Origin of the sequence: Ihubacter massiliensis (assembly GCF_024125305.1) — a bacterium.
In the GTDB taxonomy this organism is placed as follows: Bacteria; Bacillota; Clostridia; order Peptostreptococcales; family Anaerovoracaceae; genus Hominibacterium; species Hominibacterium faecale.
The window spans coordinates 4,259,050-4,307,594 of record NZ_JAMXVH010000001.1; the positions used below are offsets into that span (position 1 = coordinate 4,259,050).

Annotated in this window: 66 protein-coding genes, 1 other RNA gene and 1 pseudogene (1 of these 68 running past the window's edge); 58 read left to right on the top strand and 10 right to left on the bottom strand. The window is 46.0% G+C overall.

All coding sequences use genetic code 11. The features are described from left to right. From uvrB to NIA71_RS19535, 12 genes are all read left to right on the top strand, one after another. On the top strand, positions 1-1,644 hold the 3' portion of the coding sequence (gene uvrB / locus NIA71_RS19480) for an excinuclease ABC subunit UvrB (protein ID WP_148397760.1). Its footprint begins 339 nt before the window's first position; 1,644 of the gene's 1,983 nt are visible here — the last part of the coding sequence; its start codon lies off the left edge, out of view; its stop codon occupies positions 1,642-1,644. Positions 1,645-1,658: 14 nt separating this feature from the next. Further along, positions 1,659-4,493, top strand: coding sequence for an excinuclease ABC subunit UvrA (gene uvrA / locus NIA71_RS19485; protein ID WP_253021242.1), 2,835 nt, complete (start codon positions 1,659-1,661; stop codon positions 4,491-4,493). A gap of 303 nt (positions 4,494-4,796) precedes the next feature. After that, positions 4,797-5,462: a hypothetical protein gene (locus tag NIA71_RS19490; protein WP_148397762.1), complete on the top strand. Its 666-nt coding sequence runs from the start codon at positions 4,797-4,799 to the stop codon at positions 5,460-5,462. A gap of 67 nt (positions 5,463-5,529) precedes the next feature. Continuing rightward, on the top strand, positions 5,530-6,972 hold the full coding sequence (locus NIA71_RS19495; RefSeq protein ID WP_148397763.1) for a sodium:solute symporter family protein: 1,443 nt from the start codon (positions 5,530-5,532) through the stop codon (positions 6,970-6,972). A gap of 17 nt (positions 6,973-6,989) precedes the next feature. Further along, positions 6,990-7,220, top strand: a complete 231-nt coding sequence (locus NIA71_RS19500) for a hypothetical protein (protein WP_148397764.1) — start codon at positions 6,990-6,992, stop codon at positions 7,218-7,220. Next, a complete protein-coding gene (locus NIA71_RS19505; RefSeq protein ID WP_227754646.1) occupies positions 7,213-8,820 on the top strand; it encodes an amidohydrolase in 1,608 nt (535 codons plus the stop codon). Before NIA71_RS19500 ends, NIA71_RS19505 begins: the two co-directional genes overlap by 8 nt. 24 nt (positions 8,821-8,844) lie before the next feature. Further along, on the top strand, positions 8,845-10,251 hold the full coding sequence (locus NIA71_RS19510) for a sigma-54 interaction domain-containing protein (RefSeq protein ID WP_148397766.1): 1,407 nt from the start codon (positions 8,845-8,847) through the stop codon (positions 10,249-10,251). 405 nt (positions 10,252-10,656) lie between these two features. Continuing rightward, complete coding sequence (locus NIA71_RS19515) at positions 10,657-12,042, top strand: Na+/H+ antiporter NhaC family protein (RefSeq protein WP_227754645.1); 1,386 nt, start codon at positions 10,657-10,659, stop codon at positions 12,040-12,042. A gap of 34 nt (positions 12,043-12,076) precedes the next feature. Then, the gene (locus NIA71_RS19520; protein WP_253021243.1) at positions 12,077-13,309 is read left to right on the top strand and encodes a saccharopine dehydrogenase family protein; all 1,233 of its coding nucleotides are present in this window, start codon (positions 12,077-12,079) and stop codon (positions 13,307-13,309) included. A 27-nt stretch (positions 13,310-13,336) separates the two neighbouring features. Further along, complete coding sequence (locus NIA71_RS19525) at positions 13,337-14,554, top strand: saccharopine dehydrogenase family protein (protein ID WP_253021244.1); 1,218 nt, start codon at positions 13,337-13,339, stop codon at positions 14,552-14,554. A 210-nt stretch (positions 14,555-14,764) separates the two neighbouring features. Beyond that, on the top strand, positions 14,765-15,724 hold the full coding sequence (locus NIA71_RS19530; RefSeq protein ID WP_148397772.1) for a DMT family transporter: 960 nt from the start codon (positions 14,765-14,767) through the stop codon (positions 15,722-15,724). Continuing rightward, positions 15,724-17,157 carry a nicotinate phosphoribosyltransferase gene (locus tag NIA71_RS19535; protein ID WP_148397774.1) on the top strand — a complete coding sequence of 478 codons (1,434 nt, stop codon included), beginning with the start codon at positions 15,724-15,726 and terminating at the stop codon, positions 17,155-17,157. Before NIA71_RS19530 ends, NIA71_RS19535 begins: the two co-directional genes overlap by 1 nt. A gap of 72 nt (positions 17,158-17,229) precedes the next feature. On the opposite strand, the gene fba is transcribed toward NIA71_RS19535, so the two are convergent. Both fba and NIA71_RS19545 read right to left on the bottom strand, forming a co-directional pair. Further along, on the bottom strand, positions 17,230-18,159 hold the full coding sequence (fba, locus tag NIA71_RS19540; protein WP_148397776.1) for a class II fructose-1,6-bisphosphate aldolase: 930 nt from the start codon (positions 18,157-18,159) through the stop codon (positions 17,230-17,232). Between the two features lie 77 nt (positions 18,160-18,236). Beyond that, on the bottom strand, positions 18,237-18,602 hold the full coding sequence (locus NIA71_RS19545) for a hypothetical protein (RefSeq protein WP_148397778.1): 366 nt from the start codon (positions 18,600-18,602) through the stop codon (positions 18,237-18,239). A 114-nt stretch (positions 18,603-18,716) separates the two neighbouring features. Here NIA71_RS19545 and NIA71_RS19550 point away from each other — a divergent pair, with 114 nt between their 5' ends. Beyond that, a complete protein-coding gene (locus NIA71_RS19550) occupies positions 18,717-18,971 on the top strand; it encodes a hypothetical protein (protein ID WP_148397780.1) in 255 nt (84 codons plus the stop codon). Between the two features lie 930 nt (positions 18,972-19,901). Here the strand turns inward: NIA71_RS19550 and NIA71_RS19555 are convergent. After that, complete coding sequence (locus tag NIA71_RS19555) at positions 19,902-20,258, bottom strand: hypothetical protein (protein ID WP_148397782.1); 357 nt, start codon at positions 20,256-20,258, stop codon at positions 19,902-19,904. A gap of 140 nt (positions 20,259-20,398) precedes the next feature. Here NIA71_RS19555 and NIA71_RS19560 point away from each other — a divergent pair, with 140 nt between their 5' ends. From NIA71_RS19560 to ssrA, 8 genes are all read left to right on the top strand, one after another. Beyond that, positions 20,399-21,367 carry an RluA family pseudouridine synthase gene (locus NIA71_RS19560; protein WP_148397783.1) on the top strand — a complete coding sequence of 323 codons (969 nt, stop codon included), beginning with the start codon at positions 20,399-20,401 and terminating at the stop codon, positions 21,365-21,367. Between the two features lie 22 nt (positions 21,368-21,389). Next, complete coding sequence (lepB, locus tag NIA71_RS19565; protein ID WP_148397784.1) at positions 21,390-21,938, top strand: signal peptidase I; 549 nt, start codon at positions 21,390-21,392, stop codon at positions 21,936-21,938. Further along, positions 21,938-22,450 (top strand): signal peptidase I, encoded by a 513-nt coding sequence (lepB, locus tag NIA71_RS19570; RefSeq protein WP_148397786.1) that lies wholly within the window; start codon positions 21,938-21,940, stop codon positions 22,448-22,450. The genes lepB (NIA71_RS19565) and lepB (NIA71_RS19570) overlap by 1 nt, the downstream gene beginning before the upstream one ends. Positions 22,451-22,465: 15 nt before the next feature. Further along, positions 22,466-22,978 carry a signal peptidase I gene (gene lepB / locus NIA71_RS19575; protein ID WP_148397788.1) on the top strand — a complete coding sequence of 171 codons (513 nt, stop codon included), beginning with the start codon at positions 22,466-22,468 and terminating at the stop codon, positions 22,976-22,978. 104 nt (positions 22,979-23,082) lie between these two features. Next, positions 23,083-23,580, top strand: coding sequence for a signal peptidase I (gene lepB / locus NIA71_RS19580; RefSeq protein WP_148397790.1), 498 nt, complete (start codon positions 23,083-23,085; stop codon positions 23,578-23,580). Positions 23,581-23,594: 14 nt separating this feature from the next. Beyond that, positions 23,595-24,047, top strand: coding sequence for an SsrA-binding protein SmpB (gene smpB, locus NIA71_RS19585; RefSeq protein WP_148397792.1), 453 nt, complete (start codon positions 23,595-23,597; stop codon positions 24,045-24,047). Positions 24,048-24,062: 15 nt separating this feature from the next. Then, the gene (locus NIA71_RS19590; protein ID WP_148397795.1) at positions 24,063-24,350 is read left to right on the top strand and encodes a hypothetical protein; all 288 of its coding nucleotides are present in this window, start codon (positions 24,063-24,065) and stop codon (positions 24,348-24,350) included. A 69-nt stretch (positions 24,351-24,419) separates the two neighbouring features. Next, positions 24,420-24,781, top strand: a transfer-messenger RNA (tmRNA) gene (ssrA, locus tag NIA71_RS19595). 476 nt (positions 24,782-25,257) lie between these two features. On the opposite strand, the pseudogene NIA71_RS19600 reads toward ssrA, so the two are convergent. From NIA71_RS19600 to NIA71_RS19620, 5 genes and pseudogenes are all read right to left on the bottom strand, one after another. Further along, positions 25,258-26,295 (bottom strand): annotated as a pseudogene (locus NIA71_RS19600) (recombinase family protein); the annotation flags it as partial. A 151-nt stretch (positions 26,296-26,446) separates the two neighbouring features. Next, positions 26,447-26,674, bottom strand: a complete 228-nt coding sequence (locus tag NIA71_RS19605; RefSeq protein WP_148399142.1) for a type II toxin-antitoxin system MqsA family antitoxin — start codon at positions 26,672-26,674, stop codon at positions 26,447-26,449. A 1-nt stretch (position 26,675) separates the two neighbouring features. Continuing rightward, positions 26,676-26,993 carry a DUF4258 domain-containing protein gene (locus NIA71_RS19610; protein WP_148399143.1) on the bottom strand — a complete coding sequence of 106 codons (318 nt, stop codon included), beginning with the start codon at positions 26,991-26,993 and terminating at the stop codon, positions 26,676-26,678. Positions 26,994-27,044: 51 nt separating this feature from the next. Further along, positions 27,045-27,986 carry an SAP domain-containing protein gene (locus NIA71_RS19615; protein WP_148399144.1) on the bottom strand — a complete coding sequence of 314 codons (942 nt, stop codon included), beginning with the start codon at positions 27,984-27,986 and terminating at the stop codon, positions 27,045-27,047. A gap of 39 nt (positions 27,987-28,025) precedes the next feature. Further along, positions 28,026-28,712 (bottom strand): helix-turn-helix domain-containing protein, encoded by a 687-nt coding sequence (locus tag NIA71_RS19620; RefSeq protein ID WP_253021245.1) that lies wholly within the window; start codon positions 28,710-28,712, stop codon positions 28,026-28,028. A gap of 149 nt (positions 28,713-28,861) precedes the next feature. On the opposite strand from NIA71_RS19620, the gene NIA71_RS19625 reads away from it, so the two are divergent. The 3 genes from NIA71_RS19625 to NIA71_RS19635 all read left to right on the top strand — a co-directional run bounded on the left by NIA71_RS19625 (position 28,862) and on the right by NIA71_RS19635 (position 30,031). Beyond that, positions 28,862-29,053, top strand: a complete 192-nt coding sequence (locus NIA71_RS19625) for a helix-turn-helix domain-containing protein (protein ID WP_148399145.1) — start codon at positions 28,862-28,864, stop codon at positions 29,051-29,053. A gap of 59 nt (positions 29,054-29,112) precedes the next feature. After that, positions 29,113-29,349 (top strand): hypothetical protein, encoded by a 237-nt coding sequence (locus NIA71_RS19630; RefSeq protein ID WP_148399146.1) that lies wholly within the window; start codon positions 29,113-29,115, stop codon positions 29,347-29,349. 475 nt (positions 29,350-29,824) lie between these two features. Next, positions 29,825-30,031 carry a hypothetical protein gene (locus NIA71_RS19635; RefSeq protein ID WP_148399147.1) on the top strand — a complete coding sequence of 69 codons (207 nt, stop codon included), beginning with the start codon at positions 29,825-29,827 and terminating at the stop codon, positions 30,029-30,031. A 446-nt stretch (positions 30,032-30,477) separates the two neighbouring features. Here the strand turns inward: NIA71_RS19635 and NIA71_RS19640 are convergent, their stop codons facing one another. After that, positions 30,478-30,822, bottom strand: a complete 345-nt coding sequence (locus tag NIA71_RS19640; RefSeq protein ID WP_148399148.1) for a hypothetical protein — start codon at positions 30,820-30,822, stop codon at positions 30,478-30,480. Positions 30,823-30,920: 98 nt separating this feature from the next. On the opposite strand from NIA71_RS19640, the gene NIA71_RS19645 reads away from it, so the two are divergent. From NIA71_RS19645 to NIA71_RS19775, 27 genes are all read left to right on the top strand, one after another. Next, on the top strand, positions 30,921-31,094 hold the full coding sequence (locus NIA71_RS19645; protein ID WP_253021246.1) for a hypothetical protein: 174 nt from the start codon (positions 30,921-30,923) through the stop codon (positions 31,092-31,094). 113 nt (positions 31,095-31,207) lie between these two features. Beyond that, positions 31,208-31,456: a hypothetical protein gene (locus NIA71_RS19650; protein ID WP_253021247.1), complete on the top strand. Its 249-nt coding sequence runs from the start codon at positions 31,208-31,210 to the stop codon at positions 31,454-31,456. Beyond that, positions 31,449-31,643, top strand: coding sequence for a hypothetical protein (locus NIA71_RS19655; protein WP_253021248.1), 195 nt, complete (start codon positions 31,449-31,451; stop codon positions 31,641-31,643). The genes NIA71_RS19650 and NIA71_RS19655 overlap by 8 nt, the downstream gene beginning before the upstream one ends. Before the next feature lie 37 nt (positions 31,644-31,680). After that, the gene (locus tag NIA71_RS19660; protein WP_148398969.1) at positions 31,681-32,028 is read left to right on the top strand and encodes a hypothetical protein; all 348 of its coding nucleotides are present in this window, start codon (positions 31,681-31,683) and stop codon (positions 32,026-32,028) included. Further along, positions 32,015-32,293, top strand: coding sequence for a hypothetical protein (locus NIA71_RS19665; protein ID WP_253021249.1), 279 nt, complete (start codon positions 32,015-32,017; stop codon positions 32,291-32,293). Before NIA71_RS19660 ends, NIA71_RS19665 begins: the two co-directional genes overlap by 14 nt. Continuing rightward, positions 32,277-32,906 carry a DUF1071 domain-containing protein gene (locus NIA71_RS19670; RefSeq protein ID WP_253021250.1) on the top strand — a complete coding sequence of 210 codons (630 nt, stop codon included), beginning with the start codon at positions 32,277-32,279 and terminating at the stop codon, positions 32,904-32,906. Before NIA71_RS19665 ends, NIA71_RS19670 begins: the two co-directional genes overlap by 17 nt. Then, a complete protein-coding gene (locus NIA71_RS19675; RefSeq protein ID WP_253021251.1) occupies positions 32,903-33,457 on the top strand; it encodes a hypothetical protein in 555 nt (184 codons plus the stop codon). The genes NIA71_RS19670 and NIA71_RS19675 overlap by 4 nt, the downstream gene beginning before the upstream one ends. Continuing rightward, positions 33,454-33,831, top strand: a complete 378-nt coding sequence (locus NIA71_RS19680) for an HNH endonuclease (RefSeq protein ID WP_253021252.1) — start codon at positions 33,454-33,456, stop codon at positions 33,829-33,831. Before NIA71_RS19675 ends, NIA71_RS19680 begins: the two co-directional genes overlap by 4 nt. After that, on the top strand, positions 33,782-34,330 hold the full coding sequence (locus tag NIA71_RS19685) for a hypothetical protein (RefSeq protein ID WP_253021253.1): 549 nt from the start codon (positions 33,782-33,784) through the stop codon (positions 34,328-34,330). Before NIA71_RS19680 ends, NIA71_RS19685 begins: the two co-directional genes overlap by 50 nt. An 80-nt stretch (positions 34,331-34,410) precedes the next feature. Continuing rightward, positions 34,411-34,998 (top strand): hypothetical protein, encoded by a 588-nt coding sequence (locus NIA71_RS19690; protein WP_253021254.1) that lies wholly within the window; start codon positions 34,411-34,413, stop codon positions 34,996-34,998. Positions 34,999-35,007: 9 nt separating this feature from the next. Beyond that, complete coding sequence (locus NIA71_RS19695; protein ID WP_253021255.1) at positions 35,008-35,535, top strand: replicative helicase loader/inhibitor; 528 nt, start codon at positions 35,008-35,010, stop codon at positions 35,533-35,535. Continuing rightward, positions 35,532-36,224, top strand: a complete 693-nt coding sequence (locus NIA71_RS19700; protein WP_148399230.1) for a hypothetical protein — start codon at positions 35,532-35,534, stop codon at positions 36,222-36,224. The genes NIA71_RS19695 and NIA71_RS19700 overlap by 4 nt, the downstream gene beginning before the upstream one ends. Further along, positions 36,221-36,637 (top strand): single-stranded DNA-binding protein, encoded by a 417-nt coding sequence (locus NIA71_RS19705; RefSeq protein ID WP_253021256.1) that lies wholly within the window; start codon positions 36,221-36,223, stop codon positions 36,635-36,637. The genes NIA71_RS19700 and NIA71_RS19705 overlap by 4 nt, the downstream gene beginning before the upstream one ends. Before the next feature lie 17 nt (positions 36,638-36,654). After that, positions 36,655-36,999: a hypothetical protein gene (locus NIA71_RS19710; RefSeq protein ID WP_253021257.1), complete on the top strand. Its 345-nt coding sequence runs from the start codon at positions 36,655-36,657 to the stop codon at positions 36,997-36,999. Next, the gene (locus tag NIA71_RS19715; RefSeq protein ID WP_148397354.1) at positions 36,993-37,358 is read left to right on the top strand and encodes a hypothetical protein; all 366 of its coding nucleotides are present in this window, start codon (positions 36,993-36,995) and stop codon (positions 37,356-37,358) included. The genes NIA71_RS19710 and NIA71_RS19715 overlap by 7 nt, the downstream gene beginning before the upstream one ends. Next, positions 37,342-37,851 carry a hypothetical protein gene (locus tag NIA71_RS19720; protein WP_148397353.1) on the top strand — a complete coding sequence of 170 codons (510 nt, stop codon included), beginning with the start codon at positions 37,342-37,344 and terminating at the stop codon, positions 37,849-37,851. Before NIA71_RS19715 ends, NIA71_RS19720 begins: the two co-directional genes overlap by 17 nt. Positions 37,852-37,992: 141 nt before the next feature. Beyond that, positions 37,993-38,463, top strand: coding sequence for a hypothetical protein (locus tag NIA71_RS19725; protein ID WP_148397352.1), 471 nt, complete (start codon positions 37,993-37,995; stop codon positions 38,461-38,463). Between the two features lies 1 nt (position 38,464). Next, on the top strand, positions 38,465-38,662 hold the full coding sequence (locus NIA71_RS19730; RefSeq protein ID WP_148397351.1) for a hypothetical protein: 198 nt from the start codon (positions 38,465-38,467) through the stop codon (positions 38,660-38,662). Further along, the gene (locus tag NIA71_RS19735) at positions 38,659-39,039 is read left to right on the top strand and encodes a hypothetical protein (RefSeq protein WP_253021258.1); all 381 of its coding nucleotides are present in this window, start codon (positions 38,659-38,661) and stop codon (positions 39,037-39,039) included. The genes NIA71_RS19730 and NIA71_RS19735 overlap by 4 nt, the downstream gene beginning before the upstream one ends. Then, a complete protein-coding gene (locus NIA71_RS19740) occupies positions 39,036-39,239 on the top strand; it encodes a hypothetical protein (RefSeq protein WP_148397349.1) in 204 nt (67 codons plus the stop codon). Before NIA71_RS19735 ends, NIA71_RS19740 begins: the two co-directional genes overlap by 4 nt. A 6-nt stretch (positions 39,240-39,245) precedes the next feature. After that, positions 39,246-39,437 (top strand): hypothetical protein, encoded by a 192-nt coding sequence (locus tag NIA71_RS19745; RefSeq protein ID WP_148397348.1) that lies wholly within the window; start codon positions 39,246-39,248, stop codon positions 39,435-39,437. Next, positions 39,427-39,774 (top strand): hypothetical protein, encoded by a 348-nt coding sequence (locus tag NIA71_RS19750; RefSeq protein WP_148397347.1) that lies wholly within the window; start codon positions 39,427-39,429, stop codon positions 39,772-39,774. Before NIA71_RS19745 ends, NIA71_RS19750 begins: the two co-directional genes overlap by 11 nt. Beyond that, complete coding sequence (locus tag NIA71_RS19755) at positions 39,767-39,949, top strand: hypothetical protein (protein ID WP_148399165.1); 183 nt, start codon at positions 39,767-39,769, stop codon at positions 39,947-39,949. Before NIA71_RS19750 ends, NIA71_RS19755 begins: the two co-directional genes overlap by 8 nt. 4 nt (positions 39,950-39,953) lie before the next feature. Continuing rightward, positions 39,954-40,370, top strand: a complete 417-nt coding sequence (locus NIA71_RS19760) for a sigma factor-like helix-turn-helix DNA-binding protein (RefSeq protein ID WP_148399166.1) — start codon at positions 39,954-39,956, stop codon at positions 40,368-40,370. 385 nt (positions 40,371-40,755) lie between these two features. Further along, entirely contained in the window at positions 40,756-41,154 is a 399-nt protein-coding gene (locus tag NIA71_RS19765; protein WP_148399167.1) for a type II toxin-antitoxin system RelE/ParE family toxin, read from the top strand. Continuing rightward, on the top strand, positions 41,151-41,519 hold the full coding sequence (locus NIA71_RS19770; protein ID WP_148399168.1) for a helix-turn-helix domain-containing protein: 369 nt from the start codon (positions 41,151-41,153) through the stop codon (positions 41,517-41,519). The genes NIA71_RS19765 and NIA71_RS19770 overlap by 4 nt, the downstream gene beginning before the upstream one ends. Further along, a complete protein-coding gene (locus NIA71_RS19775) occupies positions 41,519-41,998 on the top strand; it encodes a hypothetical protein (protein ID WP_148399169.1) in 480 nt (159 codons plus the stop codon). Before NIA71_RS19770 ends, NIA71_RS19775 begins: the two co-directional genes overlap by 1 nt. A 179-nt stretch (positions 41,999-42,177) precedes the next feature. Here the strand turns inward: NIA71_RS19775 and NIA71_RS19780 are convergent, their stop codons facing one another. Continuing rightward, the gene (locus NIA71_RS19780) at positions 42,178-42,540 is read right to left on the bottom strand and encodes a helix-turn-helix domain-containing protein (RefSeq protein WP_148399170.1); all 363 of its coding nucleotides are present in this window, start codon (positions 42,538-42,540) and stop codon (positions 42,178-42,180) included. Positions 42,541-42,658: 118 nt separating this feature from the next. Here NIA71_RS19780 and NIA71_RS19785 point away from each other — a divergent pair, with 118 nt between their 5' ends. The 7 genes from NIA71_RS19785 to NIA71_RS19815 all read left to right on the top strand — a co-directional run bounded on the left by NIA71_RS19785 (position 42,659) and on the right by NIA71_RS19815 (position 48,417). Further along, the gene (locus NIA71_RS19785) at positions 42,659-43,099 is read left to right on the top strand and encodes a terminase small subunit (RefSeq protein WP_148399171.1); all 441 of its coding nucleotides are present in this window, start codon (positions 42,659-42,661) and stop codon (positions 43,097-43,099) included. Continuing rightward, complete coding sequence (locus tag NIA71_RS19790; RefSeq protein ID WP_253021259.1) at positions 43,089-44,324, top strand: PBSX family phage terminase large subunit; 1,236 nt, start codon at positions 43,089-43,091, stop codon at positions 44,322-44,324. The genes NIA71_RS19785 and NIA71_RS19790 overlap by 11 nt, the downstream gene beginning before the upstream one ends. An 8-nt stretch (positions 44,325-44,332) precedes the next feature. Next, positions 44,333-45,802 carry a phage portal protein gene (locus NIA71_RS19795; protein ID WP_148399197.1) on the top strand — a complete coding sequence of 490 codons (1,470 nt, stop codon included), beginning with the start codon at positions 44,333-44,335 and terminating at the stop codon, positions 45,800-45,802. Then, positions 45,789-47,561 carry a minor capsid protein gene (locus NIA71_RS19800; protein WP_253021260.1) on the top strand — a complete coding sequence of 591 codons (1,773 nt, stop codon included), beginning with the start codon at positions 45,789-45,791 and terminating at the stop codon, positions 47,559-47,561. The genes NIA71_RS19795 and NIA71_RS19800 overlap by 14 nt, the downstream gene beginning before the upstream one ends. 1 nt (position 47,562) lies before the next feature. Then, positions 47,563-47,709: a hypothetical protein gene (locus NIA71_RS19805; RefSeq protein ID WP_253021261.1), complete on the top strand. Its 147-nt coding sequence runs from the start codon at positions 47,563-47,565 to the stop codon at positions 47,707-47,709. Positions 47,710-47,752: 43 nt separating this feature from the next. After that, entirely contained in the window at positions 47,753-48,151 is a 399-nt protein-coding gene (locus NIA71_RS19810) for a hypothetical protein (protein ID WP_148399196.1), read from the top strand. A gap of 65 nt (positions 48,152-48,216) precedes the next feature. Next, on the top strand, positions 48,217-48,417 hold the full coding sequence (locus tag NIA71_RS19815; RefSeq protein ID WP_148399195.1) for a hypothetical protein: 201 nt from the start codon (positions 48,217-48,219) through the stop codon (positions 48,415-48,417). Positions 48,418-48,545 lie beyond the last annotated feature (128 nt).

Consider the following 48,545-nt stretch of genomic DNA (forward strand, 5'->3'; position numbering starts at 1 on the left):
GATTCCGATATCAACGAAGAGATTGAAAAACTGCGCCACTCGGCCACAGCGGCACTGGCGGAGCGGAGCGACGTAATCATCGTCGCCAGCGTATCCTGCATCTATGGACTGGGCAGCCCATTTGACTATGAAAATCAAATGCTGTCGCTGCGGCCGGGCATGGAAAAAAATCGCCAGGATATTCTGCGCCGATTGGTGGACATCCAATATACCCGCAACGATATGGCCTTCACCAGAGGCACGTTCCGGGTGCGGGGCGATGTGATCGACATCTATCCGGCAGGAGCGGAAAACGCAGTCCGGGTAGAACTCTTCGGCGACGAAGTGGAAACCATTAAAGAGATCAATCCCGTGACCGGCGAAATCATCGGATTGCGCAACCACATTGCCGTTTACCCGGCTTCCCACTATGTAACGACCAAAGAAAACATCGAAAACGCCGCTCTGACCATCGGCGAAGAACTGGAAGAGCGGATCCAGTGGTTCAAAGACCGGGGCAAACTGATCGAAGCGCAGAGAATTGAACAAAGGACCCGCTACGACATTGAAATGCTCCGGGAAATCGGCACCTGCAAAGGGATCGAGAATTATTCCCGCCATCTCAACGGACTGCCCGCCGGTAACCGGCCTTATACACTGATCGACTACTTCCCCGACGATTTCCTCATCATGATCGACGAATCCCACGTCATGCTCCCCCAGCTGAGGGCCATGTACGCCGGAGACCGATCCCGGAAAAGCTCGCTGGTGGAATACGGTTTCCGTCTGCCTTCCGCGCTGGACAACCGGCCCCTTCAGTTCGAGGAATTTCGGAACCTGGCCCACCAGTGCATCTATGTCAGCGCTACGCCGGGCTCCTATGAAAAAGAACAGAGCGGCGGCGTCACAGCCGAACAGATCATCCGCCCCACCGGCCTTTTGGATCCGTTGATTCAGGTCCAGAAGAGCGAAGGGCAGATCGACCACCTCATTGGAGAAATCAATAAAACCGTGGAAAAGGGCGAGAAAGTCCTGGTAACCACATTGACAAAAAAAATGTCTGAAAGCCTGACCGATTATTTAAAAAACGCCGGAATACGTGTTAGATATCTTCATTCTGAGGTAGATACATTAGAGAGAATGGAGATCATCCGCGACCTGCGTATGAACGTGTTTGACGTTCTGGTGGGAATTAACCTTCTGCGGGAAGGGCTGGATATCCCAGAGGTGTCCCTGGTCGCCATCCTGGATGCGGACAAGCAGGGATTCCTGAGGACGGAAACCTCGCTGATTCAGACCATCGGCCGCGCCGCCAGACACTCGGAAGGCCGGGTCATCATGTACGCCGATACCATCAGTCCGGCGATGAAGGTCTCCATTGAGGAAACAGAGCGCAGACGCAAGATACAGGACGCCTATAACAAAGAACACGGCATCACGCCCCAGACCATCAAAAAATCGGTAAGAGACGTGATCGAAGCCACCATTGCTGCTGAGGAAGAATCCCAGTATAAGGGAAAGAGTCCTCTGGAGCTGACCAAGAAAGAGCTGGCCGCATATATCAAACAATTGGAAAAGGAAATGAAACAGGCTGCTGTTGACCTCCAGTTCGAACGGGCGGCCATGCTGCGAGACCAGATTTTCGAATATAAAGTAAAACTTTAACATGAGGATAAGAGATGACAAAAGACATTCACATCAAAGGAGCAAATGAAAACAACTTAAAAAACATTGACGTTACCATCCCCAGAGACCAGATGGTGGTGCTGACGGGGCTTTCCGGTTCCGGAAAGTCGTCGCTGGCTTTTGACACCATCTATGCGGAAGGACAGCGGCGCTATGTGGAGAGCCTGTCTTCCTACGCCAGACAGTTTCTGGGACAGATGGAAAAACCCAATGTGGAATATATCGAAGGCCTTTCACCGGCTATTTCCATAGACCAAAAGACCACCAGCAAAAATCCCCGCTCCACCGTGGGCACAGTAACAGAGATTTACGACTATCTGCGGCTGATGTACGCCCGTATCGGCGTGCCCCACTGTCCGGTCTGCGGCAAGGAGATTTCCAGCCAGTCAGTGGATCAGATCGTGGATTCGCTCATGGAACTGGGGGAAAAGACCAGGATTACCATGCTGGCACCGGTGGTACGCCAGAGAAAAGGCGAACACGAAAAGATTCTGGAGCGAATCCGCAAAGAAGGATTCACCAGAGTCAGAGTCGACGGCGAGATCCGGCAGATTAATGAAGAAGAGATTAAACTGGAAAAGAATCTGAAGCATATTATCGAGATCGTCATCGACCGGATCATCGTCAAAGAAGGCGCGGAAAGCCGCTTGTCAGAAGCCTGCGAGCTGGCAATTTCCCATGGGGATGGACTGATCGTGGCCCATATCAAACAGGACGAAGCGGAATACGACCGAATCTTCAGCACCAGCCTGGCCTGCCCGGAACACGGAGTCAGCATCGCTGAGCTGGAGCCGCGGATGTTCTCCTTTAACAACCCCTTCGGCGCCTGCCCGGACTGCAAGGGGCTGGGATTCATCCAGAGAATCGACCCGGATCTGATCATCGCCCAGCAGGACAAGAGCATCCCCGACGGCTGTCTGTCCACCATCTTCGCTTCCATGGAATTTTCCGGATTCTACCGGCAGATGATCGAAGCTCTGGCCGAGTATCACAAAGTGGATATCAATACGCCGTATAACAAGCTGCCGAAAAAATTTAAACAAGAGCTTTTATACGGGACCGGAAAACGGCACCTGAAATATTATTATACCAGCCGCAGCAACGGCACCAAATCCTATCGGGATCATCCATTCGAAGGCGTGATCAATAACCTGGAACGGAGATACCGGGAGACCAATTCGGAATTCATCAAAGAAAAGATGAGCAAATACATGACCATCACCCCATGCGATACCTGCGGCGGCAGACGTCTGCGGCCGGAAGTGCTGGCCGTTACCGTAGGCGGAAAAAACATCATGGAGTTCTGTGAGATGTCCATCCGCGACGCCTATCAGTTTGTGGAAAGCCTGCACCTTTCTGAAAAAGAGCTGATGATCGCCAATCAAGTGCTCAAGGAAATTAAAGCGCGGCTCAACTTCCTCATCGACGTGGGCCTGGACTACCTAACCCTCTCCAGAGCTTCGGCAACTCTTTCCGGGGGTGAATCGCAGCGTATACGGCTGGCGACCCAAATCGGTTCCAGTCTGGTGGGCGTCCTCTATATTTTGGACGAGCCCAGCATCGGCCTCCATCAAAAGGACAACGAAAAGCTTTTGGCTACCCTGAGGCATTTGACCGATATCGGCAACACCCTGATCGTGGTCGAACACGATGAAGATACCATGTATGCGGCCGACCATATTGTAGACATCGGACCCGGCGCCGGTATCTACGGCGGCGAGCTGGTGGCGGAAGGAACCGTGGAGGATATTAAAAAGAACAAGCGATCCATCACCGGCCAATACCTGAGCGGGGAAAAGAAGATCGAAGTGCCGAAAAATCGCCGTCAGGGAAACGGTCTCAAGATCCAAATCAAAGGTGCGGCAGAAAACAATCTGAAAAAGATCAACGTCAACATCCCGCTGGGCAAGCTGGTCTGCGTTACCGGAGTTTCTGGTTCGGGAAAGAGCAGTCTGGTCAACGAAATCCTGTACAAGGGCGTGGCTGGGGAAACCAACGGACTGAAAGCCAAAGCCGGCGCTCATAAAAAGATCATCGGAATCGAAAACATCGATAAAGTAATCGATATCAACCAGTCGCCCATCGGCAGAACGCCCCGGTCAAACCCGGCTACCTACACAGGGGTATTTACGCCCATCCGGGATCTGTTCGCCCAGCTGCCGGAAGCCAAGCTGAGGGGATACGAAAAGGGACGCTTCAGCTTTAACGTCAAGGGCGGCAGATGCGAGGCGTGCAGCGGAGACGGTATCATCAAGATTGAAATGCATTTTCTGCCCGATGTATATGTGCCCTGCGAAGTCTGCAAAGGAAGAAGATATAATCGTGAAACTCTGGAAGTGAAATATAAAGGAAAGAGCATCTTTGATGTGCTGGACATGAATGTGACAGAAGCGCTTGAATTTTTCCAGCACATTCCCGCCATCGCAAGACAGCTGGAAACGTTGGAGCAGGTGGGACTAGGTTATATTAAACTGGGACAGCCTTCCACCCAGCTTTCCGGAGGAGAAGCCCAGCGGATCAAGCTGGCATCCGAGCTCTCCAAGCGGAGCACGGGAAAGACCTTGTATATTTTGGATGAGCCGACCACAGGACTTCATTTTGCCGACGTGGATAAGCTGCTGCAAGTGCTGGATACCTTGGTAGACGCAGGCAATACGGTGGTTGTAATCGAACACAACCTGGACGTCATCAAGAGAGCCGACCACATCATCGACCTGGGGCCGGACGGCGGCTTTCGCGGCGGAGAAATTGTAGCTGAGGGTACCCCTGAAGAAGTGGCCCAGGCGGCGCAGTCCTATACCGGACAGTTTTTAAAAAAAATGCTCTAATGTGCGCAGGTGGTTGCTTTTTGACAACTTCAGGATGCGGCGATGCAACCGGCTGGAAAGCGAGATTCAAAACATTCTAAATAGTTTGAAAATGCGCCCCCTGGGGATAAACCGCGTACAATTATAATTTCCAAAAATTAGAAACTGTTTCAAAAGTAAAACAAAGGAAAAAATTAGAAAAAACAAGAGGTTGCTAAACCCGTTGAAATTTCAACGGGTTTTCTTTTTTTGCCCTTGGTATGAGATTTGCACTATATAGAAGCTATAAGTTGTTTCCATGTGATGCAGAAAGGAGTGATCGAGATGCTGCAAGAAAAGACTATTGTAAAAAGGCTCGGGAAAGCAGCCCGGGCGGAACCTGCGGACTGCTTGCAAACAGCGGGAGACGTACAATTTTTTACCCAGATTGTACATAGCAGGAACGAGGCGGTTGAAAGCAAATTAAAGCTGCTGAGGGGAAGCTTTTTCGGCAGACCCATGGTGAAATTCGAAGTGAAAAGCATGTCCGACGTCTGGGTGCCCTATTGCTATTTGGAATATGATTTTTCCGTAGAACGAAAAATTATGTTCAAACAAAAAGGACTGATGAAAACGGGCACCGTTGGCTTGGTGTTCGATCTGAACGAAATGCACCCATTCCAGTACGATCTGTTTGAGAGCGGTGCGCTGCCGCTGAAAAAAGGCAGGCTGAATCAAGAACAGCGGAAAATGCTCAAGAGCAGCCACTCCCTTTGCGAAGTGAAAGCAAAGGCGGAAGATTACCTCCAATTTCGAGTCATGAAAAAGTTTTACGGCACGGAGGCGCAGCTGTACCTAAAGAAGGAACAGCCTTTTTTCCGCCCCGCAGTGGAGATCGAAGTGCTGTACAAAGGAAAAAACACCAATTTCAGGTATGCGTACCTGGATGAGTTCGCTGTGGAGAGCGAACACGTTCTGGGCCTGAAATATCGGGTAGACAACAATTTTTAAAAGGACCGCTGAGGAACTGACAGAAAGCAGTTTTCGTTATTTGTGTGAAAAGAAAGGCGGAAGTTTTATGATTAATTTTGCAGAGATCTGGTCGACACTGGACTGGATGATTATCGTCGCATATTTCGCAGTTATTATTTTAGTGGGACTGGTCATGCGCAAGAGAGCCAGCAAGAATATGAAAAGCTTCTTTGTCGCATCCAGGAGGCTGACGATTCCGGTGCTGGTAGGTGTGGGCGCTGCCAGCTGGTATGATTCCTGGACCATAGTCGGCCTGGCCGAATGCGGCACGACAATGGGAATCTGTATTATCTTTATTTATGTAATCCCCACCGCTATCCTCAGACTGCCGCTGGCCGTATGGATCGGCCCTCTTGTCCGGAATAAAATCCCCGATTGGGTCATCACAATGCCGGATTTGATGGCTTACATGTACGACAAACGGACAAAACTGGTAATGGCGCTGGGAATGCTGCCTCCGTTTCTTTATGAAGCGGCTTTACTCACCGCAGGCGGGCAGGTAATTTCCTATGTTACGGGGATGAACATGTGGGTCGCTTTCGTGATCCTGGGCGTAATCATTATTTTTTACACCTCTTTGTCCGGGCTGTGGGGTCTGGCTGTTACCGATATGATGCAGTTTGTTGTCATGTCGGTTGCCGCGGGCGTTCTTTGCTTTGGCATTTACGCTCATTTTCAAGGATTCGGCAGTCTGTTCGATCAGGTAGAGGCGGTCAATCCGGAATTTATGACCATAACCGGCGGCAACGATTTTATGGCCATTTTGGGATGGGTGATCAGCGCCCTGGCCATGTACGCCAATTCCCAGTCCTATCAGAGGTTCGGCTCCTCCAAATCAGGCGGAGACATTAAAGTTTCCTATACTTGCATCATGATCTTCGGATTATTCTTCAGCACCGTAATGGTAATCGCCGGCATGGCGGCGCTGATTACATTCCCGGAAGCAGCGGCACAAGCGCCGTCGGAAGCTTTCTGGGGCGTTGTTTTCACCACCTTGCCCATCGGGCTGAGGGGGCTCTTTGTGGCCGCATTGCTCTCTGCGGTTATGTCTACGGTAAGCGCCGATTATCTCATTGCGGGAGCGGTGGTTATCCACGATATTGTTAAAGGCTTTTTCAAACCTTCCCTCAGCGACAAAGCCGAAGTCTTTGGAACCCGGGTCGTCATCTGGTGTATCGGTATCTTTATGATCGTTGCCACCTACTTCTGGCAGGACGGCATTTCCAAAGCTTACTACTATTGCGGAGGATTCCAGGTAGCGGCCTTCATCGTTCCTTTGATGTTCGGACTTTTCTATCGCAAAAAGACAGCTGCCGCAGGATTCTGGAGCCTGGTGCTGACCATCATTGCTTATGCGGTATGGCAATTCGCGCTGGGAATCCCATGGGGTATTCCGACCAATCTGGCCTGCATCCTGTTCAGCATGATCGTTTATGTCGTCGTCGCCAAGATCACCTATAAAGGTGAAGAAAAGAAAGCCATTGCATAAGGAAAGGCGGTTAAACCATGAAAAAAGAACTGAGTGAAGAAAGAAAAACGAGGCTGGCGTATATCTGGGCGGCCATCGCGCTGATATCGTCTGTGGTACTGGGAGCGCTGGTAGCGGCCGGATCGGATCAAATTCTGCCCATTTTCCTGGGGTTGTCAACGGTCCTTTACGGCCCGGTGACCGCATTCCTCTATATCCGGGAAGTAAGAAACGGCGTATTCAAAGTGGAGGAGGATGACAATGAGTAGAACAGCACTGCGGAGCAAGCGGATTTATACGGGCCTGACAGCAGAATTGACAGACGGCTATGTCATATGGGAGGATGGTAAGATCCTGTTTGCGGGACCTGCGGCGGACGCGGAGCCGCTTTTGGATCCTCAGACAAGGATCCTCGCCATGGACGATGCTTTTGTCATGCCGGGTTTTCACGATTTTCACGTTCACCTGCTGTCCGGCGCCCTCATGGAGCGGGACGGAATTCTGCGCTATGCCGGATCGGAAGAAGAAGCGGCAAAGATGCTCTGGGAGAAGAATAAGGACCGCAGGTCCAAAACTTGGATTTTAGGCGGCGCCTGGGATAATTTCCGCTGGCCGGGAAGCAAGCTTCCCTCCAGAGAAAGCTTGGACCAATATTTTAAAGACACGCCGGTATTCTTGCTGAATAAGGAATGCCACGGAGCCTGGGCCAACAGCGAGGCTCTGCGAAGATTCAACATCACCAAAGAGACGCCGGATCCGGAAAACGGAAGTTTTTTCCGCGATGAGAGCGGCCGGCCCACCGGCTATGTCCATGAAGCGGCTGTGATTCCCATGCTCAAAGACATCCTTGGGAAAATGAGCGTGGAAGAAATGGCCGATTATGCGGAATCTTTTGCGGAGAAAGCGAATACATATGGAATAACATCCGTTGGGGACTTGCCCTTATATGGGATCCGGGGGGACCGGGCTTACAAGCTGCTCAAGGACCAGGGGCGGCTCAAGGTACGGATTAATTTCTGCATCTCGCTCATGGAAAATCTCAGCGACATTCTGGAAGCACGCGCCGAATACACGTCCGATCTGCTCCGGTTTATCGGCGTCAAGGACTTCCTCGACGGAACCCCCATGGGCCACACAGGCTTTATGCTGGAGCCTTATACCGATATGCCTGATTTTCGCAGCAAGCCGATGATTGAGCCGGAGGTGCTGAAGACGCGCGTGGCGCTGATGGCGGCCAATAACATTAAAGTCAGGCTCCATGCCTGCGGCGACGCAGCGGTCAGACTGGGGCTGGATGCCTTTGCCTATGCAAAGGAAACGTGTAAGGACAAGGACCTGCGACACTGTATCGAGCACATTGAATCCATTTCGCCGGACGATATCGGACGGTTCGGACAGCTTAATGTGATCCCATCCGTACAGCCGGACCATCTGCCCAAATATGATTTTGACCACCATCCCTTCCACCGGATGATCGGAGAGAAGCGAATGCGATATTCCTGGCCCTTCCGCTCACTGGCGGAGCAGGGCGCGGTGCTGGCTTTCGGAACCGACTACCCGGTAACGGAGCTGAATCCGCTGCGGGGTATCTATCGGGCGGTGACCAGGCTGACTGACGAGGGTGAGCCAAAAGACGGATTTTCACCGGATGAAAGGCTGAGTGTTCATCAGAGCCTGAAAGCCTATACGGCAGGATCCGCTTACGCGGCCGGAAGGGAAACGGAGACAGGAATCCTCTATCCCGGCATGCTGGCCGACCTGACGGTGCTTGCGGGAAATCCTTTCGATTGTGCCCTGGACAGGGAAAAAATGTTCAATATGAAAGTTTTGATGACAGTGGTAGGCGGAGAAACGGTATACGGCGGATAATTCGATTTTAGACAGGAGGCGGGTATGGACAGACTAAATGAAGAAGAACTACTGACCAAATATTACGATGAGATCCTCAATATTATGAATACGATCAAGGTGGGCGTGTTCATCACGGACGGTCAGGGAAATGTGCTGATGGTCAACAAAGAATCGGAACGCACGGGCGGATTGGAGCTGGATGAAATTCTCGGAAAGAACATGCAGGAACTGTTGGAACAGGGATATGTGGATGAGTCTTCTGTACTTAAAGCCCTGGAAACCAAGGATGAGTATCGCATGATACAGAGCTTGGGCGACGGGAGCAGCATCTATCTGACAGCCGTGCCCTATTACAAGGACGGTCAGATTCGGCTGGTGGTATGCACAGAGCGGGATATTACAGAGACCAGAGTCCTGGAAAGCTTGCTGGCGGAGAGCAAGGAGCTTTCGGAAAAACAAAAAAAAGAGCTGGAATATCTACGGGCAAAGAGCAACGGAAAAAGCCCGGATATTATCGCTGAAAGTCCAAAGATGAAAGAAATCATCCATGCCGTAGAACGGGTCGCCCAGCTGGATGCCACGGTTCTCATCTGCGGCGAGTCCGGTGTGGGCAAAGAGGTGATCGCAGATTACATCTTTAACAAAAGCAACCGCACGGAAAAACCGTTTATTAAGATCAACTGCGCGGCCATTCCTGAAAACCTCCTGGAATCAGAGCTGTTCGGCTATGAGAAGGGCGCTTTTACAGGCGCGGACACAAAGGGCAAAATCGGAATCTTTGAGATGGCTCAGGAGGGGACTCTGTTTTTGGATGAAATTGCAGAGATCCCCATGCGTCTGCAGGCCAAGCTGCTGCGGGTTCTGCAGGAAAAGGAGATCCGCAGGCTGGGAGGCAAGCAGACCATCAGTGTTAATGTGCGGATCATCGCGGCGACCAATGTTAATTTGAAACAGGCGGTGGAGGAGGGAACCTTCCGGGAAGATCTGTACTACCGGCTCAACGTGGTTCCCATCGACGTGCCGCCCTTGAGAGAGAGGAAAGAGGATATTTGCGCACTTACCGAGCATTTTGTCAATCTGTTCTGTGAGGAATACCATACGAAAAAACAGGTTTCTGTGGAAGCAATGGCAGAACTGATGCATGCTCCCTGGCACGGTAATATTCGTGAGCTGAGAAACATGATCGAACGGCTGATCGTCAGCTTTGACGGTGAGCAGATTACTTCCAGGCAAGTGAAAAATCTGCTCTTTGCCAGCGATCGGTCCAGGAGCAGCTGTATGATTGAGGAAAAACTTTCCCTGGAAGAACTGATGGGCGAATACGAACGGGAGCTGCTGCTGAGCTATCTTGAGAAGTACGCCACAGCCGCAGAAGTGGCGAGAAAATTGCGAGTCAATAAATCGACCATCAGCCGAAAATTAAAAAAATATAAGATTGCCCAAAAATAAATTTTTAAAAACAGATCCAATTTTTTCGATTGGATCTGTTTTTTACAAGAAGCCGGTTGCATGCAGACAACGATTTTAGTTGCGGAAAGGCAACGTTTTTTAGAAAAAAGAGTCACTGTAACCGTTCCATTTACATCATTTGGCAGAATTGAAGCAAATTAGTACAAAAATCACAGCAAAAAACGGTTGTTAAAAGACAACTTTCAGAAGTTGACCGGTTTTTTAGAAAATTGCGAAAACGGCTGTATTTCAACGATTGCAGCTATTTGAGGGCTTTGGCATTGTTCTTGCTCTATATAGGGGTGTGCACATCAGTTCTTGCGATATACCTAAACGGGCCTGTATATCGCAAGAATGAACGGACGTTATTGTTTGAAGAAACAAGAAAGGTGTGAGGAAAAAGCAATGGATAATTTTGGAATATTAACCTTGATTCCTCCCATTGTCATTATCGTCTTTGCGCTAGTGACGAAAAGAACCTTTGAAGCACTTTTGATCGGTGCGGTCATCGGCTTTTTCATGACAGACAAATGGGGCGTTTTAGGTGCGACGCTGGACGGCTTTTCCACAACAGCTGCTGAAAACATATGGATGGTCCTCGTTTTCGGGCTTTTGGGAGGATATACCTTCCTTCTGCAGAGGTCCAAGGGCTCCTTTGGTTTTGGGAGATTTGTAAGAAAGTTCGCCAACACAGAAAAAAAGACGTTAATCATCGGGTGGATCCTGGGAATTATTGTTTTTATGGATGATTACTTAAATATCCTGACCGTATCCACATCCCTTCGGGAGACCTGTGACAGACAAAAGACTCCCAGAGAGATGCTGGCATATGTAATCGATTCGACAGGAGCTCCGGTCTGCGTTCTGATTCCACTCTCCACATGGGCCGTGTTCTACGCCGGCGTAGTGGGAGACGAGGCGGGAATGGCCTCATATGGCAGCGGAATGGATATTTACATTTCATCGATCCCGTTTATTTTATACGGCTGGATGGCCGTGATCGTGGTACCGCTTGTCATCTTGGGCGTGGTTCCCAAGCTTTTCGGCATGAAGAAGGCATATAAACGGGTTCAGGAAACGGGAAGAGTTTATTCGGAGCAGAGCGACAAATACAATCAGGGAATCACCGAATTCGATAAGCTGATGGAGGAAAAAGGGATTACGGATGAGGATGAAAAAGGGCATATCCTTTTCTTCATCATCCCGCTGGCAGTGGTAATTGCCGTGACCCTTTATACGGATGACCTTTTGATCGGGCTGGCTTCGGCCTTAGTGGTTATGGCAGTGATGTACCTGCCGACGAAGGCCGTTCCATTCGGAGAATTCTGCGAAGCATTCGCCTCCGGATTCGCATCCATGGTGCCGATGATGTTCATCACCATCGGAGCACTGACTGTCAAGCTGTCCATGGATGGAATCGGACTGCCGGACTTTGTAATCAACGCAGTACTGCCGTACATGAACGGGGCGCTGTTCCCGGCGATTACCTTTATCGTAGTGGCAGGCTTGTCCTTCGTTACAGGCAGCAACTGGGGAATCCCGGCTCTCACGGTTCCCATTCTTATTCCGCTGGCTTTGGCGGGAGGCGCCAATCCGCTGGTCGTATTCGGCGCCATCGTTTCTGGAGGAACCTTCGGAAGCCATGCGTGCTTCTACTCGGATGCTACGGTTCTGACTTCCCAGACCTGCGGCATCGAAAACCTGGAACACGCATTTACCCAATTCCCATATGCGCTTCTTTCCGCCATATTGGCATTGATTGGATTTATCATATGCGGATTCGCATTGTAAATAAGTTTTTATGAAGATGAAGGAGGATTTAAAAATGAAAGCACTCGTATTAGGAGCAGGACTGCAGGGTATCGCTACAACGCTGGATCTGGCGTGGAACAAAAATATTGAAAAGATCACCCTGGGAGACTTTGATCTGGAGCAGGCAAAAAAAGTTGCCGATTTGTGCAATTCCAAATATGGCCACAGGGTCGATCCGGTGTTCTGCGACGTAAATGATAAACCTGCCTTAGTGGAACTGATTAAGGCTCATGATGTATGTATCAATATCGTCAATTACTATTATAACTGCGCGATCATGGAGGCTTGCCTGGAAGCGAAGAGAGACTATATCGACATCGGCGGCCTTTATGTGGAAACGGTGAAACAGGTGAAATATGATCAGCAATTCAAGGATGCCGGCCTTCTGGCAATCATCGGCATCGGCGGAACTCCCGGCGTGACCAACGTATGCGCGGCCTGGGCGGCGGATCAGCTGGATACGGTGGAAACCATCGACTTCTTCTGCGGATGCGACGATTGGGGCAAGAGCGAAAAAACCTTCGAAGTTACATATTCCATCGAGACCATCATGGATGAATTCCACATGAAGCCGATCCAGTATATCGACGGCGAATATGTGGAAGTAGAACCGAGAAGCGGCGGCGTTATGGTTCAGTATCCAAAACCCATCGGCGAGCAGTACGCCTATTATCTGATGCACTCCGAACAGGGAACTATTCCCGAATCCTTCAAGGATAAGGGACTGAAAAACTGCAGATATAAGCTGGGCTTCAGCGACGAAGTTCTCAATACCCTCAAGTTCCTCCACGGACTGGGATTCAGCAAGCAGGAAACCGTCAACTTTGAAGGCCACGACATCAAACCGGTTAAGATTCTGAAAAAACTCATGGAACTCCAGCCGGACGATCCCAATGCTGAAATCAATGACTGCGATGTGATCAAGACGGTCGCTGTTGGAACAAAGGACGGCAAGAAAGTTCAGTATGAGCTGGATATGATCTGCAGACCGGTAAAAGAGTGGCCGGAGCTGATGGGCGCTCAGGTATATATCGGCGGCGCGGCAGCATGGGCTACCGAACTCTTGAGAAAAGGCGTCATCACAGCAAAAGGCGCTCTGGCACCGGAACTGTGCATTCCTCCTGTACCGTTCTTTGAAGAAGCGGCTAAACGGGAAATGTATGTGAGAGTAACCAAAAAAGAATTGCTGGGAAGCGATAACTGGGATGAAGCCATGAAGAAAGAGCTGGTTGACCAGGGCAGATAAACCGATGTAAGAGAAAGGAGAAGGGCTATGAAAGTTTTAATTGTAGGAGCAGGCGGCCAGGGAGGCCCTTGCGCATCAATTTTATCCAGAGATGATACAGTGGAAGAGATTCGTCTTGCGGATCTGGACCTGTCCGTGGCTCAGAAAGTAGCGGACAAAATCGGCAGTCCCAAGATTAAAATCGCGGCAGTGGATGCCACCAAATCCAGCGAAGTAGCCAAACTGGCCGATGGCGTGGATGTGGTAATGGATTTCGTAATGCCTTGGATGGCGACCTATGTCATGAAAGGCGCCCTTACCGCAAAGGCTCATTATGTGAATTCAGCCTTTGATACTCCGTTCTGGGAGGAAATCGCAGAGGGAAAAACCAGAGAAGAGCTGACTTTATGCAAGGACTTTGAAGCGGCCGGGCTGACCGCGCTCCTGGGATGCGGTATGGCGCCGGGATTTATCAATGTGCTGATTCGTGAGCAGACCGACAACATGGATCGGGTTGACAGCATTAAGATACGCCTTGGAAAAGCTAAGACCGGCGGCGGTGAATACGATGACATTATCGTTCCCTGGAATCCGGGATGGGCGCCGATTCAGGCTCTCAAAGACTGCGCCGACAACGCCATCTGTTTCGATCAGGGAAAATACGGATATGTGGAACCCTACGCGGGTATCGAGGAATGGCCTTTTGAAGAGCCGGTGGGAAAGAAGCTGGTATCCCATCATTCCCACGAGGAACCTTATTCTCTGCCTCTGACCATTGGCAAGGGCCTGAAGTATTGCGACTTTAAATATTATGTTTGCTATCATCCTGCGGCTCTGGTGAGCCTGGGCCTGGCTTCCAATGAAGAGATCGATGTGAAAGGGACTAAGATCAAGCCCATCGATGTGTGCGCGGCGGTTCTGCCCAAGGCCGGCAATGCCTTCCTGACAGAAGAACCGGCAAAATTTGACTACACCGACAAGCATGTATTCATGTCCATGCAGGCGGAAGTGCAGGGCGAGAAGAATGGAAAACCAGTGACCAGCCTGATTAACTGTCCGCAGATGACGACCCCATGCCAGCCGATCTATGATTTGTTCGGTACCACGCTGGTCAATGTGGCGCTTCCGGCCGTATGCGGAGCAAAACAGATCGCAGAGGGCGCAGAGCGTGGCGTGATCTTTGCTGAACAGCTGGATCCTCAGCGCTATCTTGAAATCCTCAAGGCAACCGGCTATCCGTATGAATGGCAGGTTACGTTAAAATAGCAGCCAAGTTCAATCTTTACCTTATAACATTTTCAGGGGAAGCGGCGGCCGCATTTGCGGCCGCTGTTTCTCGTCTGCACCGCCTGCATCCTTTGGAAACAAAGGGCAATTAAGGAATTGCAATACAGGGGTTTACAATTTGCAACTTTTCGATGTAAAATAAGTATCGAACGCCATTGTAACGGTAACTGTATTAAAGTAGGTGAAAATTTGTGTACACAAGATAAAGCAGAAGATAAAAAAACGACGGACTATGCCGAAGAAGGCTTGAAGCGGGAGAAAAAGGAACGCAGTCTGACCTATATGCTGATGACGTTTTTAGTTGTCGCCTGGGGATTCGATTATGTAGTGGCAAAGCATGCGCTGCAGATTTTGGAACCGCTCACCTTGTTGTTTTTGAAGTACTCCATTGGGCTGCTCCTGGTACTTTCGATCAAATTAAAGACGGAGCGAAAAAGTGTGATACGAAAAAAGGATATCCCGCTCTTCATTTTATGTTCCATTTGCGGAGAGATCATTTATTTTTATTGCGAATATACGGCTATGGATTACATCCCTGTTTCGCTGGTGTCCATTGTACTGGCCTTTGTGCCGGCGCTTTCGATTATCATTGAAAAGGTTTTGTTCAAACGCAAGGTAACAAAAGCAATGGTTATTGGAATTGCTGTGTGCATCTTTGGTGTGGTGCTGATCATCGGCGTGGATTTTGAGCTCCTGTTTCAGGGGAGGATCATCGGCTATCTGCTGGCCTTCGGCGCAGTGTTTTCATGGAATGCGTATAACTTCCTGACCGCATCTCTCCATGACCGCTACAGCAGCGTAACGCTCACTTGCACCCAGCTGATCTGTACGACGCTTTTGGTCCTGCCCTATGCGATTCATACGATGCCGCCATTTGAGGCTTTTACACCGACCATAATCGGTGGTATAATATATCTCGGCCTGGTAAACGCCGGGCTGGGTTTTATGATTACGGTCAGGTCGCTCCATGTGCTGGGACCTACTTCCACGGCACTGTTTTCCAACTTCCTGCCCATCACCAGCACCTTCTTTGGATGGATCCTTTTAAGTGAATCCATCTCAGGATTGCAGATCGCGGGCGGAATTATCGTCATCGCAGCAGCTTGTGTCGTAATCAAAGAGAAAGGAAAAATGGAGGAATTATCCTGATGATTGAGAAACTGAACCTGACTATGCTCACCGACTTTTACGAAATAACCATGGCTAACGGTTATTTTGAGTCGGATATGGCAGATGATATCGCCTATTTCGATATGTTTTTCAGACAAATACCCGATGGAGGCGGTTATGCCATCATGGCCGGGTTGGAGCAGGTCATAGACTATTTGAATAATTTGCATTTTACTGATGAAGATATTGCCTTTTTGGAAGAAAAGCATATTTTCAGCGATCGTTTTTTAAAGTATTTGAAAGAGTTTCGCTTTGTATGCGATGTGTGGGCGATTCCGGAGGGAACGCCCATCTTTCCAGGGGAACCGCTGATCACAGTGCGGGGGCCGGTCATTCAGTCCCAGTTCGTGGAAACGATGATCCTTTTGCTGATCAACCACCAGAGTCTGATTGCCACAAAGGCCAACCGTATTGTGCGAGCAGCAGGCGGCAGGCCGGTCATGGAATTCGGGACCAGGCGGGCACACGGTGCTTCTGCGGCGATTTATGGAGCGCGGGCCGCTTATATCGGCGGATGTGCTGGAACGGCCTGCGCAATCGCAGACCGGGACTATGGAGTAGCGGCTCTGGGGACCATGGCTCACAGCTGGGTGCAGATGTATCCCAGCGAGTACGAGGCGTTCCGTAAATATGCGGAAATTTACCCGGATAACTGCACCTTGCTTGTGGATACTTACAATGTGCTAAAATCTGGCGTACCGGCGGCAATTCGGGTTTTCGACGAGATGAAGCCTGAGAATAAGGGGATCCGCATCGACAGCGGCGATGTGGCGTATCTGACCAAACGGGCGAGGAAGATGCTGGATGAAGCGGGGCACCAGGACTGCAAGATTGTAGTTTCCAATTCTCTCGATGAATATATCATTCAGGATGTCATTGTGGAAGGAGCCTGCATCGATTCTTTCGGCGTCGGTGAAAGGCTGATTACCTCCAAGTCCGAACCGGTTTTCGGCGGCGTCTATAAGCTGTCGGCTCTGGAAAAGGACGGAGTGATGATCCCCAAGATCAAGATCAGCGAAAACGTGGAAAAGATTACAAATCCGGGATTTAAGACCGTTTATCGCCTCTTTGACAAAGAAACGGACAAGACCATCGCAGATGTGATTACCCTGGACGGCGAGCCGGCTCCGGGAGGGGAAGACTATGTGATCTTCGATCCCCAGGCCATCTGGAAGCGGAAAAAGCTGAACAATTTTTATGCCAAAAATCTGCGGGTGCAGGTGTTTGACAAGGGCGAGTGCGTCTACGAGAGCCCGTCCATCGAGGAAATTAAAGCGTATTGCAGCCAGCAGGCAGCAGCCCTCTGGGACGAAACGCTCCGCTTTGAAAACCCGCAGCCCTATTACGTGGATCTTTCCAAGGAACTGTGGGAGATGAAAAATCATTTGATTGAGGAGTTTAACCGGTTGTAGAAACGAAAAAGGGGCCGCGCCCAGCTAGTTTGATTCTCTAGCTTGTGCACCGGCCCCTTTTTAATGTGTGGATTATTTAATATTGGATGCGTTGAGTACGTTTTTGATCTTGTGCTGTACCATTCCTTTGATTGCGTCTCTGGCAGGGCCAAGATACTTTCTCGGGTCAAAATCAGCCGGATGCTCGGCCAGATGCTTGCGAATTTCAGCAGTCATAGCAAGTCTAAGATCTGTGTCAATGTTGACTTTGCACACACCATGCTTTGCCGCCTCTTTAATCATATCTTCAGGAACGCCCTGTGCTCCCGGAATGTCGCCGCCGTAGTCATTGCATTTTTTAACGAACTCCGGCAGAACGGTGGATGCTCCGTGGAGAACCAGCGGTGTATCTGGGATCAGAGAATGGATTTTTTTCAGTCTTTCAAAATCCAGATATGGCTCGCCTTTGAATTTGTATGCTCCGTGGCTGGTGCCGATGGCAACGGCCAACGAATCGACTCCCGTCTTTTCTACGAACTCAGCGGCTTCTTCGGGAACCGTAAAGGTTGCGGAACGTGCATCAACGTTGATGTTATCTTCAATTCCGGCCAGTTTTCCCAGCTCGGCTTCTACGACCACGCCTTTGCTATGGGCATATTCAACGACCTCTTTTGTCAGCCGAATATTCTCTTCAAAGGGATGTTTGGAACCGTCGATCATAACCGATGTGAATCCATCGTCAACGCATTTTTTGCAAATGTCAAAATCTTCTCCATGATCCAGATGCAGAGCAATATCCAAATCCGTGTCTAAAATCGCAGCTTCAACCAGCTTCACCAGATATACAGGCTTGGCGTATTTGCGTGCGCCTGCGGAAACCTGCAGGATCAGAGAAGTCTTTTCTTCCTTTGCGGCTTCTACGATTCCCTGGATGATTTCCATATTATTTACATTGAAAGCACCAACTGCATAATCGTTTTTTAATGCCTTCGCGAACATTTCTTTTGTGGTTACTAACGCCATATCGATCCTCCTAATTTCATAATGATAGTATCATTATTATACACCGAATGGAGGAAAAAACCTACTGTTTTATTGAGCTATTTGGAATTTTGGCCATTGCCCAGCATGGATAGAATCGGACCCAGCGTTTGCATTGCACTCTGCAGATCGATATTGGGCAGGGACGGTGCAGCGGGCTGCGGGCCAGGCTCCTGTTCTTCTATGGATTCAGCGGGAAGGGGAATGTGGGCCGAGGCCGGTGCTGGAAGAGAAGCTGATCCGGACAGACTGCTGCCCATACGGCTCAGCTGGTTGACTTTTTCCAGCGTATTCACCGCCCCATGCAGCTGGTCAAGAACATGATCCAGTTTGATGGGAGCACCGCCGCCGGACATGCCGGACATACCAGGTATACGGCCGCCTCCTGCCGCCGCGGCCAGTAATAATAAAGCTAAAGGATTCATCTATGTAACCTCCATATTCTATAAACTTTAATATATTATGTGAATTATGATGTCTTTGTGCAGGATCCGCGCATATATATGTGGTAGTAGAAATTTGTAAAAACGGAGGGTAACATGGACAATAAAGTTCTTATGGATCTGGCAAGGCAGCTGGGGCTGCCGGAGGAGTCCGCAGAAGCTAAGGCTAAGGAATATATGGGAAAGAGCGATGATGAGATTCTGCGGGAGATCAAAAAAATCAAAATGGTGATTAAAAGGGATAAAAAGACGTATGCCAAACAGATGCAGACACTGAAGGCTCTGGCTGCTACGATGAACGGGCAGCAAAAAGCCCGATTACAAAAGATTATCGAGGTGCTGGAGTCGTAAACGTTGAGTCGGCTGTCTTTTAAATAAGCGCTGCCGAATCTGTTTCTGATCGTGAATTGAAAATTTTAACATTATCAAAAAGGAGCCGCTGGATACTAACGCGGGGGACACCCCGACTGTAGGACAAAATCCTACCTCGTTACCTTCCAATGCGGGTCCTTTTTGTAGTTAATGTCCGGAAAAAACTTGAAAATTATTTTGAAATTTACGCATTTTTCAACGATCGGCCCCTCATCAACTAGCTTGTCAGCAGTCAGGTCCTCATTTTTTCAAGGAAGAGGAGCCGCAAACCTAAAACTCTGCGTAAAAAACGTGAAATTTTGCAGAAGTTTTCTGGAAATTGGCGCCTGCCCCGTTTGAACTACTTAACTGGCTCAGATGGGGGCGGCCTGATCAGGCATAAACCTTTTTCTCTACAGAAAACCAACAAAATAGAACCCCTTCACGGAACCTATCCTCAAAAAAGAGATATGGACCTATTAGGAAGAGGGTTCTATTACTGTTAATAGTATGCACGGAATTTACAAAAAAATCAAAACAGAAAAGCAGCCGCAGCATTCGATCAACATTTCTAAAAGAATTTCATAGCAGTTCAGAATGCAAGAGAATTTTAATAAGTGATGACTAAGTCAATAAAAAAAGTCCCCGGTATCAAGCGTTATCTCAAGCAATGCCAGACAACTCATACTTGTCCGCCGGAGGCTTTTTTAATAATGTATCAGAAGTTTAGCGGAAAATCAATATCGGGACATCTTTGCCCCGATTAAGCGTTTTATAAAAATGGAAAAATGCAGACATAAAAATAGAACCCCTTGGCGGAACTTACACCTCAAAAGGCGACGAGGACCTACTACAAGCGGGTTCTATGATTGTTAATCGTATACACTGGTTTTACACGAAAAATCAAGGGTGTTTTTGTTTAGCCGCCTGTCAGGAACCAACCCCCGGCGCTGCAATGCCAGCAACCGTAATAGACTTTGTCAGCGCCGCAGAAGGCACAGTTGTGGCTTCTGTTGGAGCAGTAGCCTCCGGAGCAGTTGTGGCTTCGGTCGGCACAGTCGTTGCATCTGTTGGCGCAGTTGTGGCCGGAACAGTTGTTTCAGTCGCCGATGATTCGGATGATGCCTCCGCTGCGGAGCTGGGCTGAGAGGCTGCATCCACCAATGTCTGCGGATAAGCCATGATGTTTCCAATCCGTACATATATAATAAAGGCTGCGGCAGCCAATATGATCAAAGCAACAACAATATCATTTTTATCATAAAAAAAGTCTTTTATTCGATTCATAGGACAATCTCCTTCACAAAATACCTCCTTCCTAGATTACCATATTTCGACCTATTTCTCAAACGCAAAATTATGAAATTTTCTTCACATATTGGATATTTATATATATTTTAGCAGCCGTTTGTTGTATAATAAATCCCATGGTGAAAATAACAATAACAAAAAACGAAAGCAGCCAGCGGCTGGATCGCTTTTTAAAAAAATATCTGAAAAATGCTCCTTTGAGCCACATCTACAAGCTGATCCGCAAGGATTTGAAGGTCAATGGAAAACGAGCCAAAATCGATACCATGCTGGAAGAAGGCGATGAACTGAGCCTGTACATGAGCCAGGAGCAGATCGACCAATACTTAAAGCCGAAAAAGACTAACCAGGCCAAAAGGCAGTTTGGCATTGCCTATGAAGACGAAAATCTAATCATTGTGGAAAAACCCTTTGGGCTTTTGACCCACGGCGATGCTTCAGAGAAGAAAAACACGCTGGCAAACCAGGTGTGCGGATATCTGCAGCAAAAGGGTGAATACAATCCGGGCCGGGAACGGACCTTCGTCCCATCGCCGGTGAATCGTCTGGACCGGAATACGACAGGGCTGGTGCTGTTCGGCAAGAACAGCGACTCCCTTCAGGTTTTGAATAAAATGATCCGGGAGCGGGGCCAAATCAGCAAGCAGTATTTGACCATTGTGGCCGGAAACATGGACAGCCCTCTAGTGCTGGCGGATCGAATGGAAAAGGATGAAACCAACAACCTGGTAAAAGTGCTGCCAAAGGATGACCAGCGGGGCAAACTGATGCAGACTGTCGCCCGGCCGATTCGGACAAAAGGCGGTTTTACACTGGTAGAGGTGGAACTGATTACCGGAAGAACGCATCAAATTCGGGCCCATTTAGAGCAGGCCGGCTTCCCGATCATCGGAGACATGAAATATGGCGACCGAAGAGTCAATGATAAAGTCAGAAAACGATTCGGACTGAATACCCAGCTTCTGCATGCGCAGACGCTTGCGTTCAGAAAAGTCGAGCCGCCGCTGGAATATATGCAGGGCAAGGAAGTGCAGGCGCAGCTGCCGCCAGCTTTCGAAAGAATAAAAAAGGAAATATTTGATTAAGATAGAGTTGAGGAGAGTTTCGATGTCACAGAACAGTCAGTATCAGGATCAGGTTTCGTGGAGGCGCAAATACCGGCCGTATATCGTTGCCGGCGTTTTAGCTTTCGTCCTGACCATGTTCGTCGCCCCTGAAATCAATGAAGGAACTGCTATGGAACCGACAATCAAGGACGGGCAAGTTTTAATCATTACCAAGACGTCATATTCCGCCAAGCGTGGGCAGCCTGATCTGGGGCAGGTCGTTATATTAGATAAAACCCTGGCACCAGAAGTCTATGAAGATAATATTATAAGCAGAGTAGTAGGTTTGCCCGGAGATACGGTTGAAATTAAAGATGGAAACGTTTATAGAAACGGTAAAGCATATGTGACTGACAGCGGAATCGCCGGTGCCGACGGCAGCCTGAAAGTCACGGTCAGTGAGGATGATGTATTTCTTCTTTCCGACAATCGCAGCCAGGCAGATATGGACAGCAGAAATAAGAAGCTGGGTACGGTCAATATGAGAGATATAAAGGGAAATGTAAAGGTTTCAATCTGGCCCTTCTCCACCTTTGGAGGCATTGATTGATGCGGGAATGGATAAAAGATTTGGTACTGGCGGCCGTTATTGTAATAGCCGTATTGGTGTTTGTCAAACCGACAATTGTCAGCGGCAGTTCCATGGAACCGACCATGCAGGATCACAATTTTCTCTTAGTCAGCAGACAGGCCTATACCTTTGGAGACGAGCAGCGGGGCGATATTATCGTTTTTAAATCCGACCTGCTGGATGAAAAGGGGAAAAAGAAGTTGTTAGTCAAGCGGATCATTGGCCTTCCGGGAGACTCGATTACGATTAAAGATGGCAGCGTTGCTGTCAATGGAACCCAGCTGCAGGAGAAATACACGCAGCAAGACCAGACCCAGGGAGAACTGAGCGACTATCTGGTTCCCGATAATGCTCTATTTGTTCTGGGGGATAATCGGGATGTCAGTTTGGACAGTCGTTTTTCGGAAGTTGGATGTGTAAATGAGGAGAAAGTCGTCGGAAAGGTATTCCTGAGGCTCTATCCGTTTCATGAAATAGGAGGACTTAACTAAAGGGAGTTAGCATTTATGAAAGGCTTAATAAGAGACATTTTAATTGCGCTGGTAATCGTTATTGCAATTACGCTGATCATCAAACCAACGATTGTAAAAGAAAGCTCCATGCAGCCGACGCTGTATGAAAACAACTATTTGCTGGTTAATAAACAGGCTTACCGGTTTGGAGATGAAAAACGGGGAGATATCATTGTATTTCGATCGGATCTGGAAAATGAAAAGGGCGATAAAAAGCTGCTGATCAAGCGAATCATCGGCCTGCCGGGAGATACTATAACCATTGGCGATGGAAAGGTGATCCTCAATGGAACAGAACTTCATGAGGATTATACACTGGAGGGCGAGACGATGGGTGAACTGGATAACTTTACGGTCCCCGAAGGCCAGCTGTTCGTTATGGGTGATAACAGACGGGTCAGCGTTGACAGCCGCTCCGAAGAAGTAGGCTGCGTCGATGAAAGCAGAGTCATGGGCAAAGCATTCCTCAGACTGTATCCCTTCAATGAAATTGGAGGACTCTACTAGACATAAACTGTTTTCATACATAATTCCTACATAGGAGATTGTTTCCGCCGGCAGTTTCAGGCAGAAACCCTCTCACGCTTTAAGATAAAGGAAAACGATGTGTAATGAAAACCGGATATAAAAAATGGATTGTCTTTCTTTCAGCAGGGCTTCTGGGAATTCTTGCGGCACTTGCCCTCACATGCGCCTTTTCCGTACGCTCTGTCCAGGGAAATTCCATGGAACCTGCCGTAACAAAAGGTGAGCATGTAATCATCAATAAATTGGCTTATTTCTATGACCAGCCCCGGCAGGGAGATGTGGTGGCTTTTCCATGCAGTGTATACAGTGAAGATGGGGAAGGCAGCACCTTGATTAGGCGGGTGGTGGCCACAGAGGGGGATCAGGTTGAAATCGAGGACGGAGCCTTGTATATCAATGGGGAGCTTTTCGACCGATATGCATCGGATCCGGTGTATATGGAGACGATGGAAAAGGTTACCATCGACAAGGGAAATGTATTCGTGCTCAGTGATAACAGGAGCGCTGTGCTGGACAGCCGGGATCAGGCCGTTGGTCAGTTAAAGATCAGCGAATTGATTGGAAAAGTTTGTTTTAAATAAAATGGATGAGGATTATGAGTGAAAAGAAAGTAGTGGCCAATAATAAGAAGGCCAGACACGATTATTTTATAGAAGAAACTTATGAGGCGGGCATCGTGCTCACGGGCACGGAGATCAAGTCGATCCGCCAGGGAAAAGTAAATATTAAAGAGAGCTATGCCAAAATTGAGGATGGGGAAATGATCATCTATGGCATGCATATCAGTCCCTACGAGCACGGGAATCGCTTTAATGTGGAGCCTCTGCGTCCGCGCAAGCTGCTGTTACATAAGCAGGAAATCCGCAAGCTCATCGGGTACACGACGCTAAAAGGTTTGACATTGGTACCCCTTAGGATGTATATTAATGAAAAGGGGCGGGCAAAGCTGGAAATTGCTGTTGCCCGGGGCAAAAAGGATTATGATAAGCGAAATACCATTGCCAAAAGGGATGCTGACAGAAGAATGCAGCAGGCTATGAGAAAGTAAAGTGAGGTGCTGAAGATGCAGGATTTTTTTAACAAAGCAGGAAAAGCTGCCAAGAATACGGCGAGCAAAGCCGCAGATAAAGCCGGTGATCTGGTCGAGATCGGCAAGCTGAAAACAAAGATCAATTCAGCCAAATCAGAGATTTCCGCAACGGAAAAGAAAATTGGAAAGTATTACTTTGATCAGTATATGGAAGGCGTTGCGGTAGACGGGGCAGTGGGGGCCATGTGCGAGGATATTAAGGCACAGATGGACCTGATCACAGAACTGGAAGAAAAAATAGCAGAAGTGAAAGAAGACTAGTTTAAATCGAACAGATTGTGGTATAATAGAAATAATAAAAAGCGGAGGAATTTTACTCCGCTGCAATTTGGGGATGTCTTTGGTTTCGACGGGGGTAGTGAAGCCGGAGAAGCGAGCCGCAGTTTGCCCAGTCTGCGTTAAAAGGGGCACGTTAAATATAAACGCTAAAAAAACAAACAACAATTTCGCATTAGCAGCGTAGTTCTGCGCGAACGTCAGCCCGAGTTCACCTGTAGGCCCGGAATCTGACGTCAAACATACAGGAAAACTCTATGTGAGCTCCTGGTAGCATAGGGGAACAACAGGATAGCCGATATGCGAGCCTGCTTTTGGGCGCGCATGGAAGCGAACTTTTAAATCAAAAGCTGCGCTCGGAGAAACTCCCGCGGAAGTGCTTTCGGACGCGAGTTCGATTCTCGCCATCTCCACCATCGTATCCACAATCCTGGAGGCATTTGCTTCCGGGATTGTTTGCGTCTATGATTAAATGGATTTCAATACAGTCCTTAAAAACTAATACTTTTTCAACGTATGTCTGGATGACCAGCTTGAGCTGCTCCGGACTTTTATCATTCAGATCACTGTCTTTCATGATGTAATCATAAGCCTGCTGTTCGGTGAGGGAAACTGCATCCTGCATATTTTCAATGTAGCTGATCCGGCCTTTTAAGTACTTGATCCGCTCATCATGGGCGTTGCCGGACTCTACCATCCAGTCTGCGAACATGCCTTTCTCAACAGCGCGGACAATGTTCTGCATTTCCTTTTCATGACTGGACAGCTCAGCTTTGAGCACTGCCAGTTCGCTGCCGGTTTCACTTTTTCTGCAGCGCTGGAAGTCAACAATCCGTTTAGCTAACTTGCTGACATTCTCTTCTGTAAAAAACTCATCCATCAGATATTTTACAACCAACTCCTCAACCTGCTTTTTCCCGATATCCTTGTTGGTGCAGGTCTTTTCCCGGCGCCGGCGATTGCATTCGTAGCTGGAGTATTCCGTCTTGTTCCGGCCGGCTCTGCGGGTATTACCGGACATGGGACTGCCACACTCTCCGCAGGCAATAATCCCTGACAGCAAATAAGTTCTTTTTGCCTTATGTCTTGCATTCATTGTTCGATCTCCCATCATATGATTTACATAGTCCCAGGTTTCTTCATCAACGATCTGAGGCATCCCGCCTTCAATGCGGATAATTTCATCTTCCGATTTCGTCGCATGGTTGTTCCGTTTACCGCCAACTTTTGCCGCCGCCCGATCATAGATGTAAACGCCTTTGTATTTTTCATTCTTGAAGAGATCGTGGAAGCTATTTTTGGTAAATTTCTTTCCTGCTTTGCTACGTGCTCCGATTCCATTCAAATACTCCGCAATGTCGCCATAGCTTTTTCCGTTTGCTTTCATCTCGAAGGCCGCACGGACCCAGGCTGATTCAATTGGATCGATGCTATATGTCCCATCATCATTTACAGCATAACCAAGGGGAGGCCGGCCGCCGGCATGTTTACACTGGAAAGCTGTTTCACGCTTCCCTTTTTGCGTTTCCCTGGCCAGGTTGCGGGAATAGTATTCAGCCATACCTTCCAGTACAGATTCCAGGATGATGCTTTCCGGACTACCGTCAATATTCTCAAGGACAGATAGCAGCTGTACGCCTTTTTCTTTTAACTTGCGTTTATAGAAAGCGCTGTCGTATCGGTCCCGGGAAAACCGGTCGAGTTTATGTACAATGACCACATCGGGCGGGGAGGCATTAACGTCGCTGAACATTTGCTGAAATTGCGGCCTGTCGTCCGTTGTGGCGGACTTTGCTTCGTCACGGTATATATTTGTCAGGACGTATCCGTTTTTCGCACAGTAGTCCTCTATGGCCCGCAGCTGGGCATCAATGGATTCTTCCCGCTGATGGTCGCTGCTGAATCGGGCATATGCCCATGCTGTTTTCATGATGGATCATTCCTTTCTTGATTTTTGCGTATAGAAAAGCCAGGGGTTGCAATGCCCTGGCTAGACATGATACAATATGTTTGTGAATCATGTGTTGCATTATGTGTGACCATGGCATTGGCTCCGCTTTGGCGGGGCTTTTGTTTTTATATCAGGCTGCTTGCGTAAAATCCACGATTGCGATTTCCGTCAAGGTGTTTTTTACACGCTCAACGATTTTTTCGATTTTTTCTAAGGTGGTACCACTCAGGTATTCCTCCCCGCATTGCGTGCATTTTTCGCAGGGCACGTTTTTAATGATAATATAGCAGTTTTGGTGATCCGTCATATAGGTCGTGGTTGTTTTTTCTACATCGCCTTTACAATAGAAACAGGTCATATTATTTCTCCTTCCTTGTCTCAAAGTCATTTTCCCATTTATCCGTCGTGGGATAATATGCAGTGATTAAGAACAAAAATTCATCGTTGGAGCCGATCACCGCGTGCAGATGTTTGTCCCCCACAGAATATCCAAGTATCAGGCAGCTTGGGAATGGGTGATCATCGGGATATTGTTCGATGATTTTGCCGCTCTGTACGCAGGCAATTACATCTTTGAGCAAGATTCCCCTTTGCTCCAGCCGTTTTGCGGCGTGCATAGTTATTCGTATGTTATCCGCTGTACATAGCTTACGCAATTTTTCAATGCTTAATTCCATTGCTGTTTTCCTTTCTTTGGCCTCCAGTGATGGGGGCCTTTGTTTTAGCTATTAAAGTAAACGCCCTTTGATTATGTTTTGGGCGTCTTCATCAAAAGATTTGCCCGCTTCAAGATAAATCCTTTTAATTATTTTCCATATATCCCGTTGTCCCAGTCCCATCATCTGGCAAAATACTATGGATGCACGAATGGGGCGTTCTATTTCACGATCTTTGGTTAGAGTGTAATTAAAAGAAGAATGCTCCACGATCTGATTGTATTGGGCAATGCTATGCTCACTTAGTCCAGCGTTATATTCATGATTCCAATCAATTCCAAGGCCAGAATTACCCGGTTTGCCCCTTTTAAAATCGGCGACTAAAAGATAAGCGTCATTATAAAGCCTGTTTGAAATTAATTCAATACACTTGTTTTCGAGCTCGATATTTTTAGTGGCAGATGGTGTAACTGTTTTTATTAAATCATTGCCCTTTTGCGTGACTTGATAAAATTCACCTTTGTCCTTTAAGCTTTTATTTAATTGTTCGGGAGAGATTGAGTTTGTTATTCTTGAACATAATTCGCTTTTTTTTCCACTAACTGGTAACTTATATTCCTTTAAAATCTCTTTTAGTTCAGGAACCTTCATTTTCTTTAATGAGGCGCACGAGACCTCGAGGAGTTCTTGCCCTATGAATTTTTTTATTGCTGTTTGATAATCAAGTCCATAGTCGTAATACCAGTATTGAGCAATAATAGGATTTATTATGGGCAATCCATCTAAATAATCCAAGAAAAAGATTTCAGTAGAAGACAATGGGCTGCGATCATAGTCACTTATATCCATATTGTGTGGGCTGATATTGTTAACTGTGTTTTGATAGTGGGCGTAAGCTTTATCGGATGCTTCTTTGTGGAAACTGCTGAGTTGTTCAGCATCCAAATCGTTAATCGGACGATTTAAAAGCGTTGCTGTAGATTTTTTTTCTTTTTTTCTGCCAAAAAATTTCATGGTTTCCTCCAATATTAAATTTACTAATTATAATAATGATTAAATAATATCACTTTGAAAAGCGACGGCTTTTCCTAAAATTTTTATATGATCAAGTTCTTCACCTTCAAAGGACATGGGTGGATATTTTGGGTTTTCAGCCTGTAGAGTGATAAAATTTTTCTCTTTCTGATAATAAACCCTTTTCAAGGTGGCTTCGTCGTCAATTATTACAGCAGCAATATCGCCGTCCTCCACAATGTCCTGTCTTTTAATAAAAACGATATCCCCATCAAGTATTCGTGCGCCAACCATGCTATCGCCTTTAGCTTTCAGGCAGAAATCCGCAGCAATGTCAGTGCCTGTTAACACATAACTTTCACGGTCTTCGTTTGCGAATATTGGCTCCCCGCAGGCGATTTCGCCTAGAAGAGGAAATTTTTTTACTTCTATGGGGAAGATGTTATCAAATTGCGAAGACAATGCAGATACATTCTTTTTTCCAGATATATCAATTGGCTGATTTTCATCAACAATATCAAGAAGTTCGTCAAGACTCATGTGTATAGCGGCTGATACTTTTACAAATGTTTCTAATGATGGCACGATTGGTTCGCCTGTCTTAGAGTTTAAGTTTTTTTCGAGCATAGCTATATACCCTTTAGAGAGGCCGCATTTATCTGCAAACGCTTGCATACTTAGTTCATGTTTATCTCGGTATGCCTTTATAATTCCGCCTAAATACATACTTAATTCCTCCAGTTCTTTTTCTTTGTATATTCTACTATACATTATAATAGCAAAAAGGTCAAGAAAAAAGTATAGTCGAATATACAAAAAAGTGTTGACATGTGTCGTATAGTCAACTATACTATCTAGTGAAAGGAGGTGCTAAAGTGGAATTCAAGTTAAAGGCAGTAAGGGAAGAGATAGGCATATCTCAGTCTGAACTGGCTAAAAAATCAGGAGTGGGAAGAGTAACTATCAATCGGATAGAAAATGGTGAGGTTAATACAATCACATCTAGAACTCTAGTCCGATTAGCAAAGGCGTTAAATGTATCTACGGATACATTGATACAGCAATAATTTTTTTGCAACTAAAGTATAGTCAGCTATACGAAATATAAAGAAATGAGGTGAAAAAGATGTGGATATCAAAAAATGAATGGCAAGCAATATTGAGAGAACTGCTCAACGTTGAGGCACTCGTAGGAAAAATACGAGTTATTGCAAGGGGAAAGAAGTTGAATGTTACCGAGTTCTATTTCGGCTGTGATAAACCCCAGAAAGTGGAAGTGCTTTTATCTTTATCTTACCACGAGTGGTCTGAAATCGAAAAGTCAGATGCTTGGGAGAAAGTAAAGCGCCTTTTTCTGGAATAGGAAAACCAATCCAACCAGTAAAAGCTTCCAAGGTAGAAAGCGTAATCGGAAATTGGCAAGTAGAGATTTTGTCGGACACAATAGAAATCTGCATCGAAGTTGAGTCGGGGAAACAAGTGATTTGATTGCCACATGATTCCTCTATGGTAACCTCTGTGATTGAGATAGGTAGATTGGACTGATTGCTTATACAGCAACGGATAAAAAAACCGGAATCTGCGTTCCTAATTTCAAGAATGTGGAGTTTGACCTTTTTCCTTTGTCGAAAATAAGAGTATATAGCGCCTACAGCGCCAATGAGCGCGGCAACAAAGGTTAGATTTTCTCTGGTTATTGACGAAACGAGAAATTCAAAAAAATTTAGCATGAGAGAAAATTCTCCTTTCAGTATTTGCTGAAAAAATTATATCACAGAGCGCAAAGAATTTAAACCGAAGACAAGCCCAAGAAAACCGGATAGGAGGTGAGGAGGAATATGACTGAAAAAGAAACAGAGAAAGCGATTATCTGTCTACTAAATCACTTCGATGAATTTCGAAGGCAGGCATCTGAAAATGAAACAGCCGACTTCGGTAAGCCCTGTAGCAAATGTGAACTGTGGAAAGATTGCAAAGGCGACTGGATACCGAAGATCGGCAGTATTGCAAAGAATATGAATAAAAAAATTAGTATGGTTGAGTAGGCGCTGCTTTGAAGAGCGGACACCTTCCATACTCATCAAGATGGTTACAAGAATCAACATGGTCGCACAAAGCAGAAACTTTTTTGAAATGTTCATTTGGAGAACCGCTAATCGGAACTTTCGAATATCTTATCTCTATGCTGTGTTCCATTTTGAGGTGCGGGCAGTAATCCGTATAGATTGACAAGATCATGAGTTAATCTCCTTTCGTATGTACTCAGCCCTGGCGGGAGCCTGTATACACAGTATAAGGGAGAATGAGCAAAAAGTAAATTGCTGGAAAACAAGCCCAAGAAAACCGGATAGGAGGTGAGGCAGATATGCAGAAGCGTAAACAGATGTCCATTGCTGAACGGCAAAGACGATTAGATAGAAGAATCGCGGTTTTACAATATGTAACTCCAATTATTGTAGCGTCGATAGCTGCAACGATATTCAGCTCAATGTTATGTTAAAAGACCACTTATTGCTAAAGTGATAAGTGTGGTGGCCAGGGCTACAGCAACAGGTATAAGAAATGATTTCAATAAAACTTCTTTCGCAACGACCCAACGATATTGTGAATAGTGGCGACCTCTATATGTAGGTGCTATTTCATCCCAATATCCAGTATGTTCAATGGCAGTTACATATCCGTCCTTGATAAGCTGACGGATAGACTCATGCAAATCAAGATTGTTGGTGCGATTATTGAAATACACCATTAACGAAAGGCTGTCAGTTTTGTCAGATTTGGTTTGGCAGCTATAGTTTATGGCTTTAAGAACTTTGTTGCATGGCCTGATAAGCATGTTATACCCTCCCGCTGAAAAATATATCAAAATTATAGCATAGACGACACGAGGGGACAAGGCGAAGAAAACAGGATAAGGAGGTGAGGTGATAAAACATGTTAATGAAAAAAATATTATCCATCGACCGGGAAACCGGTGAACTGATCGGCGAGAGAATTGCCGGCAAAGCGGATATGTCAGAAGACCGGTTCTATCAGCCGTTTGTGGACCTCTACAAGGAGGATATGGAGCGGCTGGCGGATCAGATCAGGAACGGAGGCAGCGCATGAAATGGTTATTGCTAGAGATTGCCGGCTGGCTGGGCATCGGAGCATTAGCAATGTTTCCAGCGTTATGGCTGACAGGGACGATATATAAATACGGAATATGAGAGGAGAAACATATGAAAATAGAATTTTGCAATGAAGTTCCGCAGAAAAAGAGAAAACCAATAGAGGGTGAAAATATAAAACTGATTGAACGCCTAATAAAAAAACAAGAAAAATGTATGAAGATTACATTTCGATCATGCACAGACGCAACAACAAAGGCAAATTCGTTTCGTTCCCTTGTTAGGCTTAAAAACTATCCCGTAAAAGTCGTAAAGCGTGCGAATGAAATTTATCTCATCAAGGAGGAAGAAAATGATTGAAGTTACTTTATCAGAAGGATACTTAAATGCTGCATTTAGATTTCGGTCAATCAAAGCAGCGGAAGAATTTATAGAAATGGCTCTTGATAATCATGTAGAAACGAAAGAACAGCTTAAAGTAGAAATCGTGAATGTAGAAAAAAAGTGTGCCGGGAGCGGCAACTCCGAAATGGCACACACAGAATAAATCAATTTAAAGATACCTCATTTTAAGGAGGATGTCAATGATCGAGGAATTAATTAAAAAATTTAATCTCTCCAGCCGGGAGATCGTCTTGGTGAATATGCTGGATAATGCAACTAAGGAGCATCCGGTCACACGGGAAGATATTATGCGAACATTTTCCGTGTGTGATCGGACAGGCCGAGGCATGATCGAGGATTTAAGAGAAAAGGGCGTCCGGGTAAATGGAACATCTAAAGATAAAGGCTACTGGTTGATACGAACACAGAAAGAGCTGGATTGCTTTTTAAGGGACTATCTATCAAAGTCAAATACCATGCGGCGCCGGGCGGAAAATATGAAGAATCAAGGAGAAGATAGGCAGGTGAATCTATTTGAACTATTATGATGCAAACGCTGTAGCCAATGAATCCGCTGCGGCCAGATATACAAATCATGAACCACCGACCCTTTGTGACTGCGGGAGCATAGCGGAGCATGGGCAGGTATATTGCCCGGTGTGCATGGATACGATTGATTTCATTATGCGCAATGCCGTTAAATTACTGATACATAACACGGGATTTACGGAAGATCAGGCAGAACAAGCGGTCTGTCATTGGTTAGAGAACACGGAAGAATTTAAGGAGAGAAGAAATGCTAAAAAGCTATAAAGAACTTAGAAAGATAGATGTTACCGAATACTGTAGCAAGCGGGATGGCATTCTTTACCTGAATTGGGCAAAATGTGTTGACTTGCTTCATGAAAACGGGGCGGAGAAGGTATATTTTGAGCCTGTGATAAACGAAAGAACGGGGAGCAGTCTGTTTATGACAGATCGGCTATTTACGGATAAGAATGGTGTAACAAATCAATGCTATGAGGTTGAGGTCCTCGTAACGGTTGATTCTGATACTTGGCGGTTCCGTGCCCCGCTGATGAATGGCAGTAACCCTGTAAAAGATAATTCAATGTCCCAGCAAAGAATTTGGAACTGCCAGACAAGGGCGTTTGTAAAATGTATAGCCATCCATACCGGACTTGGATTCGACCTTTGGCAAAAGGAAGAGGATGCGCTGGGAAAGAGTGCAGACGAGGACTTGAGCAAACACAAGCTGATGAAATGCAAAGAGCGTATGCAGCTTCTTGTAACAGAAAAGATGAAGAAAGGAATGGACTACTACGAAATGGCTGAAAAATTGGGCTGTACCAAAGATGAGTTGGTAGCGTACTTTACTTACTATGACATGCTGGAACGGTTAGAAAAAAGGATTCGGGAGCTATGATACATAACCCGGATCGGAGTGGTTGGTTTGGAGCTAGCGACACAAATTTTGTTGTCACAAAAAATCGAGATACAAAGAGTTTTTACTATTGGTGGCTGGAAAAGCTGGACTTACATAAAAACGAGTTCACTAGCAAGGCGATGGCGGCGGGGACGGCATGGGAACATAAGATACTGGATGCCGTTGACCCGACGATCCGTAAAGACCACCAGATTGTCATTGAGAAATACCGCCTTAGAGTCAATTACGACGGGGACAAAAATGGGACCATTTACGAGGTTAAGACCCATAGCCAGGACAAAGAATTTAAAGTAACAACCAGGTATTGGCGGCAAGCGCAGGTCGAAATGTATGCCATGAAAACAACCAATTTGTACATCGTGGCATATGGATTGATACCGGAAGAATACGACAACTATTTTCTTCCGGTGGACGACAAACGAATCAAATTTTACCGGATAGAATACGACAAACAATGGATACAAAATGAATACCTGCCAAAGCTTAAAGAACTTTGCAGAGCACTTAGGAAAGGGAGGTTTCCGACATGAAGAATATCAGCAGCAAACGAGCGAAAGCGTGCGCAATCACCAAAAAGGTAAAGCAAAGGGTTGAGGAGCGGGACAGCATAGACGGGTGGCCGTGCTGCATTTTGTGCGGCTCCCCGAATGGACTGCCAGAGGCGCACTACATCAGCCGGGCGAATGGGGGGCTTGGAATTGAAGAAAATATCGTAACTCTTTGCCGCCGATGCCATGACCGGTACGACAATAGCCGGAGCAAGGATGAGCATGAGGCCATTAAGGAGCTGATTCGTGAGCATCTTAAAAGTAAGTATCCCGATTGGGACGAAAGCAAGTTGAGGTATCAGAAATATGCTGGAATTGAGAGTGAAGAAGATCATAGACGTATCGACTCGTTTTGACGGGGATGCCGTGATTACCATCCTTGCCGACAGGGGGCAAAACGGGGCCGTAAACAAGGCGGGACAGGCGATTGGAAAAGACCTGTTAGGCTACGTCATAAGACTGCTCAAACCGAAGAAAAAGCGCTCTCTCGACGCAAATGCGTATATGTGGGTACTTTGCGACAAAATCGCCGAGAAAATCCAAAGCACGAAAGAGGCCGTCTATCAATCCGCAATCAGATCAGTAGGCGTGTTTACGGATGTGCAAGTGCCAGAGGAAGCTGTAAAGAGTCTTGCTTCTGGCTGGGAACATAACGGGACCGGCTGGTTTGCGGAACTTGTGGACAGCGTGGCAGATGTTAAGACCGTCCGTCTCTATTACGGCTCATCGACCTATGACAGCAAGCAGATGGCCCGCCTGATCGACGAGGTGATTGTATACTGCAAAGACTTTGATATCGAATACCTTCCACCGGATGAACTTGAAAGGATGATGCAGCAATGGGGAGCTGGGTAAAATGCCATAGAAGCCTTGCCGAGAATGAGCTTTGGCTGCTGGAACCGTTTACAAAAGGTCAGGCGTTTTGGGATTTGGTCATGAAGGCCAATCATGCGGATGGTCGGTTCATCTGCGGGAATGAGGTCGTTGAAATTAAGCGTGGTCAATACTTCACCTCCGAACTAAAATTGTCAAAAAGGTGGGGGTGGAGCAGAAACAAAGTAAGAGCATACCTAAAACTGCTGGAAAGCTTAAAAATGGGTACAGCGGAAGGTACAGCAAAAGGAACACTCATAACCATTGAAAATTACGGGATTTATCAGGGGGAACAAACGGACGAAGGTACAACACAAGGTACAACAAAAGGACATGGCAAGGTACAGCACAAGGACAGGAAAAAAACGTCAAAAGGTACACAAACAAGAAGAACTAAAGAAGAACCCAAGAAGAATAAAGAAGAATTAAAGAATATATATGGCGAATTTAAAAACGTCCGTCTGACGGATAGAGAACTAGCAAAACTGCAAGAGCGTTTTCCGTATGACTGGCAGGACAGAATTGAACGGTTATCGTCCTACATGTCGAGCAAAGGGAAGAAGTATGAGAGCCATTATGCAACAATACTGAACTGGGCGAGGAAAGAGGATAAAGCCCAGAAGGACGATGGCGGGTTTATGAATTTATAGGAGGGGGATATGCAAGAGAACGATATTAAGCAATTGCTGACAATTTTAAAACTAAACTATCCGGCAACCTATCGGGACATGAGCATCGAAGATCGCCGGGCGCTGGTAAATCTGTGGATGGATGCCTTCGGCGGGCTGGATATGGCTATCGTCGGTCAAGCGCTCAAAAATTACATAAAGGCGAATAAGTACCCGCCGACAATAGCGGGGATGCAAGAACAAATCGACCTGCTGATTGGAAGTGACAACACGGATGAGTTGTGGCGGCTGCTGATGAAGGCAATCCGAAATAGCGGGCGATATGCCAAGGAAGAATTTTATAAGCTTCCTCCCGAATGTCAGGAATTTGTCGGAAGCCCGGCCGAACTCAGGGATTTGGGGAACACGGACAGGTCAACGATCAACACGGTTACGAGAGGTCAGTTTTATAACCGGGTGAAAGTAATCAGGGAGCGCCGCAAAGCGCAGGAGCAATTACCGGATAAAGTGAGGCAGGCTCTTAATGGGGCTTTGCAGATAGGAGGAACGAAGAAATGAAATACAAAGTAGGGGACGTAGTAAGAATTAAAGACGATATAAGCAAATGTCGCTTCAGGAACTCAGAAGGAAAAATGGACAAATGGCAAGGAAAGACCGTGACCGTTACAAAATGCAACAGTAACGGATTATACGATTATTATTTTATGCGGGAAGATGATGAAGCGTGGTGGTGGTATGAAGATATGATTGCCGGACTTGTTGAGCCGGAACTGACCGATACAGAAATCCTCAAAGAAGCCATTACCACATTTGGAGAAGATGAACAGATCAGAATGTGCCATGAGGAAATGGACGAATTGGGGGTTGCGCTCAGCAAATATCACAGAAACCCGTGCGGAGATACGAAGGTGGACGTGCAGGAAGAAATCGCCGACGTATGTATCATGATGTATCAGGCGAAAATCATGTTCGGCGAAAAAGAAGTTAATGCAATTATACGCAAAAAAATGAAACGGTTGGCAGAAAAGCTTAAAGACGAACAAGAGGTTGAAGTTGTGTATGGGAAGCATGAAATCTATGGGAAGCTCTACACATGGATTAACCCAGATAAGCACAAGACCGAAACCGGAAAAATCGTAACGGCAGACACACGGCATGGCGAAAAACCAATTATAGTTTTTACCGTAGAAACACATAAATTAAAAGACGTGAAACACCATAAAAAAATTGTGGGAGGTGTGGAATGAACAGCGTCGTATTAATTGGCCGCTTAACAAAAAATCCGGACGTGCGATATACAACGGATGGAATTGCGGTTGCCCGGTTTAGCGTGGCGATTAACCGGCCGGCAAAGGCCGACAGGCCGAAACAGACTGATTTTCCCAACGTGGTTGTATTCGGAAAGCAGGCTGAGAACTGTGAACGCTTCCTGAACAAAGGCAGGCTTGTTGGAATCCAGGGACGCATACAGACAGGAAAATATACAAACAAAGATGGTGCGGCCGTTTACACAACGGACGTGGTCGCCAATAACGTAGAGTTTTTAGACTGGGGAGAATCGGAAAAGCAGAAAAGCGACCGGCAGAAGGAATATGACAAACAATCCGAAGATATCCCGGAAGGCTTCCAAGCTGTCGATCCGGAAGACTGTCCGTTTTAAAAGAGGAGTGAGCAAATATGGCGACAAAATTAACTCAGACTGAAATTATACAGCGGGTGCTGGACTGTAAAGAGGCTCTAGGGCTTAATACATTGCCATTAAGGCAACAGTTGAAGGAAATGACCGGACTTGACTCAAATCTGTTAAGCCGTGTCGGCGGACTGAAAGGGTTATCGGAAATGACCGGCATACCAATGGCCCCGAACCCACGCCGGGCGAAAGCAAAGGTTGACGATACACCGGTGCCAATCCGGCCAAGCCGGGCGGACAAGATCGAGGCCGAAATGCGTAAGCAAGGCTTGAGCTATAAGGACTGGCAGACAGCGGATACCCTTAAGCGTGTGGATGGGGTGGCATGGTAATCGTAGTCAACCAGATACCGCCCAGCGATAACAAATTTAAAGGCCGCAGGAACGTCTGGGAATACCGTACAGCAAAGAAAGAATGGCTTGATCTGCTGCTGTGGCTCTGCAAGGGAAAGGCACCGCAAAAACCGTTTGAGAGGGCCGTGGTGACGATTACCTATTTCTTCCCGACACGGGGTAGACGTGACCCGGACAACTACAGCGGGAAGTTCATCCTCGACGGGCTTGTGCAGGCGGGAATCATACAGGACGACAGCTTTCGTTGCATTGACCTGCGGCTCCGGGGGGATTGGGATAGGATGCGACCGAGGACAGAAATCAAAATTGTGGAGGTAGAACATGCAGAAAGCATTTAAAATTACAGATCAGAATGCTGATTTATATAGGAAATACGTTACACAGAAGCGTGCAATAAATGATTACAGAGAACTGACAAGGAAATTCCTTAAAAAACATGGAATTGATACGGACGAACACAAATCAGACTTTTGCTATACAGAAAGACTGACAGTTGACCTTGATCGTGACATGAAGGAAAAATTTAAAAGCCAACTAATGAAAGGCTCTGGCCCTTACGGAATGTGTCAGTTTAAGAAAAATTCCAAAACTCAAAAGGCATTTGACGAGGAGGTTACTAATTATGCAAGCATTCACGACATTAACTGTTTGAGATCGTGGCCATTTGAATACGGCATATATGGCCGTGTGAGATATAACTTGTGGATGTACAAGAACGCTTTATACGGGATGATTGATGGTCATGGAGATATCAGTCTTGCGGACTTCATGGAAGAAATTCCGATGTCAGAGTATTATCGGATAATTGAGGAATTAGAAGCTAAACAATAACAACCAAACGCCCGCCGGTAAACGTCAAATTCCATAGATAGGCGGGTTGGAATACATCGTCCCCGCAGAGCAGCCGTTAAAACTCAGAGACCACAAGATATTTTAAAAAATGGCTTTGCGGGGAGGAAGGAGGAATAGATTATGAGACTGATAGATGCAGACAAATTAAAACGTGACTTAATTGCAGCCGTGTACAGTGCAAATAACCCAAAAGGGGTCGCAGAGGTCATTAAGATTGTTGAGGATCAGCCGACCGCCTACGACGTGAGGGCTCTGGAGCAACAAAGGCAGGTGGCAGGGATGAATAAGCGGGAAGCGATAATACAACTTGAATACGAAGCTACAAGCTTGCAAGGAATGCTGCAAGAAGGTGGAAAAGCTGGAGAATTTGCTAATAAGAGGGTAAAAGCCCTGGATATGGCAATAGAAGCTCTGGAAAAGCAGGTAGCGAAGAATGTCATAACCATACACTCTATAAAGGAAGATGTAAACGTCGGAAATGTAGCATTTCGAAAGGGGTGCAAACTCACAAAATGTCCTGTATGTGGTAAGTTCTTAAGCAATGATAAGTATTGCCGGTATTGCGGACAACGCCTGAAATGGGAGGTATGAAATGAGAGAACATGAATGTAAGTGCTTAAAAAACCAGAAATGTGATGACGATAATTTTACTGCTGTGCAGGAACTTGAGATTAAGGGCAAAACTGGATGGTACTTAGTGAATTGCAGTAAGGGGAAAAACCAAGCGTTTGGCATAGCATATTGTCCATATTGCGGCGAACGGCTGGCAGAATTGGAGGGAGAGAAATGAAAAATAGAGAGAAGTATAAGGATGAAATAATGCAATCTATCAAAAGTCGCCAATCATCAAAGATTTGCAGGCTAATAAAAGAGAACTCTGGGGGAGATTGCGAAGAAATCAATTGTACTGTGTGTATAAACTTCTTGTATCCTCTATGGCTAGAGGAAGAATATAAAGAGCCTGAGACGGATTGGAGCAAGGTGGCCGTGGATACGCCGGTATTGGTTAAAAATGCAGAGTGTGCAGGGTGGGTAAAGCGTCATTTTGCAAAGTATGAGGACGGGCAAGTATATGCCTTTGATCTTGGATGTACAAGCTGGACGAACTCTAGGCATGCAACATCTTGGAACTACGCTAAATTAGCAGAATTGGAGGAAGCGGAATGAAAAAAGGGGATATAGTCTATCTTGACAATTACGATACATATACAAGGGGCAAATTTATGGGACGGATAAATGAAGAGCTAAGCTATTTTAAACCTCTCGCACAACAGGGAGGTGAGATAACAATATCTGTACTTACAAAGTTACTGATAGAATATGGAAGCGTATGTAAGGATTTCGGACAACCCGGAGCTGGGAGGTGAGCGGTGATGGCTAAAATGATATCAATGGATAAATTACTTGCTGACAGAGAGCAGGAGGTAAATAGCATAATGCGCCTTATTGACAGTATGTGTAAAGACACTTGCATTGGCATAGGTGCCCGTGATGGACAGGTTATTATCAAAGATCAGTTTACAGGCAAAGAGTATATAATGCGGGAGGACAAAAATGGAATTTAAAGAATTTACAAAAAAATTGCAAAGGATGTGCAGAAAACAACCATGCCGGGAATGTCCAATCAACCAGGATGGGTATTTCGTCGGTGATGCATGTAAAATGTGGACGCTGCGCAACCCAGACGAAGCAGAAAAGATTGTATCCACATGGGCCAAAGAGCATCCGGTACGGACGTATTTGATGGATTTCAAAGAAAAGTTCCCTAAGTCCACGTATTCCGACAGCAAAATCTGCTGTAACGTATGCAGAGGATGTTTGTATGGGCAGAAGGAAAGTCTTGATGAGTGCTTATGTGGAGATTGTGAAGAATGCTGGAATCAGGAGGTACAAAATGATTAACCCCTGTAAATCCTGCCCCGAGCGCACCCCAGGCTGCCACACTCGCTGTCCGTATTATGCAGAGTATGAGCAGGCACAAAATGAGCGCAGAGAGCGGATCAAGGCAGAGCGGGACAAAGATACCGGCTGGAGTAGCTACAAGCGGGAGACGGTGGATAAGAGGGTGAGGAGGTAGAGTATTGACCAAAGAGCGGTTAAAAAAGCTAAAGGCACTCATCAAAGAGGCGGAGCACCTAGAAGAACAGATTAGGGACCTTCCATTTCGGACGGGTTCCTATGTTGCTGATTCGGCAAAGGACTACCGGACCGGCTTTCCACGGACAATTCTGATCAGGGGATACTCGACGGAGCAGTATGACCGCCTCAAGCGCCGGCTGAATGAAAAGCTCTGTTCCATCCAATCCGAAATATCCAAACTGGAACAGTGGCTGGATGGGGTGGAGGACCCGCAGACGAGGGACATCCTGCGGCTGCAATATGTTAATGGACTCACGCAGGAGGAGATTGCGGAGGAGCTGGGGTATTCGAGAGCAGGAATAGCATCTATACTGAAAAGATTTTGGGATTCGCAAAGTGAAACACAAACAACAAAATAGCCGTGCTATAATGGTACCAAGTCAAAAAGGCTTACGACTTCCTCTTAGCATAAATATATATGACAAAGGCTCCCCTTGTGGGAGCTTTTGTTGTATAGAAAAGCATAGAAGCTCGTAGCGCAATAACTTTGTGTTTAATATAGGTTTGTACACCAGAGAACTTTCAATATGCTACTATGGCCATAGGGATAATGTTGGATGTAACACTAAATTTAACGATCATTAATAGCAAAGGAGCGTTAGACTTTGAGAGTTTCTGTTTGCCAAAAATGTCAGCATAGTGTAATATAAAAAAGAAAATTTGTTAAATATACGTAAAAAAGCTTGATAATATTACATATAAGTAATATTATAGGCATATGCAGCGCAAAAAGTGGTATAATATATGGATAAACATAAAGTACAAATAAAGCTAATCGAACTGTTTAGTCGATTCGACTATCATGAAGATGTTTTAGAGGAAATCGAAAAATTAGTTATAAAACCTGGTAAAACAAAAATATTCATGAACCTTTTTCAAAAAAATATAAAAATGGTTGAAGAGTTAGGGAACGATGTTATAAAAACAAATAACTTTGAAAAGCTTCAAGGCTTCCCTAATTTATATTCTATGAAATTCATAAGCCCTGGCATGAATTTAAGAATATTATATTCTTATGACAAGGTATCATCAACGATAATTCTGCATTGCTTTTATGAAAAAGACGATTCAGGCAAGGCTAGTTACAATAAACATATCCCTATCGCCTTAAAACGAAGAGAAGAATTGGAGGAGAAAGCATGAATAAGAAATTAGAAAATTTAATTAAAAGTATGTCTGAGGAAATAACAAGTAGCGATATTGTTGCTGCAGAACAATTAGCCAAAATATCTGCAACTATAACTAAGTCTAGAATAGCAATGAAAATGAACCAGTGCGAATTTGCGAATTTCCTTGGCGTTAGCCAAGGCATGGTATCAAAATGGGAAAGTGAAGATTATAATTTTACTGTAGAGAATTTGGCAAAAATTTGTGATAAGTTAAATCTTGAACTCGATATTAATATGAAAAATAAAGAGCAGTTTTTTAGGGGTATACAAGATAATTCCAATTGGAAGATTAATCGTCACTCTGGATTTAATAAAGTTTGTTTGAATGGAGTAGCATAATGGATGTTAATGAGATAAAAGCGCCTTTTCAAATAATTGGAGATAGAATAAAGAAGCTTGAAATAGAAAACGATTTTGTATTTATTGATTTAACGGATGAGGGGATAAAGCGCGAAATAGGTGTTTCGTACGAAGTAAGCGATCCCTTTATTTTAGATGATAGTGAAGAGACTTTTGCTGGAAAAGTAATGATGTATATTGACCTTGAGGTATCGGACGATGAATGTAAAGCTTGCATCAGCTTAGAACTTGAAGGCTGTTTCATAATTGACGAGCCAAATAGTGAGGAAGTATTAAGGGAAATGTTGCCTATTAACGGGTGTGCCGCACTTTACTCTATCGCTAGAGGAATAATATCTAGTGTAACTAGTCATATGTGTGGCAATGGCTCTATTTTAATACCAATGATTAATACCTTTGAACTTAGAGATTCCATAGAAGAAGACGAATATATTGCTACCGATGAAACTGATGGATGAAGTTGCAAAACTTCAATAAAAAACTGAAATTTAAATTATCACTAAGAGACAAGCCCCGTGCCTGTCTCTTTTACTTACCAAACATTACCACTATCTGTTATGGATTAGTTGGGATACAATGGAAACAAGCGCTGTACAAAGAGAGTTCCCACCCTGCTTATACAGCGCTGAGGGAGCCTTCATTTCTGAGGGCTCTTATTTTTTACGCTGAACAAGATACGAATCATTGCATGACAGTGGGCAGCGAGCTCTTCCTTTTCATCGTCAGGAAGTGCTGATGCTGCATCACTCAATTGGAATAAAGATAGTATAAATGCGAGTTCACTTTCTCCGCAGGGAATAGATAGTAGTGCTAGGGGATTGGTATTAAGTCCATCAGCAACCACTTCGATGGTATCCGTTCGTGAATTGCTGCTTCCCTTGAGGATGCCCTGCAGGGTAGCGCGTGAGACGCCGATTTCATTTGAAAACTCAGATAGCGTCTTGCCGCTGTTTTTGTAGGCGATCTTCACGCTGTTTGAAAAATTGCTTTGTAACGTCATATTGCTCCTCCTTTCAATATCATGGTAAGGGGATTCGACAAAATACGACAGGACAAAGTAGTAGTATTACGTACTAATATATTAGCATTAATAGATTGAAAAAAGCGAGGTGAGCCGGATGGCATTAACAGAAAAACAAAAACGGTTTTGTGACGAATACCTGATCGATTTGAATGCCACACAGGCAGCCATCCGGGCAGGGTATTCTGATAAAACAGCATACAGGACTGGTGCTGATAACCTCAGAAAACCTCAGATTAAAGCTTATATCGATCGTCGCATGGCAGAAAAAGAGGCGGATTTGATCGCCGATCAGGATGAAGTGCTGAAATATTTGACCTCTGTGCTCCGCGGCGAAAGCTTGTCCGAAATCGTCGTCGTGGAAGGTGAGGGAGAAGGCTGCTCTTCTGCTAGGCGCTTAGACAAAGCGCCCGATGAAAAGGAACGATTAAAGGCCGCAGAGCTTTTGGGCAAGCGGTACAGCCTCTTTAAGGACAATGTAAATATGACCGGGGCAGTACCGATTGTGTTAATGGATGATGTGCCAAATGAAGAATAAGATCAGTCTGTACGATACGATCGGCAAAGGATATGCCGATTTTTGGAAAACAAGGAAACGATACCGAATCTGTAAAGGCAGCCGTGGCAGCAAGAAGTCCAAGACTACGGCATTATGGATGATCAAGTCGATCATGCAATATCCGCTCGCGAACGCGCTATGTGTGAGACGGTATCAGACAACATTAAGAGACAGTGTGTTCAGTGATTTGAAATGGGCGATCAACCGATTGGGGGTTGACGCCTATTTTAATTGCACCGTGTCCCCGATGGAAATTACTTATGCGCCCACAGGCCAAAAGATTCTATTCCGAGGATTGGACGATGGCATGAAAGTGACGTCCATATCCGTACCGCTGGGAGTTCTATGCTGGGTGTGGATCGAGGAAGCCTACGAGGTTACAAACGAGGATGATTTTAATAAACTGGATATGTCAATTCGTGGGGAAGTGCCGGAAGGCTATTTTAAACAGATCACCATGACGTTCAATCCCTGGTCGGCTACCAGCTGGATCAAGGCGAGATTTTTTGACCATCCAGATCAAAACACGTTTGTAAAAACCACGACCTGGCAATGTAACGAATGGCTGGATGAATCCGATCGGCAGCTCTTTGTTGACATGAAAAAAAGCAACCCGCGCCGGTATCGGATTGAAGGCGATGGCGAGTGGGGTATTGCGGAAGGATTGATTTTTGAAAAGTATAGAAAAATTGACTTTAATATAGAACGGGTAAGAAAGCTGGAAGGTATCAAGTCTTCCTTTAGCCTTGACTTCGGCTTTACAGACCCGAACGCATTTATAGCAGCTATGGTCTATGAAAGGGCCAGGCTGATTTTTGTTTTTGATGAATGGTATAAAACCGGTGTAACAAACAGGATTATAGCGCAGAGGATAAAAGATATGGGATATGGAGGACAAATAATTGTATGTGATTCCGCAGAGCCCAAAAGCATTGCTGAACTGCGCGATGAGGGCATCTGGGCGGAACCATCTAGAAAAGGAAGGGATAGCGTGAACCACGGCATTCAGTTAATACAAAACTATACATTGGTCATTCACCCTAGATGCGTAAATTTTTATAACGAAGTCACAAATTATTGTTGGTCAAAGGACAAAAACGGAAGGCCAACCGATAAGCCGGATCACGAGTTTTCGCACGGGCCAGATTCTTTGCGATATGGAGTTAGCCGAATTTTGATGCCAGATACATTTAGTTTTGATTAGGAGGACACATGATTTTTACAAACACGAGTTTCATAAATCGGATTGTGTCGGATGCGGCGAGCAAGGCCATCTCGACACCCGAACTGATTAGCCATGAAATTCTCAATTTTAGGACGAGTAAAAAGTTTCGGCAGATGCTGGACGGCGTGCGCTACTATGAGGGCAATCACGACATCCTGCAGAAACGTCGGACAATCATCGGGGAGTCCGGAAAAAAAGAAGCTGTGGACAACCTGCCGAATAGTCGGCAGATTGACAATCAGTATCGTAAAATGGTCAAACAGAAAACCAATTATTTGGTGGGAAAGCCTCTATCCGTGCAAACTGATCATGAACAATATCAGGCAGCGCTTACCCCATTTTTCGGGAAGAAATTTATGCGTCAGCTCAAGAATGTCACAAAGGACAGCCTGAACTGCGGGATTGGCTGGCTGCACCCATACTATAATGACCAGGGCGAGTTTTGTTTGAAACGATTCCGTCCCTTTGAGCTCATCCCTGGGTGGGCGGATGTGGATCATACGCAACTTGAATACACGATTCGATTTTACGATGTGGAGGTGTACAACGGGAAGCGGGAGGAAACGCTTACAAAGGTCGAGTTCTATACCCTTGACGGAGTTGAATATTTTGAATACCACAACGGCGTTCTGATTCCGTGCGCGCCCTATCATCAAAATTCGTTTAATATTGGAAACGCGGCGTATAATTGGCAGCGGCTTCCGTTTATCCCCTTCAAATATAATGACGAGGAGCTGCCGTTAATTGTCAATTGTAAATCGCTGCAGGATGGCCTGAACACGATTGTATCCAACTTCCAGGACAACATGGAAGAAGACATGCGCAATACCATCCTGATCCTGGTCAATTATGATGGTCAGAATCTGGGAGAGTTCCGGCGAAACTTATCGACCTATGGGGCCGTGAAGGTTCGTAACGACAGCCAGGGAGCCGGCGGCGATGTTAAGGCTCTGCAGGTGGAAGTGAATTCTGAGAACTATAAAGCGATTATAAGCATCTTTAAAAAAGCAATCGTTGAAAACTGCATGGGCTACGACGCAAAAGACGAGAAGCTGTCTGGCACACCGAATCAAATGAATATACAGAGCATGTATAACGATATTGATCTGGACGCTTCCGACATGGAAACTGAGTACCAGGCCGCACTGGAAGAGCTGCTTTGGTTTGTCAATATGCACCTGATTAACACCGGCGCAGGCAACTTTGACAATGAGACCGTGGAATTCGTCTTTAACACAGATATGCCGATGGACGAATCCGCGACCATACAGAATATCCAAAACTCCGAAGGGATCATTTCAGACGAGACATTGGTTGCCAATCATCCGTGGGTTACGGACCCAGAAAAGGAATTAGAGCGACTGAAGAAGCAGCAAGAAGAAAATTTGGATGGCTTCGGTTTTACACCCCAAAGCCCAAACAAGCCAGGTGGTGATCCGGTAAATGGCGAATCTTGAACAGTTAAAAGAGAAGAATAGCAAGTATTGGCGAGAACGGTTTGAACTGCTTGAGGATACCCTGCACGAAGATGTTATGCAGATCATGCCGGACATCGACCGTATCTATAAGCAGGCCCAAGCGGACATCGAAAAAGAGATACGTGCCTGGTATCAGCGGCTGGCTGACAACAACGGAGTATCCATGACGGAGGCGCGAAAGCTGCTTGCGGCCGATGAGTTGAAAGAGTTTCGCTGGTCCGTAGAAGAATATATCAAGCGGGGCGAGGAGAACGCCATCGACCAGCGGTGGATGAAGCAGCTTGAAAACGCATCGGCCAGAGTGCATATATCCAGGCTTGAAGCGTTAAAGCTGCATGTACAGCAATCGGTTGAATCGGTATATGGGAACCAGCTCGATCAGCTGGATGAATCCATGCGAAAGCTTTATCAGGATGGCTATTACCGAACTGCCTATGAGTTGCAGAAAGGCTTTGAGATTGGCTGGCCCATTGCGGCGGTCGATCAAAACAAGCTGGACAAGATCATAGCAAAGCCCTGGGCGCCGGATGGAAAGAACTTTTCTGACCGGGTCTGGAGCAACCGGACAAAACTGGTCAATGAGCTTCATGCGGAACTTTCTCGTATGTGCATTACGGGAGCATCGCCGGACCGGGCCATTAAAAATATTGCAAAAAAGATGAATACCTCTAGGGCTAATGCGGGCCGCCTGGTGATGACCGAGGCGGCTTATTTTGGCTCTGCGTCGCAGAAAGACTGCTTTAATGACTTAGGAGTCGAGCGGTACGAAATATGCGCTACGCTGGACTCTCACACATCAGATATTTGCCAAGAGATGGATGGAAAAGTCTTTGACATGAAAGACTACGAGGCGGGAGGCACTGCTCCGCCCTTCCACGTTTATTGCCGGTCCTGCACCTGTCCATACTTTGAAGATGAGTTTACCGCTGGCGAGATGCAAGCGGCACGTAGGGAGGATGGAAAAACCTATTATGTATCAGCTGGCATGAAGTATCCGGAATGGAAGAAGCAGTTTACTGAAAACGGTCCAAAACAGTGGAAGAACAGTGAGAACGGTAGTATAATAAAAAATATAGATGATTGCTCAACCACCCATGAAGTTCAAGAGCTGATGAAGCGCCAGGGATGGTTCAATGTGCAGAAGATTGACGGGAAAGTATATGACACAAACAAAGAAATTAACTTAGAAGGCGTTGATGTAAACATTGCAAAAGAAATATTTAAAACTCATAAGCGGCTATTTGATAAATTCCCACAGTTAAAAGGAAAGCTAAACAGCATTGTCTCGAAAGAACTTGAGCCCGGGACTTATGCACAGTGTTATTTTGGGACAGGGCGCGGTGGCATAGAGGTGAACCTTAAATATTTTAAAGATGCAGAAACGCTTCAGAAAATGTATGAAAAAGATTTGAAGTCCGGTTTTCATCCAGAAGGAACAAATGGAAATGATATCGTGATGCACGAACTTGGACATGCGATTGACGATTACCTGACAAATATAGAGCTGTTAAACGGATGGCAAGCGAAAACAGTCTCTTCTATGCTTAGGCCAAAGGTAATGCAAGCTTGTGAATTAAAAATTTCTGATATTAAGACAGAGGTTAGCGGCTATGCAACGAAAGATGCGGCAGAATGGTTTGCAGAATGTTTTGCAGAGTGGATGTGTTCGGATCATGTTAGAACAGTTGCTGCTGAATTTGGAAAACAACTTGAAGAGTTAATGAAGGAGGTAAAGTAATATGTCACAGATAATGCCATCTTTTTGGGATAGTCCATATTTCATCCCAGAACCAGACAATTGGCATTTAACAGAGGATGCGCCAGAAGAGCTAAAAAAAGAATTTGAGGAATATATAGCAGAATCTGACGAAGCAATGCCTCTGTAGAAGCAAATTTACAATCAGAATTAAGTAGAAAGGAGAATTGTAAATGATACAACGGTTAATAAAAACGCTTTACTGCGAGCGTGGAGAATTATTTGGCATCACAAATGGACGACGAATCCTCCTTGCTAAATGTGAACCCAAAATTGAGATCATGGAGCTTTCCCAAAGCGTCAACTCTATCGGGGTCCAAGGGTATAATGTAAAGAAGCAGCACGTCTCGATCGTTTTGTGCGAAGAGCCGGAGACGACGAGGGTGGTTGATGCAGTCTTCCTGCAAACTGTGACAAGGTTTGAGCTGTCTACAGATATACAACGTACGGATGGCGTGTTTGAAAAGATTGTGTTTGATAATCTGGCTCCCGAGGAAATAAACTTAGGCGGTGACTGGAAATTCCAAGTGGTCGGGCAAGGAGAGCTTACAAAAAAATTATTGGTGTTTTAGGAACGTACTCCGGTGACCTTCGGGCCCGGGGTCTTTTATTGTAAAAAATACGAGGAGAAGAGGAAATGAAAACAGCAGAAGAGAAAAGGTCAAGTAGCCGTAGTGTTGGAATATGTGGATTACTTGGTTTAATTTTTATTGTATTAAAGCTAATTGGAGAAATAAGTTGGTCCTGGATATGGGTACTTGCTCCATTTTGGATACCAACGGGACTATTTCTTATTTTAGCTATTATTATAACTTTATGCGAATATTTCAAGAGTTAATCTTGGGCAGTCCAACTATAGACTGTCTTTTATTATACAAAAAATTACCCATGCTCCGGGACAAAACAGAGCGCCGCAATACCGGGACTGGCCGGACAAAAAGGATAGCGGAGAAAGGAAGGTAAAAT

Bases quoted from the DNA above. Each gene is read 5' to 3' on its own strand.
- uvrA (WP_253021242.1), top strand. From the start codon at position 1,659: ATGACAAAAGACATTCACATCAAAGGAGCAAATGAAAACAACTTAAAA.
- NIA71_RS19490 (WP_148397762.1), top strand. From the start codon at position 4,797: ATGCTGCAAGAAAAGACTATTGTAAAAAGGCTCGGGAAAGCAGCCCGG.
- NIA71_RS19495 (WP_148397763.1), top strand. From the start codon at position 5,530: ATGATTAATTTTGCAGAGATCTGGTCGACACTGGACTGGATGATTATC.
- NIA71_RS19500 (WP_148397764.1), top strand. From the start codon at position 6,990: ATGAAAAAAGAACTGAGTGAAGAAAGAAAAACGAGGCTGGCGTATATC.
- NIA71_RS19505 (WP_227754646.1), top strand. From the start codon at position 7,213: ATGAGTAGAACAGCACTGCGGAGCAAGCGGATTTATACGGGCCTGACA.
- NIA71_RS19510 (WP_148397766.1), top strand. From the start codon at position 8,845: ATGGACAGACTAAATGAAGAAGAACTACTGACCAAATATTACGATGAG.
- NIA71_RS19515 (WP_227754645.1), top strand. From the start codon at position 10,657: ATGGATAATTTTGGAATATTAACCTTGATTCCTCCCATTGTCATTATC.
- NIA71_RS19520 (WP_253021243.1), top strand. From the start codon at position 12,077: ATGAAAGCACTCGTATTAGGAGCAGGACTGCAGGGTATCGCTACAACG.
- NIA71_RS19525 (WP_253021244.1), top strand. From the start codon at position 13,337: ATGAAAGTTTTAATTGTAGGAGCAGGCGGCCAGGGAGGCCCTTGCGCA.
- NIA71_RS19535 (WP_148397774.1), top strand. From the start codon at position 15,724: ATGATTGAGAAACTGAACCTGACTATGCTCACCGACTTTTACGAAATA.
- fba (WP_148397776.1), bottom strand. From the start codon at position 18,159: ATGGCGTTAGTAACCACAAAAGAAATGTTCGCGAAGGCATTAAAAAAC.
- NIA71_RS19545 (WP_148397778.1), bottom strand. From the start codon at position 18,602: ATGAATCCTTTAGCTTTATTATTACTGGCCGCGGCGGCAGGAGGCGGC.
- NIA71_RS19550 (WP_148397780.1), top strand. From the start codon at position 18,717: ATGGACAATAAAGTTCTTATGGATCTGGCAAGGCAGCTGGGGCTGCCG.
- NIA71_RS19555 (WP_148397782.1), bottom strand. From the start codon at position 20,258: ATGAATCGAATAAAAGACTTTTTTTATGATAAAAATGATATTGTTGTT.
- NIA71_RS19560 (WP_148397783.1), top strand. From the start codon at position 20,399: ATGGTGAAAATAACAATAACAAAAAACGAAAGCAGCCAGCGGCTGGAT.
- lepB (WP_148397784.1), top strand. From the start codon at position 21,390: ATGTCACAGAACAGTCAGTATCAGGATCAGGTTTCGTGGAGGCGCAAA.
- lepB (WP_148397786.1), top strand. From the start codon at position 21,938: ATGCGGGAATGGATAAAAGATTTGGTACTGGCGGCCGTTATTGTAATA.
- lepB (WP_148397788.1), top strand. From the start codon at position 22,466: ATGAAAGGCTTAATAAGAGACATTTTAATTGCGCTGGTAATCGTTATT.
- lepB (WP_148397790.1), top strand. From the start codon at position 23,083: ATGAAAACCGGATATAAAAAATGGATTGTCTTTCTTTCAGCAGGGCTT.
- smpB (WP_148397792.1), top strand. From the start codon at position 23,595: ATGAGTGAAAAGAAAGTAGTGGCCAATAATAAGAAGGCCAGACACGAT.
- NIA71_RS19590 (WP_148397795.1), top strand. From the start codon at position 24,063: ATGCAGGATTTTTTTAACAAAGCAGGAAAAGCTGCCAAGAATACGGCG.
- NIA71_RS19605 (WP_148399142.1), bottom strand. From the start codon at position 26,674: ATGACCTGTTTCTATTGTAAAGGCGATGTAGAAAAAACAACCACGACC.
- NIA71_RS19610 (WP_148399143.1), bottom strand. From the start codon at position 26,993: ATGGAATTAAGCATTGAAAAATTGCGTAAGCTATGTACAGCGGATAAC.
- NIA71_RS19615 (WP_148399144.1), bottom strand. From the start codon at position 27,986: ATGAAATTTTTTGGCAGAAAAAAAGAAAAAAAATCTACAGCAACGCTT.
- NIA71_RS19620 (WP_253021245.1), bottom strand. From the start codon at position 28,712: ATGTATTTAGGCGGAATTATAAAGGCATACCGAGATAAACATGAACTA.
- NIA71_RS19630 (WP_148399146.1), top strand. From the start codon at position 29,113: ATGTGGATATCAAAAAATGAATGGCAAGCAATATTGAGAGAACTGCTC.
- NIA71_RS19635 (WP_148399147.1), top strand. From the start codon at position 29,825: ATGACTGAAAAAGAAACAGAGAAAGCGATTATCTGTCTACTAAATCAC.
- NIA71_RS19640 (WP_148399148.1), bottom strand. From the start codon at position 30,822: ATGCTTATCAGGCCATGCAACAAAGTTCTTAAAGCCATAAACTATAGC.
- NIA71_RS19645 (WP_253021246.1), top strand. From the start codon at position 30,921: ATGTTAATGAAAAAAATATTATCCATCGACCGGGAAACCGGTGAACTG.
- NIA71_RS19650 (WP_253021247.1), top strand. From the start codon at position 31,208: ATGAAAATAGAATTTTGCAATGAAGTTCCGCAGAAAAAGAGAAAACCA.
- NIA71_RS19655 (WP_253021248.1), top strand. From the start codon at position 31,449: ATGATTGAAGTTACTTTATCAGAAGGATACTTAAATGCTGCATTTAGA.
- NIA71_RS19660 (WP_148398969.1), top strand. From the start codon at position 31,681: ATGATCGAGGAATTAATTAAAAAATTTAATCTCTCCAGCCGGGAGATC.
- NIA71_RS19670 (WP_253021250.1), top strand. From the start codon at position 32,277: ATGCTAAAAAGCTATAAAGAACTTAGAAAGATAGATGTTACCGAATAC.
- NIA71_RS19675 (WP_253021251.1), top strand. From the start codon at position 32,903: ATGATACATAACCCGGATCGGAGTGGTTGGTTTGGAGCTAGCGACACA.
- NIA71_RS19680 (WP_253021252.1), top strand. From the start codon at position 33,454: ATGAAGAATATCAGCAGCAAACGAGCGAAAGCGTGCGCAATCACCAAA.
- NIA71_RS19685 (WP_253021253.1), top strand. From the start codon at position 33,782: ATGCTGGAATTGAGAGTGAAGAAGATCATAGACGTATCGACTCGTTTT.
- NIA71_RS19690 (WP_253021254.1), top strand. From the start codon at position 34,411: ATGAAGGCCAATCATGCGGATGGTCGGTTCATCTGCGGGAATGAGGTC.
- NIA71_RS19695 (WP_253021255.1), top strand. From the start codon at position 35,008: ATGCAAGAGAACGATATTAAGCAATTGCTGACAATTTTAAAACTAAAC.
- NIA71_RS19700 (WP_148399230.1), top strand. From the start codon at position 35,532: ATGAAATACAAAGTAGGGGACGTAGTAAGAATTAAAGACGATATAAGC.
- NIA71_RS19705 (WP_253021256.1), top strand. From the start codon at position 36,221: ATGAACAGCGTCGTATTAATTGGCCGCTTAACAAAAAATCCGGACGTG.
- NIA71_RS19710 (WP_253021257.1), top strand. From the start codon at position 36,655: ATGGCGACAAAATTAACTCAGACTGAAATTATACAGCGGGTGCTGGAC.
- NIA71_RS19715 (WP_148397354.1), top strand. From the start codon at position 36,993: ATGGTAATCGTAGTCAACCAGATACCGCCCAGCGATAACAAATTTAAA.
- NIA71_RS19720 (WP_148397353.1), top strand. From the start codon at position 37,342: ATGCAGAAAGCATTTAAAATTACAGATCAGAATGCTGATTTATATAGG.
- NIA71_RS19725 (WP_148397352.1), top strand. From the start codon at position 37,993: ATGAGACTGATAGATGCAGACAAATTAAAACGTGACTTAATTGCAGCC.
- NIA71_RS19730 (WP_148397351.1), top strand. From the start codon at position 38,465: ATGAGAGAACATGAATGTAAGTGCTTAAAAAACCAGAAATGTGATGAC.
- NIA71_RS19735 (WP_253021258.1), top strand. From the start codon at position 38,659: ATGAAAAATAGAGAGAAGTATAAGGATGAAATAATGCAATCTATCAAA.
- NIA71_RS19740 (WP_148397349.1), top strand. From the start codon at position 39,036: ATGAAAAAAGGGGATATAGTCTATCTTGACAATTACGATACATATACA.
- NIA71_RS19745 (WP_148397348.1), top strand. From the start codon at position 39,246: ATGGCTAAAATGATATCAATGGATAAATTACTTGCTGACAGAGAGCAG.
- NIA71_RS19750 (WP_148397347.1), top strand. From the start codon at position 39,427: ATGGAATTTAAAGAATTTACAAAAAAATTGCAAAGGATGTGCAGAAAA.
- NIA71_RS19755 (WP_148399165.1), top strand. From the start codon at position 39,767: ATGATTAACCCCTGTAAATCCTGCCCCGAGCGCACCCCAGGCTGCCAC.
- NIA71_RS19765 (WP_148399167.1), top strand. From the start codon at position 40,756: ATGGATAAACATAAAGTACAAATAAAGCTAATCGAACTGTTTAGTCGA.
- NIA71_RS19770 (WP_148399168.1), top strand. From the start codon at position 41,151: ATGAATAAGAAATTAGAAAATTTAATTAAAAGTATGTCTGAGGAAATA.
- NIA71_RS19775 (WP_148399169.1), top strand. From the start codon at position 41,519: ATGGATGTTAATGAGATAAAAGCGCCTTTTCAAATAATTGGAGATAGA.
- NIA71_RS19780 (WP_148399170.1), bottom strand. From the start codon at position 42,540: ATGACGTTACAAAGCAATTTTTCAAACAGCGTGAAGATCGCCTACAAA.
- NIA71_RS19785 (WP_148399171.1), top strand. From the start codon at position 42,659: ATGGCATTAACAGAAAAACAAAAACGGTTTTGTGACGAATACCTGATC.
- NIA71_RS19790 (WP_253021259.1), top strand. From the start codon at position 43,089: ATGAAGAATAAGATCAGTCTGTACGATACGATCGGCAAAGGATATGCC.
- NIA71_RS19795 (WP_148399197.1), top strand. From the start codon at position 44,333: ATGATTTTTACAAACACGAGTTTCATAAATCGGATTGTGTCGGATGCG.
- NIA71_RS19800 (WP_253021260.1), top strand. From the start codon at position 45,789: ATGGCGAATCTTGAACAGTTAAAAGAGAAGAATAGCAAGTATTGGCGA.
- NIA71_RS19805 (WP_253021261.1), top strand. From the start codon at position 47,563: ATGTCACAGATAATGCCATCTTTTTGGGATAGTCCATATTTCATCCCA.
- NIA71_RS19810 (WP_148399196.1), top strand. From the start codon at position 47,753: ATGATACAACGGTTAATAAAAACGCTTTACTGCGAGCGTGGAGAATTA.
- NIA71_RS19815 (WP_148399195.1), top strand. From the start codon at position 48,217: ATGAAAACAGCAGAAGAGAAAAGGTCAAGTAGCCGTAGTGTTGGAATA.